This window comes from Cytophaga sp. FL35 (genome assembly GCF_014349235.1).
GTDB lineage: Bacteria > Bacteroidota > Bacteroidia > Flavobacteriales > Flavobacteriaceae > Euzebyella.
The window spans coordinates 1-57,671 of the sequence record NZ_JACSOH010000018.1 but is presented as its reverse complement, the minus strand read 5'-3'; the positions used below and the strand labels follow the sequence as shown (position 1 = coordinate 57,671).

The window sequence follows — 57,671 nt, the reverse complement described above, 5'->3', positions numbered from 1 at the left end:
TGTTTTTAAGGTAGCAGAAAAACTCTTTGACCTAAAGTTTAAGGAAGTCAACAATGTAGACAAATATCATGAGGAGGTACTTACATATGAAGTTTACGACCAAAAAGACAATTTCATATCCTTGTTCTACGCAGATTTTCACCCTAGAAAAGGGAAGCGTGGGGGCGCATGGATGACCTCCTATAAATCGCAATATAAAAAAGACGGCAAGAATATCCGTCCCCATATTAGCAACGTTTGTAATTTTACGCGTTCAACCAGCAGTAAACCGTCCCTACTTACTTTTAATGAGGTAACAACCCTATTTCATGAGTTTGGCCATGGGCTACACGGTATGCTGGCAAATACCACCTATCCCAGTTTATCCGGAACATCAGTGTATTGGGATTTTGTGGAGCTCCCAAGCCAGGTAATGGAAAATTGGTGCTATGAAAAAGAGGCGTTGGAGCTCTTTGCACACCATTATGAAACCGGGGAGTTGATTCCAATGGAACTGGTTCAAAAAATCAAGGAATCCGCTACCTTCCAAGAAGGGATGCAAACCTTGAGACAGTTGAGTTTTGGACTCTTGGATATGGCATGGCACGCCCAGGACCCAACGGCTATTGAAGATGTTAAAGCCTTTGAAACATTAGCTTTTACAGGAACGCAACTTTATCCTGAAACCCCGGAAACCTGCATGAGCACTGCTTTCTCACATATATTTCAAGGAGGTTATTCTTCAGGATATTACAGCTATAAATGGGCAGAGGTCCTAGATGCAGATGCATTTGCCTATTTCAAGGAAAATGGAATTTTCAATAAGACCATTGCCTCCAAATTTAAGGACAACGTACTCTCCATGGGCGGAACAGAAAATCCAATGGAGCTTTACAAAAGATTCAGGGGACAAGAGCCTAAAGTAGAAGCCCTTTTGGAAAGAGCCGGGCTATTGGAACTCAGAAAGTAACGACAAGACAAATCTAAACTACGCATAACCCAACTTTTTCTTTAAAATGTAGTCGTTTACGCACATATTTTCTAAATTTACCTGTACTACAGACCATTGCCAACCATTTGATTGAACCACCATTATTCAAAAATTTAGATGGGAGAGAAGATGCTACAGGAAAGCGACCTTAAAGACTTACGTGCGGATATTAATAAAGTCGCTAAAATAGGTATTTACCACGTTGATCTAATTACGGGGGAATCCTATTGGGACACCGTTCTCAAAGATATTTTTGAGATTCCCCACGATTTTGAACCTTTTTTGGGCGCCAGCGATCAATTTTTCCCGGACCCCAAGCAACTGGAGCTCAAGCACGCCACCTATCAAAAGAGCATAAAAAATGGCACTCCGTTTGAAATGGAGAACCAAATTGTAACGGCTAAGGGAAATCATAAAACTGTACGGGCCTTTGGCCATCCTACTTTTAAGGATGGCGAATGCGTGGCCCTATCAGGGGGGTTAATGGATGTTACGGGCCAAAAACAAACGGAACATGACCTCATGCAAATTAAGGAGCAGTGGGACATGGCCGAAAATATTGCAAAAATTGGATATTGGCAGTGGAATATTGCGGAGGACCATTTTAAATGTTCGGATAATCTAAGGGAGACCTACGGTATTGGCATGGGAACAAGGATCAACCTCGAGTTGATTCTAAGCAAGGTTCATAGGGATGACCGCGAAATGCTCTCATCCAACATAAAAGAGTTTCTAAAAACCAAGCAGTTCAACAAGTTTATGTACCGGGTTTGTCCAAATGAAGGAGAAACAAGGTTCTTGCAGGCCTATGGTAAGGTCATTTCCAATGCATCAGGGCAAGCCATTGAAATGGTGGGAACCACCCAAGACATCACTGAAAATCTCTCACAACAACAAGACTTATCCCAAAAAAATCAATTGTTAGGTTTTGCAGAGGAAATGGCCAACCTAGGGCATTGGATCATAGATTTGGAAAAGGACACTATAGAATGGTCAGACACCTTATATCGCCTATACGATGAGGAATTGGGTTCCAAAATTACATATGAAAGCTTTTTGGAGAAAATTCATCCAGAAGACAGACAAACGGTTATTGACCATACCAGACAGGCCATAAAGACAGGAAAGAAGCAAGAGTTCATCCATAGATCGTACCATCAAGATGGAACTATTCACTATTTAAAGGTCATAGGCAAAGCTGTAACAAATAAAAACGGCTGGAGCATAAAGCTTACGGGCATTACCGTAGATATCACCAAGGAGATTTTAAGGTCTCAAGAGCTTGAAACAGGTAACCAGCAACTAAAATATGCAGAAGAACTTGCCAATTTTGGTTTCTATCGGTTAGACTTAATCACAGGAATTGCAGAGTGGTCAGACAATACCCATCGCATCTACGGTATTCCAATGGATCAAAAAGTCACTTTGGAACAATACTTATCAAAAATTCATCCAGATGACCAGTATAAAGCACATGACATTCTAAGCGGTACACATGACAACGAAAGCACTATAAAATTTCATCACCGGACAGTGCCAATTGACGGGAAGGTAAGACATATAGAAGCCTTAGTAAACGTAGAAAAAGATATAAATGGCAATACGATAGCCTTTAGAGGTACCGTAAACGACATCACTGAACAAGTTGCCAATGAATTTGAACTTCGTTCTAAAACCCAACTATTGGATATTGGTGAAACCTTGGCAAATATGGCCTACTGGGAATGGGACGTTATAAATGACCAAATTAAATGCTCAGATAACCTCTACCGAATCCACGGCTATGAGCAGGGCACACCTTTAAATAAAGCGGCTATTATAAATAGCATTCATCCCGAAGACCGTGAAGCAACAGTGCAACGAATAAAAAAATACATATCCCAAGGTGTCTTTGAAAGGTTCACCCATAGAATAGTTCATGACAATGGAACTACTATTACGGTAGAGGTCACTGGAAGTACCGTCACCAACAAGGCGGGCAAAGTGATTCAGATCAACGGAGTTACACAAGACGTTACCGAAACTATTTTAAGGGAACAAGAGCTTATTCGCAAGAACCAGCTCATGCAACTTGGAGAACAGATTGGTCAATTGGGTTTTTGGCAATGGTTTCCAGAGAAGGATGAATTCATATGGTCAGACAATGCATACCGTCTTTTGGGGCTGGAAATTGGCTCCCCAATGAATTTGGCTGCGGTGGCCAAAATTTCACATCCGGATGATGTACCCTTAATTAAATCAAAGACAGAAGAATTTCTCAAAACAAAGGTTTTCACCACGTTTCAATATCGTATCATCTTACCAAATGGAGACATTAGAACCTTTGAACTAGCTGGAGATATAATTGTTGATGGGCAAGGGAGAGTGAAAGAAATATTGGGTACTGCTCAAGATATTAGCGAAAGATTGGCCCAGCAAGAAGAAATGATTGCCCAAAACCAACTAATGGATGCAGCGGAACAGGTAGGAAATGTTGGCTTTTGGCGTTGGACACCGGATGATGGCGTATATACCATGTCAGATAATGTATATAGAATATTCGGTTGGGAAATAGGTACACCCATGAACCTTGAGGACTCCATTGCCTTTGTGCACCCTGAAGATATTCCTTTAGTACAAGAGCATACCCAAAGAATATTTACAGAAAAAGTTTTTGATCGGTTTTCCTACAGAATTCTAAAACAAGGAACAGAAGTTAGGTGGGTAGAGGTGAACGGAAGTATTGTTGAAAACAATATTGGTGATATAGTAGAGGTTACCGGTACCACTCAGGACATTACTGAAAAAATAATTGCCAGAAAGAATTTAGAAGAAAAAAACGACTATTTACTTGAAGCTGAAAGAATGGCCAATTTGGGTCATTGGCAATGGAATGCCAGCAAGGACATTTTTATTTGGTCTGATAATCTTTACAGAATCTTTGGTTTTGAGTTGGGCATACCTATGACCATGCAGTTATTGACTTCCAAAGTAATCCCGGAAGATATACCCAAAATTGAACGGATTATAATGGAAATTCTTGAAAACAAGGAATTCCCAAAGTTCCGTTATAGAATTTTTGGTCCGGATAACGCAATAAAGACCTTACAAGTAGAGGGCAAAATAACGGAGGTTGAAGGAGAAATACTTCTAACCGGTGTTACACAGGATATCTCAGACACTGTATTACAACAACTGAAACTTGAAGAAAAAAACAACCAACTCCAGCTGGCCGAAAAAATGGCTAAAATGGGAAATTGGCATTGGAACTCCCTTACCAACGAAGTTGTATGGTCAGATCATTTATATGAAATCTTTGACCACCCTAAGGATGAGCCCTTATCCTACGAGGTATATCTCAGCTACGTTCACAAAGAAGATTATGCCTATGTAAAAGGTAAAATTGATGAAGCTGGAGAAACAGGGGTTTATGAAAAACTGATTTATCGCATTAGGCTTAAGAATGGAAAAATTAAAACAATAAGCTCCACAGGTACTGTAGTTTGTGACATACAAGGGAAGTTTACCGAAATGATGGGCACCTGTCAAGATGTTACGGAACAGGTACTAAAAGAGCATGAATTAACGGAAAAAAACCTGCAATTGAATTTTGCAGAGGAAATGGCTGGATTGGGCTATTGGAGTTGGAACGTAAAAACGGATGATGTACAGTGGTCCGATAATGTGTATCGAATTTTTAAGAAGGAGATGCATCAAAAGGTACATTTCAACGATGCTTTTGACACAACCCATCCAGACGATGTCGCGTCCTTTCAAAAATTCATTGATGAGATATTTAAAACCAAAACTTTTAAACCCTACCAGTATAGAATTGTTCTCGAAAAAGGAATAGAGAAACACGTTGAAATCGATGCCCGATTGACATTGGATAAAAATGGGGAAATCACGCATATCTCCGGAACCATTCATGATATTACCCAAAGGATAAAGGATCAAGAGGAAAAAGAAAGAAGGAACCAATTGTTCGTTTTAGGAGAGCGTATAAGCAAGATGGGACATTGGAGATGGTTTCCTTCAACCAATGAACTTGAATGGTCAGACAACATCTATCGGCTTTATAATGTAGAAATTGGAACACCGGTTGATATTGAAGTAATGGCTAACGGTATTCACCCAGAAGACGTTTCCAAATTGTACGATATGATGGCGCATTGTTTGGAACAAAAATCGTTTAAAAGGTGGACCCATAGAATTATTCACGAAAACGGTTTTATTTCAACCATTGAAATCAATGGCGAACTTATTTTCGACTCAAAAGGAAATATTACAGAGGTCATTGGAACCGGACAGGATGTTACAGACCGATTAAGGACCCAAGAAGAGCTTGTTTTGAAGAACAAGCAATTGAACAATGCCGAGAAAATGGCCAAAATTGGCCATTGGCAGTGGATTATTGGGGAAGACAATTCCTATTGGTCCCAAAATCTATATGAGATACATGGAGCAGAGATCGATTCCGAGATTTCAGTTGAAAAATACTTGACCTTTGTTCATGAGAATGACAGAAATAAGGTGCGGGATACTATTGAGGGGGCGGTAGAAAGTAAAATCTTTTCACCCGTAATCTATCGCATAGTACTGCCCAATGGTAACACTAAGACCATGAGGACCATTGGCGACGTGGTTCTTAATGAATCTGGTGAACCTGTAAAGTTAATTGGTACTATCCAAGATATATCTGAACAAATAACCAAGGAGCTAGAATTAGAACACAAAAATAACCAACTGGTGGCCGCAGAAAAAATGGCAAAAATTGGCCATTGGACTTGGAAACTGGACGCAGATATTGCGTATTGGTCAGAGAACCTTTATGCTATACATGGTATTTCAATGGATACGGTCATCACCTTGAAGAAGTTCATAAGCTGTATTGTTGAGGAAGACCGGGAAATTGCCCAAAAAAATATTGAGAACGCCATTGCCAACAAAATTTTTGAAGAAATAATTTATAGAATTAAAACACCCAATGGTGGCATAAAAACCCTTAAAACCGTAGGTAAAGTAGCCTTAAACGAGATTGGAGAAGTAATAGAAATGATCGGCACTTGCCAAGACATTACCGACCAGGTTTTCAAGGAACAAGAATTGCTTGAAAAAAACCGTATGATGGCCTTTGCCGAAGAACTTTCAGGAATCGGTTATTGGAAATGGGACGTTATCAATGACGTCATCGAAAAATCGGAAAACTTATTAAAAATTCTTGATTTTAAACCGGGTACCCTTTTAAACTTCAACAAATATTTGCTTAGGGTTCACCCAAAAGATATGGACATGGTAGTGGCCAAAAGTCAGCAGATTGTAAGGAAAAAAACTTTCGAGAAGTTCACACATAGAATTATTAGATTGGATGGCAGCGAGAGAACCTTAGAACTTACCGGCGAGGTCATTCTAAACACCGCTGGTAATGTCATAGAGCTTATTGGTTCTTCAAATGACATTACGGAAAGAATCAACTATGAACAAGAACTAAAACAACAGAACCAACTATTAAAAATATCGGAAGAACTAAGTGGAATAGGCCATTTCAAATGGAATATGCTACACGAAAAGTTCGAAATTTCAGATAATCTATACCGTATTCTGGACTTGGATCCAGACACTTCTATGGATTATGAGCGGTATATGGAGTGCCTCCATCCAGAGGATCGTGAACTGGTTACGTTGTCCTTTTATGATTTTCTTCAAAAACGGAAATTTGAGCAATTCACCCATCGCATCATCAGAAAAAATGGGACCGTGCGCACATTGGAAGTAGTTGGTGAGTTTATTACGGATAAGAACGGGGTGGTTGAAATGATCGGTACTGCACAGGATATTACAGAACGGCGTATGGCAGAAATCAAATTCCGCGGCCTATTGGAATCTGCCCCGGATGCGATGATTATAACGGATAGGCAAGGTAATATTCATTTTACAAATAAACAGGCCAGATTATTGTTGAGATACGAACCTGATGAGCTTATAGGCAAGCCTATAACTTCTCTATATCCCAATAAGTTTAAGAATCTGCACATTTTATACGCCACGCAGTTTTTAGAGAATCCGTCAGAAATGTACGTAATTCAAAACCAAGAACTTTTTATTTTCAATAAAAGGGGAGAAAGAATTCCCGTTCAAGTGAGCTTTGGTCCGGTGGAAACGGCAGACGGCCTACTTATTTCCATAGCGGTACGGGATATTACCGCACGCCGTAATGCAGAACAAAAAATTATAGAAGCAAACAAAAGACTTAAAGAAACCTCCAAAAAGCTGAACATACAAAATAAACAGTTAAGTGATTTTAACCACATAACCTCACATAATTTAAGGGCTCCGGTCAGTAATTTAAATTCTTTATTGGATTTATACTTGGCGGAGGAAGACCCGCTAAAGCGTGAAGTACTCTTTAGAAAGTTTGAAAAGGTAATCCACCACCTATCGGATACTTTGGAAACCCTCATTGAAACCCTACGAATCAAAAGTGAAACCAAGGACAATAAAACCAAACTTTATTTTAACGATGCATTACAAAAAACCGAAGAGTTATTAACAGCTCAAATATCTGACAGTGAAATAAAAATTACTTCAGATTTTTCTCACGCTTCCAATATTACTTATAATCAAGTATATTTGGACAGTATTTTTCTTAACTTAGTAAGTAATGCTATTAAATACCGGTCTCCAGACAGGCCATCAACTCTTGAGGTCAAGAGCTGGAAAGAAGGAGACAAAACCCTTATTTCATTTAAAGACAACGGATTAGGGATAGATTTAAAAAAGCATGGCGCCAAATTATTTGGTCTTAACAAAGTATTTCATAGACATCCGGAAGCCAAGGGAGTAGGTCTTTTCTTGACCAAAGCCCAAATTGAGGCCATGGGAGGTTCCATAAAAGTGGAAAGTACGGTGGGTAAAGGAACCACTTTTATTATAAATTTAGACTGATTGCTTAATGAATGAAAATGTAAATGTTTGTATTATAGATGATGACGACATCTACCAATACACCATGTCTGCCGCGTTAGAGTCAATTAACTCAGTTAATAGAATTCAAGTTTTTCTAGATGGTGCAGAGGCCATGGATTTTTTCCTCGATAATATTAGTAATACCGAAGAGCTCCCCGATGTAATTTTCCTAGATATCAATATGCCTATCATGGACGGTTTTGAATTTATGGAAGAATATGTAAAAATAAAGCCCAAAGTGGGCAAACAGATTACCATCTATATGGTTTCTTCTTCTATGGACCCAAAGGACATAGAGCGGTCTAGAAAAATCAGCGAAATTTCAGACTACATTGTTAAACCCATTAGGGAAACCCAACTAAGGACTATCATTGAGAGATTGAAGGAAAACGGCAAAATATAGCCCAATTTCTTTTTGAGTCAATTTAAGTTAGGATAACGGACACACTTCAACTGGCCCTGCTATACTTTTACAACTCATAAGTAGGTTAAAAAAGGTTAGTTAACAATAACATTTTTTAAGAAAAAGAGGGTGTGGGGATACCCTCTTTTTTATTTTCACAACTTACTACAGGCTGTAATTGTTAAGATATTGGCAAGAAACATCCTCCCTATTTTCTCTTTCCCCCTATTTTCTGAAATTTGAAAAAAAATTAGAATGACAATTTTTGTTGACATGGACGAGGTTATGGCAGACACCTATGGTGCCCATATAGAAATTTACAATCAGGAATTTGAAGAATGTCTTACCCTTGAACACTGTTTGGGCAAGGAAGTTTGGCATACCGTTCCAGAAGACAGACAATTGAGTGTACGAAACCATGCAAGGAATAGAGGCTTTTTTAGGGACTTGAAACCCATAGAAAACAGCAAGGTGGTCTTAAAGGAATTAAGTTCAATGCATGATGTGTACATTGCCTCTGCCGCTATGCAATTTCCAAATTCATTAGAGGAAAAATCAGACTGGTTAGATGAACATTTCCCCTTTATTCCATGGCAGAACCGTATTTTACTAGGAAACAAGCACATTTTAAAAGGAGATGTGCTCATAGACGACCGAAGCTATAACCTTGAAAATTTTGACGGCAGGAGTCTTCTTTTCACCTCTCCTCACAACGTACATATCAACGGTTTTGAAAGAGTGGACAATTGGGAAGAAGTTGCTACCAAATTGCTTTAATTATTCTTTTGCGATACGTAGGCATCATACCCCCCGGAAAGATTGACTACATTATCAAACCCCATGGATTGCAATTTTTGGGTGGCTTTGGCGCTGCGTCCGCCCATCTTACAATAAATCAATATAGGTTTTGATTTATCCAACGTTTCCGCCTGTTTTTGAAAGCTTTCATCAAACCAATCCATGTTTACGGCACCTTCCAAATGTCCTTCCCCAAATTCCTGAGGGGTTCTTACATCCAACAATATAGACGATTCTATATCTTTCTGTGAAAGTTCTGTGATAGGTTTTGATTTACTTTGAGCACAGCCCCAAAAAAGGGTGGCCAGAAAAAGAAGCGTTAGTACTTTTTTCATTTCTATTGAAGGTTTAATCAAAAATAAAAAATATGGCGGCAATCAAATACGAAAAGCAAAAGGAATCTAAAATGAGGGTAGTTACATCAAATTCCCGTAATTTTACCAGTGACCGAACAAGTATGGCAAAAAACCAATTACAGCCCAACACTTGGGTAGATGCATATGCAGACTACCTTTTCAACTATGCCATTGCCCGTATTAATGATGCGGAAATAGCAAAGGATTTGGTACAGGAAACTTTTTTGGCCGGTTTAAAGTCTGCAAAAAATTATAAAGGCGATGCGGCCGAAAGAACCTGGCTCATTGCTATTTTAAAAAGAAAGGTCATAGATCATTACCGTAAGACCAATTCCAAAAAAGGAAAGGCAGAGGTAAAAATAAATTATAGCGCCCAAACAGACGCGGAAGGAGATTGGCTTGAAGAGCAAATTGCAGATCCTTTCAGCAATTATGAACACAGCAATCTTGAAAATGAGGAACTGGGGCTGGCCATACAATCGTGTATTGGAAAATTACCGCAAAAGCAAGCCCAAGTTTTCTCCATGAAAACCATACAAGGCATTAGCACAGAAGATATTTGTAAAGAATTGGATATTAATCCGTCTAACCTTTGGGTAATGATCCATAGAGCAAGAACCGCTTTAATGGGCTGCCTAAATGAAACATGGTATTAAGTAAACGGAACATCCTTAAAAAGGGCACCGTTCAATAGATAAAATAGAATAGTAGCGCAATGATTTCCTGCAAAAAAGCCGCCCTAATTTGTAATAAGAGCCAGTATAATGAGGCTACTTTCATTGAAAAGTTGCAATTGCGCTTTCATTTGGTTGTCTGTAAGACCTGTTCTAAATTCAGTAAAAAGAACAAAGAGCTCACCTACCTTTGCGATAAAGCTGGTCTAAATAGTCTTTCAGAAGGGGATAAAAGAAAAATGAAAGAAAAACTTCAAGCGGGAGCAGAATAGAATAAAACCTCTACTAAAAGATAAAGAAGCCACAAACCTATTGGTATGGATTCTACCCAGAAGGATGAAAAATACTTGTTTTGATGTCTTTTGGTTATAAACATTAGCGACCCCAGAAATAAAAATAGAATCCCCGAAACAATTACTTCTTTGAGCGTTACCGAATCTTTGAAAAGCACCAAAAAAAATAATGGGATATTTGCCAAGGCTCCCAACACTTTGGTTCTGGCCACTCCAAATCTCTGAGGCAAGGTTCTTAATTCTGGAGCATCATATGCTAAATCCCTGATTTCAAAAGGAATTATCAGGATGAAAACCAACAAAAAACGCCGGATGGCTTCAATATGTACATCCCACCAGTTTACAAGACCATCAACCAATGCAGGTAGGTAGACCGTTGTTCCGGCCCATACCAAGGCCACAACAAAAATCTTCATGCCGCCCCAACTTCGCAGTTGTTTGGAATGGGGCAAAATGGGCAAGGCATATAAAAATGTAAGTAGTAAAAGAATAGCAGTGGCCCACCAAACGCTTTGAGGCAGATAATAAAAGTGATACACAGCAAATGCAAAGGCCAAAAAACTAACAAACTGAATATTCTTATGGTACCTATTGGCTACCAATATATACTTTTTGGCCTCTACACCATACTTCATAAAATTGTAGCAGCATATGGTTCCAAAAAACATAAACCAGGCCAAATGTTCGTTAAGAGGAATTTGCAGTCTCAAAACTGTTATATGTACAAAGGCAAACACCGCAAAGGAGACATGTATGCTGGCGTCTAAGTAAAAGTGAAAAATCCTTTGCAACCACCTCATTAAGCAAATGTAACCAAAGTGTTTATAACCCTTGTTTTCAGTTAAAAACTTTCTTCTAGAGAATCGGCAAACGGCACATTTTTCTGCAATTTATCCCTAATTTTGCACATCTTTTTTATCGAAACTATATGAAGACAGATGTATTTGCGTCACGGCACATAGGAATCAAGGAAAAGGACCTTGAGCACATGCTTAAAACCATTGGGACAGAAAATGTAGACCAGTTGATTTACGAAACCATCCCTGATGACATTCGCCTAAAACAACCTTTAGGATTGGATAAAGCCATGAGCGAACATAAATTCCTGGCCCATATACAAGAACTGTCCGAAAAAAATCAACTTTTTAGAACTTATATAGGATTGGGCTACCATGAGAGCCTAACACCATCGGTCATTAAAAGAAATATACTTGAAAACCCGGGTTGGTATACGGCCTATACGCCTTACCAAGCGGAGATTGCCCAAGGAAGATTGGAAGCCCTTTTAAATTTTCAAACAGTCATTAGCGACCTTACTGGAATGGAGTTGGCCAATGCTTCCCTTCTTGATGAAAGTACCGCTGCGGCCGAAGCCATGACCATGCTTTTTGAGGTAAGAAGCAGGGAACAAAAGAAAAATAATACGGTAAAATTCTTTGTCTCCCACGAGATTTTGCCGCAAACCCTTGACCTGCTTGAAACAAGAGCCACTCCACTGGGTATTGAATTAGTGGTAGGCAACCACGAGGATTTTGATTACAGCCCTGAATTCTATGGAGCTATTTTGCAATACCCGGGCAAATATGGTCAAGTTACAGACCTTACAGGCTTTGTTTCCAAAGCCAAGGAAAACGAAATTAAAGTAGCGGTTGCTGCAGATATCTTAAGTTTGGTTCTTTTAACACCTCCCGGTGAAATGGGCGTGGATGTTGTTGTGGGAACCACACAAAGATTTGGAATTCCATTAGGATATGGTGGGCCACACGCCGCATTCTTTGCTACAAAAGAAGCGTACAAAAGAAACATTCCCGGTAGAATCATTGGCGTAACCAAGGATATTGACGGAAAACCGGCCCTTAGGATGGCCTTACAAACACGTGAGCAACATATAAAAAGGGACAAGGCAACTTCCAACATTTGTACCGCACAAGTGCTACTAGCCGTTATGGCGGGAATGTACGCAGTGTATCATGGACCCGATGGTCTAAAATATATTGCAACCAAGGTGCATAGAACCGCTGTTACCCTCGCCAACGAATTGGAAAAACTTGGCTTGTACCAAATGAATACCGCTTACTTTGACACTATCTGTATTAAAACGGATACCGCCCATTTGCTTCCAATAGCGGAAAAACATGGGGTGAATTTTTGGTATATTGATGAAGGTACCGTGTCCATATCGGTCAACGAAGCCACTTCCATTAATGATATAAATCAGATTTTGGAAGTATTTGGTGAAGCACTGTCCAAAGAAAAAAGCGCTGTTGAACATTTGTTGGAGGAAACCGCCATTCCAACCAACCTACAAAGAACGTCCAGCTTTTTGACCAATACGGTTTTTAATTCCTACCACTCGGAAACGGAATTAATGCGTTACATCAAAAAATTGGAACGCAAGGATCTGTCCCTCAACCATTCCATGATTTCTTTGGGAAGTTGCACTATGAAATTGAATGCCGCTTCTGAAATGCTTCCCCTGAGTATGCCAAGATGGGCCAATATTCACCCGTTTGTCCCCATAGAACAAGCAAAGGGTTACCAAATAGTTTTAAAGGAACTAGAAAAGGACCTAACAAAAATTACAGGGTTTGCGGCTACTTCACTTCAGCCAAATTCAGGTGCACAAGGGGAGTACGCGGGGCTTATGGCCATAAGGGCCTATCACGAAAGTAATGGGGAGGACCATAGAAATATCTGCCTGATCCCTTCTTCTGCACACGGGACCAATCCGGCTTCCGCAGTAATGGCAGGTATGAAAGTGGTAGTGACCAAAACGGATGAAAAGGGCAATATCGATGTGGCGGACCTGGAAGAAAAAGTAGAAAAACATGCGCAAAACTTAGCGGCGTTGATGGTAACCTATCCTTCCACCCATGGAGTTTTTGAGTCGTCAATAAAGCATATAACCCAATTGATCCATGACCATGGAGGCCAAGTGTATATGGATGGAGCCAACATGAATGCACAAGTTGGCCTTACCAATCCCGCAACGATTGGTGCAGATGTGTGTCACCTCAACCTTCATAAAACGTTTGCCATACCCCATGGTGGTGGCGGACCTGGAGTGGGCCCTATTTGCGTAGCGGAACAATTGGTTCCCTTTTTACCGGGCAACCCTATTATAAGTACAGGTGGCGAACAAGGCATCAAGGCAATTTCAGGAGCGCCATGGGGAAGTTCTTTGGTATGTTTGATTTCCTACGGATATATTAAAATGTTAGGGGAATCCGGATTGAAAAAATCCACCGAAATGGCCATACTCAATGCCAATTATATAAAAAACAGACTTAGTGGTAAGTTTGATGTTCTTTATACTGGTGAAAGAGGACGTGCCGCCCATGAGATGATAATAGACTGTAGGCCATTCAAAGAGAATGGTATTGAGGTGACGGATATAGCCAAAAGACTTATGGACTATGGCTTTCACGCCCCTACTCTTTCCTTTCCCGTAGCTGGCACATTAATGATCGAACCTACGGAAAGTGAGAGCCAAGCGGAACTTGATAGGTTTTGTGATGCCATGATTTCCATACGAAAGGAAATTGACGCAGCGAACGCCAATGAACCCAATAACGTTTTAAAGAACGCACCCCATACGTTGGAAATGGCAACGAATGATGATTGGCAATTTCCTTATAGCAGAAATACGGCAGCCTTCCCATTACCGTATGTAATGGAAAATAAGTTTTGGCCTTCGGTAAGACGAGTTGATGATGCTTATGGTGATAGAAATCTTATGTGTACTTGCGCACCTATGGAGGCCTATGCGGAAGAAATGGAATCCTAAAACAAGCCCAGGTTAATTTTCACCAAAGCAAAGATGTACGAAAACACATACCCCAACAAACGATTTAAACACACGCTCACCTTTTTAAAAAAGCATGTGGACACCGCCGAAACCATATTGGATTTAGGAGTGAGCAATCCGTTTTCGGAAATTATGGAACAAGAAGGGTATCAAGTAGAAAATACTTCAGGTGAAGATTTAGACCTTGATTTCAAAGTTGTTAAAAATAGTACTGCCCAAGTGGTAACGGCTTTTGAAATTTTTGAGCATTTATTGGCTCCTTTTAATGTCTTAAGAGAAATAAAAGCCGACAAATTAGTAGCCAGTATACCGCTAAAATTATGGTTCTCACCTGCCTACCGATCCAAAACAGACCCCTGGGACCGTCATTATCATGAATTTGAAGATTGGCAGTTTGATTGGTTATTGGAAAAAGCTGGTTGGGAAATAAAGGACAGAGAAAAATGGACCAATCCCGTCAAGAAACTAGGACTTAGACCACTTTTACGTAGTTTCACACCAAGATATTACATTGTGTATGCCGAAAGAAAAAAATAGTTCTTCGCTCGGCTTATAAAAGCAACCAATTATATCCATGAGATATTATATTGTCATTCCGGCACATAATGAAGAAGACTTCTTAAAGGATACACTCACCTCCATTTTAAGACAATCACTTCAACCTGCCAGAGTGGTTTTGGTAAATGACAATTCAACTGATGGTACGGAAGACATCATGGACCAATTTCTTAAATTGAGCCCCATATTCACAAAGTTGAATACGGCTTCCTCTGCAGAACACATGCCAGGAAGCAAAGTAGTCAACGCCTTTAAAAAAGGTTTGTCACAGTTGGATGACCACTATGATTTTTTGGTGAAATTGGATGCAGACCTGATATTACCTGACAATTATTTTGAAAAAATAGCGTACATTTTTAAAGGACAACCCAATGTTGGTATTGCAGGTGGTTTTGTTTATGAAAAAAATCAACAGGGTAATTGGGCACTGAACCACCCAATGAACAAAAATCATGTTAGAGGAGCGTTTAAAGCCTATTCCAAAGGATGTTTTAAGGCCATTGGAGGATTGCGTTCCGCAATGGGCTGGGATACCGTAGATGAGCTCTTGGCAGCTTATAACGGCTATGAGGTATACACAGATGATTATTTAAAAGTAAAACACCTAAGGCCTACAGGCAAAGCCTATAATGCCAAAGCGAAGCTTTTACAGGGAAAGGCCATGTACACCATGCGTTATGGATGGGCAATTACCCTAATAGCCTCCTTAAAAATGGCGTTAAAACAAAGAAAGCCAATCGCATTGATTGATAACATGAAAGGCTATTTTGAAGCTAAAAAAGAAAAGAAAGAATTTTTAGTATCTAAAGAAGAAGGTGTGTTCATTAGAAAGTTAAGGTGGGCCAATATTAAAAAGAAACTACTTTAAGTATCCATTAAACTAAGACATAAAAAAACCCGCATTAAGCGGGTTTTTTCTATTTCCAAAGGGTAATATTAAATACCCAATTGCTTCTTTACATCTGCCAAAAGATCTTTTCCTTTGGATACGATCAGTCCACCACCTGGCTGGGCATCAATTACATAATCATAACCTTGATCGGCAGCTACTTTTTCAATGGCAGCCTTGGCCTTATCTGAAATAGGGGCAAACAATTCTTGTTGCTTCTTTTGAAGTTCTCTTTGCGCAGCTTGTTGTGCCTCACCTATGTTTTTTTGAACTCCTTGCAACTCAATGGCTCTTTTCTCATTTTCTTCCTGAGATTTGGAAGCAGCCTCGTTTTCATACTGCGTGTACTTATTTCTAAGCTCAGTCATAGAACTTTCTATATCTGCATTATAAGTCTCAGAAAGTTTCTTTAATTCAGCCTCAGCAGCTTTCATCTCCGGCATTGCGCTCAACAATTGTGTCACATCAATGTGGGCTACTTTGCTTTGCGCGTTAACGAACCCGGTAAATGCTACAAACAATACAATGGCTGTGGCTATTTTCTTTACGTTTTTCATGATACTGATTCTTGTTAAAATATTTGAGTGTTAATTTATGGTTATTTTATTTCAATTCTTATTATTAGTGGCCTTTCTTAACATTTTATAACGAAACTGTTTACTATTCTTCGCTATCGCTGTCCGAATTCCCTTCATTGTTTTCACGCTCTTCCAATTTTGCCTTTCTTTTGGCCTCGCGTTCCTCTAGCAATTTCTTTCTACGGGCTTCGTAGGCTTTTTTACGTTCCTCACGTAATTTTAACTGCTCTGCCCTGCGTTCCTCTGCTGTCTTTTCTCGCGCCTGCTGGGCTTGCTCCGCTCTTTCCTGCCTTTCTTTTAAGGCCTCGCTAATTTCCTCTTCTTGCGGCTCATCCTCAAAATCTTCCAATCTGCTACGAACCTCTTTCTGCTTTGGTTTACTAACCCTCCTGGTCCTCGCAATACCGCGCAAAACTAAGTCGCTGATATCGTGCCGATTTTCGGAGTACAACATTACAACATCCGCAGATTTATCAAAAATAAAATCATACTTTTTATTGGCTCCGATCTTCTGCACCTCATTAAAAACCTGATCCTGTATTGGCTGGATCAACTGTCTTTTCTGAAGTACCAAATCTCCCTGGGGGCCAAAACGATCTTGTTGGTACTCTACCATCTCCTTTTCAAGGATCAATATTTCTTCTTCCCGCTCCGCAATAAGCTCATCGGTCAAAAGAACCCTTTCGGCCATCAAATCCTTTTTCATTTGCTCCACTTGGCTCTGCTTTTGCTCAACATCTACCTTCCACTTCTCTACCTTATTGGCCAATTGCTCCGTGGCCTCACGGTACTCTTCTACGTTTTCCAAGATATACTCCATGTCAACGTAAGCAATTCGCACCCCTCTTTGGGCAAAGGTAAAGGCAGTGCAAAAGAGAACGGCCCATACTAAAAGAACGTTTGATTTAGTTTTCATCACTTTAATCGTTTTATCCAATAGAAAATATCGTGCCAAAATTACTAAAAGTTTTAAAATGAATACTTTAGCTATGACACGACCCTGTTTAAAACTGTTGGCCGATGATGAAGTGTGTTTGCCACCCGCTAGGTCCGTTGCCAATGGAAGAAGGTAAAAGGTCTTCGTCAAACCCATAACCGAAATCTATTCCCAACAAACCAAACGCCGGCATAAATATGCGTAGCCCCACTCCGGCCGATCGTTTTATTTGAAACGGATTAAATTCCTGAAAATTGTTGAAAGCGTTACCTCCTTCTAAAAAAGCTAACCCATAAATGGATGCTGAAGGTTTCAACGTCAATGGATAACGCATTTCCAAAGAGAACTTATTGTAGACAAGACCACCACTGTTATTGTTACGTGCCAATGGATCATAGGGAGTAATGGACTGGTTTTCATAACCTCTTAACTGAACAATATCCCTTCCATCCAATGTAAAATTACCTAAACCATCCCCGCCTACAAAAAAGCGCTCAAAAGGGGTGTCTCCCACGTCATTGTTATAATTGCCCAAGAAACCAAATTCAGCATTGGTACGGAGAACTAAATCACCTACCAGGGTTGTATACCAATCTCCTTTAAACTTTACCTTATAGTATTCCAACCATTTAAATCGTTCTTGATCAATATCCTCAAGTTCCTGTAAATCCTGTGTTGTAGCATTACCCTCATTATTCAACTCTTGTAATTCAATACTACGATCTCTTAAGGATTCAAAATCCTTGTTACTAAAGAGAGAATACGGAGGTGTAAACTTGGCAGTTATTTCAAAATTAGAACCTCCTCTTGGAAATATTCGTCCACCAGCGGTAGCGTTTCGGGAGATTCCCAAGGTGTAAGCTACAGAGTTCGCCTTACCATTACCAAAATTAAAAAGACCAATATTGTAATTATTGAATTCATAGAGCTGGTAACTCAAGGCATGGGAAATGGTAAAGTAATCATCTGGCCATTGTACCCTTTTTGCCAATCCTGCGGTGATACCTGTAATTGCAAAACCTCTACTTTTATCAACCTCAATTCTTCTACTGGTAGAGTTACCGTAGTCAACACCAAATTGCTGCGTTCTGGAAAGGTTGAGACTAAAACGTACAGGCTTTTTACCACCCAACCAAGGTTCTTGAAAATTTAGACTATACACCCTAAAAGTTCTACTAGCCTGCACCCTCATGGCAAAAGTTTGCCCATCTCCCATTGGAACCGGCTTATAGGCTTCTCCGTTAAGAATATTTTTGATACTAAAATTGTTGAAAGAAAGTCCTAAGGTTCCTATAAATCCACCACCACCATAACCACCTTGTAGCTCTATTTGGCTAGAACCTGATTCTACAAGGTTCCATTTTACATCTACCGTTCCTTCATTAGGATCCGCATTTAGAATGTCCGGCTTTATTTGCTCCGCATCAAAGTACCCTAATTGTTGTAATTCCTGAATGGTCCTGATGATATCACTTTTAGCGTATTTATTACCAGGCCTAGTGCGAAGCTCCCTGTAAATTACGTGGTCATTGGTACGGTCATTACCCACCACTTCTACATGGTTCAAGAAGGTTTCTTTTCCTTCAATAATTCGTATTTCAAAGTTGATAGTGTCATTTTGTGCGGAAAGCTCTACTGGGTTAATAGAAGAGAAAAGATAGCCATTGTTCTGGTACAAGTTGGTCAAATCTTCCGCATCCGGTTTGGAATCGTCCGCAATACGCTTTCTCAATAAAACACCGTTATAAACATCTCCTTTTTTTACTCCAAGGACAGATGCCAATTGCCGGTCACTATACACCGTATTACCTACAAAATCAATATCTCCAAAGTAATACTTGTTACCTTCCTCAATTTTAAACTTGATGTTGATATTGTTCTCATTCACCTTAATTATGGAATCTGAAATAATACGGGCATCCCTGTATCCATTCTCCGCATATTTATCCACTAAAAGGTCTAGGTCATTCTCGTAATCTTCTTCTATGAATTTAGATTTCTTCCAAAAACGCCAAAACCGCTTTTCCTTGGTTTTCTTAAAGGCGTTTCTAAGTTTTCTATCGGACAATTTATCATTGCCCTCAAAAATCATTTTCTTGATTTTAACCTTATCGCCCTTATCCACATTGATCACCATTTTTTGGGCATTGGTCTGCGCAGTATCATTGATTACAACAATATTGGTCTTTGCGTTTAAATAGCCCTGCTTCTTATACTTGTTTTCCAAGTAATTTTTGGTGTTGGCAATTAAACTTTCGGTGATTTTCTTACCCTTTTTTAAGTCGGTATCTTTAATGATATCATCCACTTTTCTGGACTTGATACCGTTTACCTTAACATCTGACAAGGTTGGTCTTTCCGTTATGTGCAACTCTAGAAAAACCTTATCATCCTGGATATCCACCAAATCAAATTGGATATCCTTAAAGAGTTCCAGCCCCCAAAGTTTTTTAATAACTTCACTTAGCTCATCCCCAGGTACCGTAATAGGTTGGCCTACCCTTAGACCGGTATAGGTCTTTACGGTCTGCTCATTGTAGCTTTGCAGTCCGGTTACTTCCAAACCGCCTAAAATGTATTTTTTACCATCGTCAAAAGAGAGCTCTTGAGCGCTGACTAAGGAGGTTAAAAAAAGTAGGAGGATTGTTATTACTGGTTCAATGGCTATGAACCTTTTCATACCATTATTTGATAAGTTGTTCGCTGGTCTTTCCAAATCTTCGTTCTCTGTTCTGATAACTTTTAATGGCTTCTGCCAAATGCTCGCTGCTAAAATCGGGCCAATATACGTCAACAAAATATAATTCCGCATATGCAATCTGCCAAAGCAAAAAATTGCTGATACGATGCTCCCCACTGGTACGCACCAACAGGTCTACATCTGGCAAATCATGCGTGTAAAGATGAGTATTAATAATGGCTTCATCAATATTTTCAATTGAAATTATATTATTTTTAACTTTGGCGCTTATCTGTTTTACAGCGTTCTGTATCTCTTGACGGGCTCCATAACTAAGGGCCAAAGTAAGGGTCATTTTAGAGTTGCCCTTTGTTTTTTCCATCACCTCCGTCAATTCCCTGTGGGCTTTTTTAGGTAAGGATTGTATGTCTCCAATTGTATTGAGCCTAATGTCATTTTCCATGAAAGTTTTAAGCTCTTTTTTTAGCGAAGAAACTAACAGGCGCATGAGGGTATCCACCTCAATCTTGGGCCTGTTCCAATTTTCTGTAGAGAAGGTATAGAGCGTTAAATATCTTACACCGATCTTGGCACAATTCTCCACTGTCCTACGAACGGTATGCACACCATTTTCATGCCCAAACACCCTTCTTTTACCTTTTTGTTTGGCCCAACGGCCATTACCATCCATAATGATGGCCAAGTGTTCCGGCAAATTCTTTTTTTCTATCTCGTCGAGAACATCCATACTATTTCCGTAAAACAATCATGAGAAAAACAACCTGCAGTGGACACGGGGTCTACTCAAAACAGTCCATACAAGGTTTTCTACCAAAAGTGTAAGTTAACGTTAATCCTGAAAAAACATACCAATCATCACTAAAAATGTTCCCAAAATCAAGGTCGCCCAATTGTTGGCTCACGTTCAGTTTGGAAGGATTGCTGGCGTCTAGATTATCCGTAAATGTATAACGGGCACCAATCTCGGCACCCAAAATAAAGAATTGGCTCAATCTAAGCTTTGCACCAACAGTCATTGGAATTGCAAAGGAACCATCTTTTTGTGAAACACTCAAAAAATCTCCCCCATCAAAATAATCATAATCATATCTAAAATAGGTTAGACCGGTATATAAATAAGGAGTAAACGCAGGGCCCAGTTTATGAAGGTTGTATTCAACAAAATTAAACTCCAACCCTGCAGAGGCCTCCAAAATGGAATTATCCATCACATAACCTCTTTGCTGTCTAGAAGGATTATTGGATTTGGTATCATCTGCGGTGAACTTTCCGTAAATAACGCTGGCCCTCCATGCATAACGCTTGGCCTTGTTCCATTTGAACAAACCACCAATGGCAATATCCGAAGGTGCTATATAGGTTGTTCTACCCACATCACCAATATTATTGGCTCCCCCAGCAAATAAACCCACCTCATAGGTTTGGGCATTTAAAACTCCAAATCCCAAAAGAAGTAAAACAAATAAGAACCGCTTCATATGTTGAAATAGTTTGCGAATATAGCAATTGCCATCAACTATTGCTCAATAGCAACAGTTGAACCGTAATCATGCACCAATAAACGGGTTTTGCATCTATTCATTAATGCTCTCACATGATAAACAGCGTTTGTGCCTATTTATTGTTCCGATTTAATAATTGCGACGATCTTCTCCCCAGAGCAATTTATTGCGAAGTGTCTTAAGAAAACTTTCTGAAGCAAACTCAATCATTTTTATGGTAAAACCCGCTTTCTTTATGGTAATTTCCGTACCGTTCTCTACTGATGCTATCCTTGAATCAAGTGATATGAGGTGGTTTTCTTCCCTACCCGAAACGCGCAATCTAATTTCGGTATCGTCCGAAACCACTAATGGGCGAGCATTGAGATTATGTGGAGCAATAGGCGTTAACACCAATGATTTGGCCGTGGGTTCTATTACAGGACCACCACAACTTAAAGAATATCCGGTGGAGCCGGTTGGGGTTGAAATAATGAGTCCATCTGCCCAATACGCCGTTAAGTATTCGTTATTGAGATAGGTCTCCACAGTGATCATGGAGGTGGTATCCTTTCTACTGATAGTTATTTCGTTAAGGGCAAAATTGAGATTGCCCAGTTCTTCTATTTCAGATTCTGAGGAAACTTCTACCAATCCACGTTCTACAATAGTGTAATTACCTTTCACGAACTCTTGGACTACATTCTGTACCTCTTCTTTGTTGAAGGTAGAAAGAAAGCCCAGCCTTCCCATATTCACACCAACAATAGGAATATTCAAATCCTTTACAAAGGTGGTTGCCCTAAGCATGGTACCGTCTCCTCCCAAACTTATAAAAAAATCAAAACTGGTGTCCAATCCCCGGGATTGGTTGAAGGTTGTGGCATTATCAAGCAATTCATGCTTATTCAAAAAACCGGCAAAATCTGCCTCCACAGCCACTTGAGCGCCATAATTATCAAGTTCCAACAGAAGTTTGGACACATATTCTATCGTGTCTTCTTGAAACATCTGACTATAAATGGCAACTTTCATAGGGAATTTTTATCTTGTTAGAACCTTCTAATCTCTAAAAGACAAAAATAAAGAATGGGAAATTGGAAAAAGGCACAAATGGCGACTTATTCCAAAAAAATCTAGACGTTCAAATATTTATCCAAGTAATCTGAACGCTCCTTTAAATCCTCTAGGAACTGATCATCTGCATTCCCAAATATTACGGTGTAGTTATACCTTCTAAAGGTCTGTAGAATATCATTTAAATCCGTAGAAGAAACCTTTAGTGTCACTTGAATCACATCATTTCTGGCATCGGTAATAAAACCACCGATCAACTTTGTATTGTTACTCTCCACAATTTGGGCAATCTCACTAAAAGAATAGTCCCTAATACCCTTAGCCACTACAATAATACCACCGGGCTCCGTAAAAAATGGGGTGTCAATAAATACGCTAACAATATCTGTCAAATCATAATAACCCTCAATCCTCCCTTTATCATCCACCACGGGCACTAAATTGGCCTCGTTCCTGGCAAAGGCCTCCAGAACATCTAACCAACCCGTTTCTTTGGTAACAAAAAAAGCTTCCAATTCATAGCGGTATTGATCCACTTGATCTTTCCGGTCAAAATTCTCTAGGTCTTCTTCAGAGAGTAACCCCAAAAAAATATCATTTTCGGTTACGGCAATATGGGAGTGCGTGTTCTCCTGAAAAAAATCTATTACGGTAGACAAGGATTCTTCCACTTCAAAAGTGGGAATGTTCGTTAATATGTGGGATTGGATCTGCATAGTGTTATCTCTTAAACGCAAAATACTAATTTATAGTCTCAAAAGGTATGCCTTATTCGTATTTTTGTGCCCAACGGTAAAAACCATCGGTAAATGACGAAACTTAGTGTCAACATCAATAAAATAGCCACCATACGTAATGCCAGGGGCGGCAATATGCCAGATTTATTAAAGGCGGCAACGGATATAGAGCGATTTGGAGGCCAGGGCATCACCATCCACCCAAGACCGGATGAACGCCATATTACATACCAAGACGCGCGCGATTTAAAAAAGATTGTTACCACGGAATTAAACATAGAAGGAAATCCTGTACCAAAATTTATAGATTTGGTTTTGGAGGTAAAACCGGACCAGGTCACCCTGGTTCCCGATGCCCAGGACGCCATTACCTCCAATGCGGGATGGGACACCATTAAATACGGCTCTTTTTTGGTAAAAACCATCGACCTATTTAAAAAGGAAGGAATTCGCACCTCCATTTTTGTGGACCCTAATCCCGAAATGGCAAAGGCCGCGGCAGATACCGGTACGGACCGAATTGAGCTGTATACAGAAAGCTACGCCAAATCTTTTGACCAAAATGAGAAGCAAACGGGAATAGCCCCTTTTATAGAAACTGCCAAGGCCGCAACAACAGCAGGCTTGGGACTCAATGCAGGGCACGACCTGAATTTGGAAAATGTAGCCTATTTTCAAAAAAACATCCCCAAATTATTGGAAGTCTCCATTGGACACGCACTAATTTGCGAAGCCCTTTACCTTGGCCTTGAAAACGTAGTTAACATGTACCTGAACCGATTGACATGAGCACCCTATTACATTCCAAAATAGAAGGGAAAGGAACCCCTTTTTTAATTTTACATGGTTTTCTAGGTATGCTGGACAACTGGAAAACTTTAGGTTCCCAATATGCCGAAGAAGGGTATGAAGTTCACCTTATAGACCAGCGGAACCACGGGAAAAGCTTTTGGAGCACAGATTTTAATTATGACCTATTGACCGAGGACTTAAAATACTATATGGACGAACACCAATTGCATGAAGCCATTATTTTAGGTCATTCCATGGGGGGCAAAACAGCCATGCAATTTGCTTGTACCTATCCGGAAAGGGTGGCCAAATTAATTGTAGCGGATATTGCACCAAAATTCTACCCTCCCCATCACCAACCAATTATAGATTCCTTGTTAAAACTAGACTTACCATCCCTTAATTCCCGCGGCGATGCAGATGATGCCCTTGGCAAGTATATTAGAGATTTTGGTACACGACAGTTTTTACTAAAAAGCCTTTATTGGAGAGAAAAGGGAAAGTTGGGCTTTAGGTTCAACTTGGAAGTCCTGAGTCAGAAAATGGCCGAAGTTGGAGAAAACATTGGATCTAATGAGAGTTTTATTGGACCTACGCTGTTCTTGCGGGGAGATCAATCTGAATATATCCAAGAAGCTGATACCGAAAACATAAAAAGACATTTTCCAAACGCTTCCATTGAAGTAATTGATAAAGCGGGCCACTGGTTGCATGCCCAAAATCCCAAACAATTTTTCAATAAATCCATGGCATTTCTAAATGCATAGAAACATCCAACACTAAACTAAGAAAGAATGAAACTTATTTTACGAATATTATTAAGCGCCCTAGCGGTGGTTATCCTGTCCAAAATCTTACCCAACGTATCTGTAGACAGTTACCTTACCGCGGTGATAGTAGCTGTAGTGCTTAGTCTCTTAAACCTGATCGTAAAGCCTATTTTGGTGATTTTCACCTTACCCGTTACCATTTTAACCCTTGGCTTGTTCCTTTTGATAATAAATGCCATAATCATTCTTTTAGCGGATAATCTTATTGATGGATTTAGCGTGGACGGTATTTGGTGGGCACTGCTTTTTAGTTTATTGCTCTCCTTCCTACAATCTATCCTATTCTCCTTACTAAAAGAAGACTAAGGCTACAGATAAGGTTTGAAATCCAACCAGTTAAAATCTTTGGTGGGGTACATTAATTGTAGTATTTTTGCATCCCGTTTTTAGGGAACTAATAAAGAAGATCTAGATGAACATCACTAAAGAACAGATAGACGAGCTAAATGCCGTTGTTAAAGTCGCCATCACCAAGGAGGATTATCAAGATAGAGTAGATGGTATTTTAAAGGACTACAGAAAGTCCGCAAACATCCCTGGGTTTAGAAAGGGCCATGTTCCTATGGGCCTAATCAAAAAGCAATACGGGAAGGCCGTTTTGGTAGACGAGGTAAACAAATTACTTCAAGACAATTTGAACAAATACCTAACGGAAGAAAAATTAGATGTTCTTGGAAATCCGCTTCCAAAACAACAAGACAATTTTGACTGGGACAAGGATGAGTTTGATTTTGAGTTCGAGATTGGCTTGGCCCCAGATTTTCAAGTAGCACTTGAAACCAAACAACCAATTACGCAGTATAAAATTGTTGCGGACAAAAAAATGGTTGACGAGCAAGTAGAACGCATCCAAAAACAATACGGCAAACTTGTTAGTAAAGAGAAAGTAGCCAAAGATTTCGAGGTAACCGGAACCTTTAAGAACGAGGAAGAGGAAATTGACAAAAAGACCACTTTAGAGCTTGACAAAATAAAAAGCAAGAAAGCTTTGGATGCTTTGGTAGGAAGTAAAGTTGGCGATACGATCAAATTAAAATCAAAAGGTCTTTTTAAGGAGGATTATCTTACTTCAAGTGCTTTTGGAGTATCTCAAGATAAAGCCGAAGGGCTTGACATTGAAGCAGAATTTACCATTGAGGAAATCAATGAGCGCGAATTGGCAGCTTTGGACCAAGAACTTTTTGACAAGTTATTTGGCAAAGACGAAGTGAAGACGGAAAAAGAGTTGAAGGAAAAAATCAAGGAAGACAGTGAAAAGCAATTTGAGCAACAGTCGGACCAGAAGCTTTTAAACGACATTACCGAACATTTCATTGAAAACACCAAATTTGAATTACCAGCAGGTTTCTTGACCAAATGGATTCAAATGACCGGAGAAGAGCAACTTTCGGAGGAGCAGGCCAATGAAGAATACGAAAAGTCTGAAAAGGGGCTTCGTTATCAATTGATCGAAGGTAAAATCATCAAGGAGAACGATTTACAGATTCAGCTTGAAGAGCTAAAGGAGTTCGCTAAAGGTTTCATCAAATCACAGATGGCCCAATTTGGTCAATTGAACCCACAAGAAGAGGAGTTGGAAAATATTGCAAATAGGGTTTTAAGCAACCAGGACGAGGTAAAGCGACTCTCTGAGCAATTGATGAGTCAAAAACTTCTGGATCTTTACAAAGAGAAAGTAAATCTGAAGGAAAAAGAGATAACCTATGAAGACTTTGTGAAAGAAGTCTACGGTTAATTTTCCAAAAAATAATAAGTATCTTTACAGTGCCGAAAATTACTTTTCGGCACTTTTTTTTATCTTTTACCTTTAGGTAAACTAACACCGAATAGAAAGACATGGATTACGCAAAAGAATTCAAGAAATACGCTATAAAGGACCAAGGGATAAGCAGCACTTATTATGACTCTATATTAAGTAGCATGTACCCGGTTTCCTTAACACCCAATATCATAGAAGAAAGACAAATGAACGCCGTAGCCATGGACGTATTTTCACGTCTAATGATGGACCGTATCATCTTTTTGGGTACCGGAATAAATGATCAGGTTGCAAACATTGTCCAGGCGCAATTGCTTTTTTTGGCAAGTACTGATTCTGCAAAGGACATTCAAATCTACATCAATTCTCCAGGAGGAAGTGTTTACGCCGGTCTAGGTATTTATGACACTATGCAATTTATATCACCGGACGTAGCTACCATTTGTACAGGTATGGCCGCTTCTATGGGAGCCGTGCTTCTTTGTGCCGGAGAAAAAGGCAAAAGAAGTGGATTGCCCCACTCAAGGGTAATGATCCACCAACCAATGGGCGGTGCACAAGGACAAGCTAGCGATATTGAGATAACCGCACGAGAAATATTGAAACTTAAGGGAGAACTTTACGAGATTATTTCCAAACATTCTGGCCAGACATTGGAAAAGGTGAATGAAGACAGTGACAGAGATTACTGGATGAAAGCACCGGAAGCCAAGGAATATGGCATGATTGATGAAATCTTGGTAAGGGAAAAAGAATAATTTCGACATAACAACGAGTAACGATAGTTTTTTATCCATTTTGGCAAACCAAAATGGAAATCTTTTCGTTTCTTCCAACGCAGAAAGCACACTCGTATGGCAAAAGAAAACCTAGAATGTTCGTTTTGTGGACGCAAAAAACCGGAAACCAATCTATTGATTGCCGGTTTGGACGCACATATTTGCGATCGCTGTATTGAACAAGCGCATGGCATTGTGGCAGAAGAGTCCAAACAAACAAAAACAAACGATTTATCTTCTGAACTTACGTTAAAGAAACCATTGGATATCAAAGGTTTCTTGGACACTTTTATTATTGGCCAAGAACGAACTAAAAAAGTAATGTCGGTAGCGGTGTACAACCACTACAAGAGACTTTTACAGCCAAAATCCAAGGAAGATGATATTGAAATACAGAAAAGCAATATCATCATGGTTGGTCAAACTGGTACAGGAAAAACACTTATGGCAAAGACTATTGCCAAAATGTTGAATGTACCGCTGGCCATTGTTGATGCTACCGTGCTAACAGAGGCAGGTTACGTAGGTGAAGATGTAGAAAGTATATTGACACGCTTACTACAAGCGGCTGATTACAATTTGGAAAAAGCGGAACGCGGTATTGTTTTTATAGATGAGATAGACAAAATTGCCCGTAAAAGCGATAATCCATCGATCACCAGAGACGTATCTGGAGAAGGGGTCCAACAAGGTTTGCTAAAACTGTTGGAAGGCACTACGGTAAATGTACCTCCAAAAGGAGGAAGAAAACATCCGGACCAGAAGTTTATAGAGGTCAATACGGAAAATATTCTATTTATTGCAGGCGGGGCCTTTGATGGTATCGAGCGTACCATTTCAAAAAGACTTAATATGCAGGCTATAGGATATAGTGCCGCTAAGACCGATGACCATATGGATCAGGATAATATTTTACAATATATTATTCCTAAAGATTTGAAGGAATTTGGTCTTATACCTGAAATTATTGGTAGGCTTCCGGTGCTCACGCACATGAATCCATTAGATCAAAAAACACTTAGGGCTATTTTAACGGAACCCAAAAATGCCATTATCAAGCAATATGAAAAGTTGTTTGCCATGGATGATATTGAGTTTACCATAACGCCCCAGGCTTTGGATTATATTGTAGAAAAGGCCATTGAATACAAACTAGGAGCTAGAGGACTTCGTTCTTTATGTGAAGCTATATTTACGGACGCCATGTTTGAAATGCCCAGCAATGAAGAATCAGAATTCAAGGTAACAAAGGCCTATGCTGAAGATAAATTGTCCTATGAAACCATTAAGAAGCTTAAAGCGGTTTCTTAGGAGGATTTAAAACATTAGGATTAGAATACAAAAAGCGGTTTTAAACCGCTTTTTCCTTTTTATTGCTCCTTCCTGTTGTGGCTTTATGGGTAACCAAGTTGAGGAGGTCCAAACTGACCTTTTGAATAATTTTATCATCAGTATACATGTTATGACCAAACCCGGACACTAATTCCGCCTCAATGCCAACTTGATCATACCAAGAAGATTTAGGTCTGTACATATCATTATCCCCAAATATAAGATTGATTTCACACTGAGGTTTTGCCTTTTCCGACCGAATTCTAGTCGTAGAAACGCCATAAAAGGATTTCATTGGCAATCCTAACAAACCTGCTTTCCAAGCTATGGCCCCGCCCATGCTAAAGCAAAGATAATGAGCAGGCTCTTTCTCTTTTTTCAGCAAGTGTGCCACCGCCGTATCAATACCTCCATCAACAAAGGCATTATGTATATTTTCTTCTGAATTTACAGCAACCTTAAGATTGGCAAGTTGCTGACTATCGTAAAATGTAATATTAAAATATTGTTGCAAATAACCCAGATAAGATGTAATCCAGAGTCCCTTTTTAGAACCCCACATATCGGAAATGATTACGAGTCTTTCAGCCATAATTAAAAGTTAAAATTCGTAGGTCGGTTAAGTTTCAGTCTCAATATGAATATTAAACGACGAATTTCCTTTTTTATTTGTTCATATGCAGCAATTCCTCGATATAGTCCCGGCTATTACTAAGCCTAGGTATTTTATGTTGCCCGCCCAACTTATCGTTCGCTTTTAACCAATCATAAAAAAGATTCTCTCTGGCCATATGAACTTTTGGACTTCTCAAGGTTATGTTATTATACCTTTTTGCCTCGTAATCAGAATTTAATGACTTTAAGGCATTGTCCAAAAACTCGGTAAAATAATTGAGATCCTCCGGTGGAGTTCTAAATTCTATGATCCATTCATGGGCGCCCTTTTCCTTCCCTTCCATAAAAATGGGCCCAGCCGTATAATCTTTGATTTCAGATCCTGTTTTTATACAAATAGTCTTTAAGGCTTCCTCAGCATTTTCAATTATAAGTTCTTCCCCAAAAACATTGATATGGTGTTTTGTTCGCCCTGTAATTTTAATGCGATACGGATTGATTGACGTAAAACGAACCGTATCACCAATTTTATATCGCCAAAGACCGGCATTTGTGGTAATTATGATGGCATAGTTTGTATTGGTTTTTACCTCCCATAGAGGTATAGCCTCTTGTTGCTCTGTACCATACACATCCATGGGAATAAACTCGTAGAAAATACCATAGTCCAACATTAACAAAAGATCATCCGCTCCGTTTCTATCTTGGATGGCAAAAAAACCTTCAGATGCATTATATATTTCATAATACTTAAAGCTCTTTCTGGGCAATAGTTTTTTGTACTGATCTTTATAAGGGTTAAAGCTGACCCCCCCATGAAAATAAACCTCTAAATTTTCCCAGACCTGAAATAAATGGTCCTTTCCTGTGTCTTCAATTATTTTGTTGAGCAAAACCAACATCCAAGAAGGTACTCCTGCCAAACTGGTCACGTTTTCTTGTGTAGTCTCTTCAATTATTGCCTTCAACTTACTTTCCCATTCACTCATAAGGGAAACCCTATTACTAGGCGTACTACTAAACTCTGCCCATAGGGGCATATTATCAATAAGAATGGCACTGAGATCACCAAAATAGGAACCGTTGTCTTGATAAATTTCCTTGCTCCCGCCCAGTCTCAAGCTCTTTCCCGTGAACAATTGAGAGTTTTCATTGTTGTTCAAATACAGACACAAAAGGTCCTTCCCGGATTTGTAATGGCAATCATCCAAAGCTTCCGTACTTACTGGAATGAATTTACTTTTGGCATTGGTTGTTCCACTACTTTTTGCAAACCACTTGATGGAGGTTGGCCAAAAAAGATTTTGTTCCCCCCTACGGGTTCGTTCTATAAGAGGTTCTATCTCTTCATATGTAACGATAGGAACACGATTACGGAATGCTTCATATTTTTCAATTGATGCGTAACCGTATTTTTTACCGATTTCAGTATCCTCGGCAACCTCCAATAATTGAAAAAGCACCTCTTCCTGCACTTCGGCCGGGTATTTTAAGAAAAGCTCTATTTGGTGATAGCGTTTCTTGAGCAACCAAGAAGCAATGGAATTGAAAAGCGGGATAGGCATTTTTAGGTATCTTTGTACCGCTAAAAATAGCTTTATTACTTATCATTTTCAAATAGAAATTCTTTTATGCAGTACGAGGGAGTGTTACAAAAAATGCAAACCGAAATTGGGAGCCCTATTCAATATTATATGCTTTTTGAGAATGATTTCCTAAACGTGAACCAAGTACTTGATAAACAATTACAAATAGATTTTTTGAAGTATCAATGCCTCAATTGCGGTTTGGACAAACCTATTTTTAGACAAGGTTTTTGCAAATCCTGTTTTTTTGAAGTACCCGCCGCTGGGGATTGGATCATGAGACCCGAATTGAGCACAGCGCACCTTGACAAGGAAGACCGCGACCTAGCGTACGAAAAGAAAGTGCAATTACAGCCGCACATTGTATACTTGGCCAATTCGAGCAACATAAAAGTGGGTGTCACCAGAAAAAGTCAGGTCCCTACCAGATGGATCGATCAAGGCGCACACGAAGCCATTGAAATTGTAGAAGTTCCCAATCGATATTTAGCGGGCATTACAGAAGTTGCCCTAAAAGACCATATTGGAGACAAGACCAACTGGCGAAAGATGCTTACGAACAATGTGGATGATGAGGATTTGGTCACGTGGCGTAACAATCTAAAAAAGTACATTCCTGAAGAGGCTACGGAGTATTTTATTGAATCGAATTCTGAAACCAACCTCGAATTTCCCGTCCTTGCCTATCCTAGCAAAGTAAAAAGCCTCAATCTTGACAAAACCCCTTCTTTTACTTCTAAACTTAAAGGCATCAAGGGGCAGTATCTCATTTTTGAAGACAACACCGTATTTAATGTTCGTAGCAACGAAGGGTATTACGTTGCCTTGACTATTAAATAATTAAACAGTATAGCGGCATTCGCGCAAAAAACAACTGCTTTTAGGTCAAACTACCTATCCGCTAGACTCTATTTTTGTATATCCAATTTAAAAAATCGGAGAAATGAACAATGTTATAAAACTCGCCAACAGACCTGAGGGCGAACCTCAGCTAAGTGATTTCGAATTTGCTACAGAGGATAAACCCAGTCCCAACGATGGTGAAATTCTATTGGAATCAAAATACATCTCAGTGGATCCTTATTTAAGGGGACGTATGCGAGATGTAGAATCTTACATTGACCCTTTTCAACTGAACGAACCTATGGAGTCTACAATTGTTGCCGAGGTTGTGGAAAGCAAAAATTCCAATTTTGAAAAAGGTGATTTTGTTTTTGGAATGTTGAAATGGAAGGAATTTCAGGTTTCCTCCGGCACGGGACTGAACAAAGTAGACCCCAATAAAGCACCACATTCTGCTTACCTAGGCATTTTAGGCCTTACTGGATTAACCGCCTACATTAGTCTAGAAAAAATTGCCGATTTAAAAGAAGGGGAAACACTATTAGTTTCCGGGGCAAGCGGTGCAGTAGGTAGTACCGTTGGACAAATAGGTAAAATAAGGGGTTGTCATGTAGTAGGTATTGCCGGAAGCGATGATAAATTGGCCTTGATGAAAGAAAAGTTCGGTTTCGATGAAGGCATTAATTACAAAACCACGGATAACATGACGGAAGCCATTGCAAAAGCTTGCCCTAACGGCGTAGATGTATATTATGATAATGTGGGCGGCGATATTTTGGATTCTGCCTTGAACAATATTAATAAGAATGGCAGGGTCATCAATTGCGGAGCCATTTCCCTTTATAACGAAAAGGAGGTTCCACAGGGTCCTAGACATGAAGGAATCTTAGTCAAAAAGACGGTTCTGATGCAGGGCTTTTTGGTTCGCGACCACGCCAAAGATTTTGGAAATGCCATTCAGCAACTGGCCCAATGGCTGCAAGAAGGAAAAATCACCCATGAAGAGACCATTGTAGAAGGTTTTAAGAACACCCCTCAGGCGTTTCTTGATATTTTTAAAGGAAAAAATAAGGGTAAAATGGTGGTTAAAGCCTAACTAATGGGTTCGGAAAAGAAAAAATCTACCGAAAAAAGTAAATGGCCAATGATAATCTCATTGGCCATTCTACTATTGTTGGTTATCTCTTACTTTGTTTTTCCATCAGTAAAGGATTTTTTCTCGGAAGCTTGGCAGGTGTTGAGCAGTGGTGATAGGGAAAAAACCAAAAATTGGGTAGAGCAATTTGGGGCCTGGGGGCCGTTAGTTCTCATAGTGGCAATGATAGCCCAAATGTTTCTTATTGTTATTCCATCTGTTATGTTGATGGTGGTTTCCATTTTAGCATACGGTCCATTGTGGGGCAGTCTCATTGTATTCGCTTCCGTTTATTTGGCTTCTAGTGTGGGTTATGGTCTCGGTCATGTGCTAGGGCAAGGAAAAATAGAAAAAATCATCGGACAGAAATCTGAAGAAAAAGTGGAAGCCTTTTTAGACAATTATGGCTTTTGGGCCGTTATTGTCACCCGGCTAAACCCTTTTCTATCAAATGACGCCATTAGCTTTGTCGGTGGCATATTAAGAATGGGCTATTGGAAGTTCATTGGAGCCACCCTTCTCGGTATCGCCCCACTTACCCTTTTTATTGCTTTTTTAGGAAAGAATACCCATAACCTAAAAACAGGTTTATTCTGGGGTTCTCTCGTAAGTCTTATCATTTTTATAGCTTATGTTTGGTGGGACAAGAAAAGAAAGGAGTGATCGTATTCCTAATTCTCTCATTTTATAAATTGCTTATTTAAAAATGTGCATTTTTGGTAATTGTTAGGGGAAGCATTCCCTATTTGAGAAATTACCAATTCTACAATTCAATAATGTAAGTGGCCGGTTTATCTTGTATCTTAAATGGCAAAACCAACCGGCATGCAGAAAAGAACCTTCCTAAAAAGACTGGGTCAAGTAGTTATAGCCAGTCCCCTACTCCCTCAAATAGGACAAGGCCAACCCTATTTCCCCAAGAAAAAGACTGCTTTTGAAGAAATCAACGAAGATTTCTGGTTGAAAATCAGGGGAGATTATGATTTGAAACCCGATTACATCAATTTGGAAAGTGGCTATTACAACATTATTCCACGACCCACGAGAGAGAAACTCACGAAACATATGGAAATGGTGAATCGGGAAGGTTCTTACTACATGCGAACGGTACAACGGGACAACAAAAAAGCCGTAGCCGGTCGTCTGGCACAAATGGTGGGTTGCTCAAAAGAAGAGCTCATTATTACCAGAAATGCCACGGAATCATTGGATATGGTGATTACCGGGTATCCTTGGCAGAAAGGAGATGAAGCTATAATGGCAGAGCAAGATTATGGTTCTATGCTAGACCAATTCAAACTGGCCTCCAAACGCTATGGGATGGTGAATAAAATGCTATCCGTTCCCAATCATCCCAAAAACGATGAAGAAATTGTACAACTATACCGCGAGCAGATCACTCCCGACACCAAATTGATTTTCGTAAGTCACATGATCAACATTACAGGACACATACTTCCTATTAGAAAAATCTGTGATATGGCCCATGAAAAGGGTATTGAAGTTTTGGTGGACGGCGCCCATTGCATTGGTCATTTTGATGTTGATATCGAAGAACTTAACTGCGATTATTACGGCACCAGTTTGCATAAATGGTTAGCGACTCCCTTGGGAGCAGGATTTTTATACGTCTCGAAAAAGAACATTCCGAAAATTTGGCCGCTACTGGCCGAACATAACCGAAAACCAGAGGATATTGGAAGATTGAACCATACGGGCACGCATCCAGTGCATACTGATTTGACCATTAACGATGCCATAGATTATCATGAAGCCATTGGTATGGAACGGAAAGAAGAACGTCTTCGTTTTCTTCAGCATTATTGGAGCGATGCGGTGAGAGAAACGAAAAACATCATTCTAAACACCCCGGAAGACCCCAAACGCAGCTGCGGTATTGCGAATGTGGGTATGGCCCACCTTACTCCCAAACAACTGGCCGATACGCTGATGGAGGAATTCAAAATTTTTACGGTAGCCGTTGACGGGGCCAATGTGCATGGTTGTCGAATTAGCCCCAATGTTTTTACTACTACCAATGAATTGGACCAATTTATCAAAGCTTTAAAAACTATAGCGGCTCGGACTTAATTACCAGAACCCTCCTCCGATTTCTTCTTATTTAAAAGACTTCCCAAGATACTTTTAGCTTTTTCCTTTACGACATCTTCACCGGATTTCTTTACCGTATCCTTTTCGGTAGTTTTTGCCGTGTCTTTTTTGCTTCCTCCCAAAATACCTCCGATAACTTGTTTCACATCCTCTTTGGTATCATTGTTAGTTTTAGTGGAATCGGTTGTAGACTTGTTTTTATTTAGCACATCCCCAATCAAATCTTTGGCTTTGTCCTTCCCTTTATTGACCAATTTTTGCTTTTGAATTTCAATCAACTGATTGGTCAATGATTTTACTCCGGCCGTTAAGTCTGTAGAAACATTGGGACTACTGTAATTTCCACCAATATTGGCCACAACCGGTATGGTCAAATTTTCTAAATTGTTGTCATCAATTTGTGCAATGAGCTTATTGATTTCAGTACCTAAATATTTGGCAGGTACTTCCATGGTAGCCTTGTAATTCAACTTTTCATCAAATGAATGGCTACCATCTACGTTTATGGCAATGTCTTTATACTTTAACGTGAAAGGTTTTACCGTCACCAAACCATTTTCAAAAGACAGCTTGGTCTTTAAATCATCAAGATTCAATTTTTGCAAATCGATAAAATCCAATTTCCCATCCAGAGCAGTTAAAAGAGGGGCTTCCTCTGAATTGATTTCACGCGTCATGATGTTGGCCAACACATTTCCGCTTAGCGTTAACAAATCAGGCAGTAAATCGTCAGTTAAATTTCCTGAAAGCTGAATATCAGAATCCAGTTTTCCCTTTAAAATATTGGCAATGGGTGCCAAGGATTTGAATAGTTCCAAAGATTGAAAGGTTTCTCCTATTTCCAGCTTGTCCATTCCAAGTTTCATCGCAAAGGTTGAAGTTTCCCCTTTTGTAGAAACTTCTCCATTAAATGCCATTTTCCCATCAAAAATGGAGGAAGTCATATTAGAAAGGGAAGCCTTTTCATCCTTAATTCTTAAAGTTCCTTTTACGTCTTTTAGGGTAAGATTGTCATATAGTACAGTGCCGGCATTCGCATTGATAGTAGCATCTAAAAAGGCAGGAATTTTTATTCGTTCTTCCGTTACGCTGCCTCCCGTTTTTTCAGAACTGCTGCTCTCACCTTCCTTTTTGGGACTTACCTCTTCCGCTACCATAAAATCGTCCAGTGAAAACACGTTGGAATTCAAATCGAAATTACCTTCTACATTTTCGTCATTGAACAGGAAGCCCAAGAAATTATTGATGGTACCGGTGGCGTTAAAATCGGTTTTACCAGTACTACCGTTTAATTTGTTCAAGGTAACTGTCTGCGGATTGAAGGTTACATTAGTGGTCTTTAATTTTACCGGATTGGGTATATCTTCTGACTTGTATTCAAAATCGTTAAGGTTTAACGTTCCATTGGTTTTCGTATTGGCATATTGCTCTTTTTCAATGGAGTTCATGTCAAAGGCAGTAGTAATATCTGCCGTTAGCAACCCCTTTAGATTAAGTCCCGGGGGAACGGGATACGCCTTTTCTATGTTTGCCAGATTCATTTTACCGTCTATATGGGCTTTCACCTTCATATTGCCCATGAGCTCCGTGATATTGGCGTTCATATTAAAAACATCTTCATCAATCATAAAGGACAGTTTTTCAATATCTACATAAGTGTCTTCTACTAGTCCGGTGGTGTTGTTTATTTCGGTATCGATAAAAACATTTCTTACCGATTTTGGTAAATCAGGATATTTGAAAGAAGCGTTCTCAGAATTGATTCTAATATTGAATTTAGGAATATGCTCCTCATCCACTATGCCGGCAAACTTCCCTTGCAATTCAAAATTACCGGTCGTTTTTACGTTCTCGATATTCTTGGAATAGGTTTCAGGAATCACCGCCAAGAAATTTCTAAAATCAGAAGAAGGCGTTTTGAAGCTAATATCTATCTCTTGGTTGGTTTCGTTCACCTTTACAAAACCATCAAAAACAAGTGGCAACTGGTTCACATAGGCTTCATTCTTCAGAAATGAATACTTGTTCTCGTTCAAGTCAATACCGATCAAGGCATCTAATTGTACCTTATTTCTATTAAGGTAATTGGAGCTGTCCATTTCAAAAGAAACCAATGCATTGGTCTGGGTCTGTAATTCTGAAGTACTCAAAGAAAGGTCTCCAGTTCCTTTGTGTTGCATTTCTTCAATGACCAATTTAATACCCGTAGATCGGTCATCATAAATGATTCTCGCATTGGTAATTTCGTATGATTGCATATCAAAACTGAAACCGTCCGTTGCAGAATCCTTCGAAGGAGTGGCCGCTGGAGTCTCAGATTCCTTGGCGATATCAAAACTGGCATTCTCTTCCTTGTCAATAGTCATTTGAAGGAGGGCGCCGTTCACGATCAAACTTTTGATACCAATAGGTTCGCCCGCACCTTTAAAAAGTTCTCCAATCCCCATTTTCAAGGATAGCTCTTTGGAAGCAAACAACGTATCTCCCTCAAATGGTGCCTTGTTTACCAAAGACACGTCCTTTAAGCTTACTTCGGCATTTGGAAAACTGCCAATGAGACTTAAATCTGCCTCGGAAAAATCGAGGGTAGCATTCACATTGTTGTTGACATTATTTTTGATGAGGTCTCCTATTTTCGCTTCCAAAAAGAAAGGTATCGCAATTAAAATTCCAAGGATCAAAACGATTACAACACCTATAATTTTTAAGATTTTTTTTCGCATATTTCTGTAATTGTAACTTCAATCGGGCCTTTGTCCCGAAGAACTGCCAACCTATTGAAATTTCATTTTCTACTTTGGCTCAATTATACCCATTATTGGTCGTATCGATAGAACTCGTAAAACAAGGGTATATTATACCTCGAGCTCAATTTCTTCACCAACCTTGAGTTTGAACCGTTTTCTTAGAATATATACGAAAAGATAAAGGAAAGGAGTGTCGATAAATGCTATAAATATCTTAAAAATAAAACCGCTTACCACCAAACCAAAAAATAGGTCCCACGGAAGAATTTTAAAAACACACAAAAGGCCCACTACGGTAAAGGTGTCTATAAACTGGGAAAGAAAAGTGGAAAAGTTATTTCTGAGCCAAAGATATTTTCCCTTGGTCAGTTTTTTCCAGAAGTGATAAATCGCAATATCCACGTACTGAGCTAGAAGATAGGCTATCATTGAAGCGAAAACAGCAATGGGCGACAGTGCAAAAACTTGGGTAAAGGTCTCGTCATTAATGGGAGACGATTCAATGGCCGGGGCCACCTCGGCTACCAAAACAATGGCCATGGAGAAAAAAGAGGCAAAAATACCGGCCGTAACTATCTGATTCGCCTTTTGCCTACCAAAAATTTCGGAAATCAAATCGGTAATTAAAAAAGTGATAGGGTACGGCAAAATTCCTACGGAGATCTCGAATAAGGAAACTCCAAAAATCTCTACTTCCCCAAAGGGGTTCCAATAAAAAAACTTTTGAAAAATAAGGTTGGAAACCACCAAAGACGTGATAAAAAGCGCCCCCAAATACAGATATATTTTATAGGCAAGGCGCTTGTCTTTAATGGTCATAGGCTCTTTTCTTTAGGATAATCGCTAAAATGTACAATTTACCCGTTCAACGGTCGTTATTGCAACACAACAAAAATAACCTAAAAATTACCAAGCATGAAAAAAACCATTATAACCGGACTCCTTTTGGTAGGGGCAGCTACCGTAAAGGCGCAGTCTTACATAGGTTATCTGTCCGATAATTACAGTGGTGTTCACGGTATTATAAGCAACCCGGCCAATATTGTAGATTCAAGGTTCAAAACCGATGTAAACCTGGTGGGTGCCAGCGTTTTCTTCGGAAACGATTACTATGGCGTTAAATTGGGCGATGTGCTGGATGCCGATTTTGATTTTGACGAAAACGGCAATAAGTCGCCAAAAACCAGCAACAATCTCATTGGAAATGCCGATGTACTTGGACCATCGTTCATGTTCAACATCAACAAAAATAACTCCATTGCTATCTTCTCCCGCGGAAGAGTAGGATACAACATCAACGAAATTGATGGTCAAACCTATGAAAGTTTGGCAGATGAGTTTGATGAGAACGAAGATTTTATGGTAAACGAAGGTAACTTCTACCTAACGGCCAACGCTTGGGCGGAAGTTGGTATTTCGTATGCCACTATTCTTATGAACAAAGACCAACACTTTTTGAAAGGAGGTCTTTCCCTTAAATATTTACAAGGACTAGGAAACGCCTATGCCAGTGGAAGCAACGTGGAAATTGACTATGACGCGGATGGTACGGATTTAGGCGGAGGCAACACTACCGGAAGCATCACCTCTCAGGGGGAAGTATATTACGGTCACAGTCAAAACATCAATGAAGATCTAGACGATTTTGATTTGGAAATCGTGGAAGGCGCTACCGGTTTTGGGGCCGATCTTGGTTTCATTTATGAGTATAGACCAGATTACGCTTCCTACAGTTCCAACGATAATGACGCAATGACCTATAAACACCTCAACAAATACAAATTAAAAGTTGGACTTTCACTTACAGATATTGGTAGCATCAATTATAAAAATGGCTCCGAAAGTTTGTATGATATTACAGGTGTGGTGAACGAAGATACTTTTGAAGAGCAAGAGACTATAGAAGAAATTCTAGAGAATCTATATACAGAAACGGATACGGGCGGTTCTTCCAAATGGGTCTTACCAACCGCTTTGCATTTAAATGTGGATTGGGCCATGGCGAGTAAGTTCTATTTAAACTTGAACACGGACCTTTCACTTACCTCCAACACTAAAAGAAATGTTAGCCGTACGGCCAATAACGTTTATTTGACACCAAGGTTTGAAAGCAAGTGGTTTAGTTTTTATATGCCAGTAGGCTTGGTACATGGTGCAGGAGCACAATGGGGCGCAGGCTTTAGGGCTGGGCCACTCTACATAGGTTCCGGTTCCGTACTATCGTTATTGGTAAGTGATAACTCTAAAGCCGCCGATGTCTATGCCGGACTCAAAATACCGGTGTACCAAGGAAAACCAAAAGATAGGGACGGTGATGGCATTGTAAACAAAAAAGATAACTGCCCTGATGAGTACGGACCGGTAGAAAACAATGGATGCCCTTGGCCAGATACAGACGGAGATGGGGTAAACGACAATGAAGACCAATGCCCCGATGAAGCTGGAGAGGCTGCAAACAATGGATGTCCTTGGGAGGATACTGATGGTGACACTGTATTGGATAAGGATGATGCTTGCCCGCAAGAAGCCGGACCTGCTGAAAATAAGGGTTGCCCTTGGCCAGATGCTGATGGAGATGGAATTCTCGATAAAGATGATCAATGCCCTGAAGTAGCCGGAACCGTTGCCAATCAAGGATGCCCTGAGGTAACCGAGGAAGTACAAAAGACCTTGAACGAATATGCCAAGACTATTTTGTTCAATCCTGGAAAAGCGACTATTAAGCCAGAATCTACCACTGCCTTAGTTGATATTATTCAGATTTTGAACGAATTTCCCGATGCCAACTTTACCGTAGAAGGCCATACGGACAGTATTGGGTCTGTGCAGACCAATCAAAGGTTATCCGAGTCTAGAGCTAAGGCGGTAAAACAATTTTTGATCGATAAAGGAATCGATGCCTCTAGATTAGAAGCTATTGGATACGGAGAAAGTAAACCCATTGCTACCAATATGTACAAGGATGGTAGAGCTAAAAACCGAAGGGTAGAAATTAATTTGGTCAAATAGACCAACCATACACTTAAACCAAAAATCGCCCCGACATGGGGCGATTTTATTTTGTATAAGTCTTAAATTATTTGATGTCGAGAACGAAAGGCATTCTTGCCTGAATCCCCTTTTGGTTCATGGCATGATTCACTTCTTTTAGAATGGAATAGGCCTCCGTACCAATTTCATCTTCAATGATTTTAGCTTTTATTTTGGCCGAGGCGCCGCCAAGGTCTTCCATAAAACGCTCCAAGCCCGATTTGTATTTTGGGAATTTTTTTATTCCATATTCTTCTAGTTCTGCCATTTCAGCAGCTTCGGCAATAGCTGCTTCCAGGTTGCCCAGCTCATCTACCAAGCCCAACCTTTGGGCGTCCACTCCGCTCCAAACCCGTCCTTGGGCTAAACTATCGGCCTCGGCCATTGATATTCCCCTGCCTTGGGATACGCGCTGTAGAAAAGTTTGGTACGTACTTTCGATACCTTCTTGCACCACAGCTTTAAAACCATCGTCCAAAGGCTCAAATAATGAATATTCTACCGAGTTCTTGTTCGTACCCACTTGTTCTGCGTTAATACCAATATCCTCGGCTAGTCCGGCCATATTGGGAATGGTCCCAAAAACACCAATAGAACCCGTAATAGTAGTAGGTTCTGCGAATATTTTATCGGCACCTGCCGCAATATAATAACCACCCGAGGCCGCTACATTTCCCATAGAAACCACCACTGGTTTCACTTGTTTGGTCAATTCAACCTCTCTCCAAATAATATCGGATGTCAAGGCACTGCCTCCTGGCGAATTCACTCGCAACACAATGGCCTTTACATCCTCATCTTCCCTGGCTTTTATGATAGCTTCATTGATAATTCCTTGGCCAATCACATCCGGGCCTCCTTCCCCATAGAGGATTTCACCTTGAGCAAATACGACGGCGACTTTATCCTTTCCTTTTTTGAGTGTCTTTTTGTTGGAGCGGATGACATAATCACTTAAATGAACCACATTCAACTCCTTATCAGCAGTAACACCAAGGGCCTTTTTCAATTTCTGTTCGTACTGATCATAAAAGGCAATAGCATCAATTAATCCTGATTTAAGAGCGATTTCTGGAGATCTTCCCCCCAAAGTATCCGCAATGATATTTAGGTTTTCTTGCGAAATATTTCTACCCTCGGAAATTTCATCGATCATTGAACTCCAAAGCGAACCGATCAACTCTTTAATTTGGGTCCTATTGGCTTCACTCATCTCATTGGCAATAAAAGGCTCTACGGCACTTTTGTATTTTCCATGGCGAATGACCTCCATTTTTACACCGGTTTTTTCCTGCAAATCCTTAAAAAAGAGTACTTCGGAAGACAATCCACGAAAATCCAATACTCCCACCGGATTTAGAAAAATACTATCCGCCACACTCGCCAAATAATAGTCTTTCTGCATGTAGAAATCTCCATAGGTATATACAAACTTTCCGCTCTCCTTAAATTCCTTTAATGCCCGACGGATGGCCTGGGTCTGGGCCAGACCGGCCATTATAAAATTGTTGTTGATACTGATTCCTTTAATATCCTCATCATCCTTGGCAACAGCTATGGCCTGTAAAATTTCATCCAACCCCTGGTTTTGCTCAAAAAGTGCACCAGCGAAAGGGTCCAAAGCATTATCGCCCACATAATCACTTATAGGCTGCTGTAATTGCAGCTCAAGAACGCTATTTTCTTTAACGGAGACCGTTTCTTCGGAACTACTCAGCAAACTTGCGAATACCATAAACACGATAAACACAATTCCAAAAGCTATGATACAGCCCAAAATGGCTGCCAATAAATTTCTCAAAAACTTCATATAATAAACTAAGATTATGAATATATGTCTTCAAAAACGGACTTTGTTACTCCTCTACCAGGAAATTACCTTTAGTAGCATTACCTGGATTGGATTCTATATTCTCCGTAAAGATGGAGCAAATATACTATTCTAGGTTATTTGATTGGTTATTAACATACGGATAGCAACACCTCTTTTATTGAAGAAGCACACCAACCCCATTTAGTTATCACCAAACTCCAACGTTAAAGTTTAAATTGGTGAATAACTATTGATAAACCCTAGCTCAACATACCTACTTCTTTTTGTTATTTTGTCTTACAATTATGGGCGAACTTAAAACTGCATATTTATCGCTTGGGAGTAATTTGGGAGACACCCTAAATAACCTACAAGCCGCCGTTTTTTCCATTCAGGAATTGGTTGGAGATGTGCAACGCATTTCCCCTGTTTACCAGAGCAGTGCTTGGGGATTTGAATCGGAAGATTTTTTAAATATTTGCCTGAGCCTGCAAACAAGCTTACCCCCACAAAAGCTTCTTGAGACCCTATTAAAAATTGAAACGGACCTTGGCAGGATAAGGTATAAGGAAGAGGGATACCAAGCTCGCTCCATTGACATCGATATTCTTTATTACGAAAGGGAGACCTTTATTTCGGATACCTTGGTTATTCCACATCCGGAAATGTGCTATCGAAAATTTGTACTTAAACCCTTAGCGGACATCGCCCCACAATTCTACCATCCGGTAGTGAACAAAGACACCCGCAACCTTATTCAAGAATGCAGGGATAAGGGAAAGTTGGAGCGAACACTTTTCCGATTGCATAAAAACAGGGAAGAACTGTTTGCCAACCTTAACTTTTTGGCCATTGAGGGAAATATTGGAGCCGGAAAAACTACACTAGCCAATAAAATATCGGAAGATTTCAATGGAAAACTGGTTTTGGAACGCTTTGCGGACAACCCTTTTCTTCCTAAGTTCTATGAGGAAAAGGCACGGTATGCCTTTCCCTTGGAAATGTCCTTTTTGGCCGATCGCTACCAACAGTTTACAGATGACACCTCACAGTACGACCTGTTCAAAAGTTTTATGGTGAGTGACTACGACATCTACAAGTCATTGATTTTTGCCCGTATTACGCTTCAACAGGATGAGTACGAGTTGTATAGAAAACTATTCTATTTGATGTACAAAGAGGTAAAAAAACCAAAGGTTTACGTTTACCTTTATCAATCTACAGATCGACTTTTGGAAAACATCAAAAAGAGAGGTCGCGAGTACGAAAAGAGTATTGACGTCGGTTATTTGGAATCCATCAACAAAGGGTACTTTGAATTCATCAAAAGTTACCCCGAGCAGAACAATTTGATTATTGATTTAAAGGACATGGACTTTGTTGAAAACAAGGCTGATTACGATTCCATCATCAATAAAATCACCCAATTTGCAGTTAAATTACCGGCTGTCAGAGGATAATCAGGAGGGGTTTTTTCTCGAATCGAATCGTGTCTAGACATTGAATTTGGACCAAAAGTCCCAGACAACCACCCCTGCACTTACCGAAATATTCAAGGAATGTTTGGTACCGTACTGCGGAATCTCAATTACACCGTTACATTGATTCACGGCTTTTTGGGAAACGCCCTTTACTTCATTACCAAAGACCAAGGCGTACTTTTTCTTGTTTTCCACTTGAAAAGTATTCAGCAATTGAGCATTTTCAGCCTGTTCAATGGCCAATACCTCATATCCTTCTGCCTGCAAATGTTGAATCAATGCCACGGTATCTTCCTCATAGGCCCAATCCACACTCTCCGTAGCACCAAGAGCGGTCTTTCTTATATCTTTATGAGGTGGGGTTGCCGTGATACCGCAGAGGTATATTTTTTCGACCAAAAAGGCATCGGCAGTGCGAAAAACGGAACCGATATTATTCAAGCTTCGGATATTGTCCAAAACTATTACCAGAGGAGCTTTTTCGGCCTCCTTAAAGGCTTCTACATCCAATCTATCCAGTTCATCGTTCCTTAATTTTCTCATAACTTGATTTGCTTGCCCCTTCACCACCAAAACATACTAGAAAGTTATTCCTAAATATCAACAAATGTGGCGATTCCTTGACAAAATTGATACATTCGTTTTTTGCAAAAGAGAAGGCAAAAATAGGTCAAATAAATCGTTTAGGGCAAGATGGGAAAAGCAAAAAAGGTTACCCCTTTAATGAAACAGTACAATAGCATCAAGACCAAATATCCTGATGCACTTCTGCTTTTTAGGGTGGGAGATTTTTATGAAACCTTTGGGGAAGACGCCGTTAAGGCCTCCAAAATTCTTGGCATTATCCTAACCCACAGAAACAACGGGGGAGACCGCACCGAATTGGCCGGTTTTCCGCACCATTCCCTCAACACCTATTTGCCCAAATTGGTAAAAGCAGGTCAAAGGGTGGCCATCTGCGACCAGCTGGAAGACCCCAAAATGACTAAAACCATCGTAAAACGGGGCGTTACCGAGCTGGTCACTCCTGGGGTAGCCATGAACGACGACATTCTCAATGCCAAGGCTAACAACTTTTTGTGTGCCGTTCATTTTGGAAGAAAGTTATTGGGAATTTCTTTTGTTGATATTTCCACCGGAGAATTTTTAACCTCCGAGGGCACCGAGGAACAAATAGACAAATTGCTCCAGAATTTTTCGCCCAACGAAGTTCTTGTTCCCAAAACACATAAAAAAGAATTTGCGGAACTTTTTGGAAATCAGTTCCATACCTTTTACATGGAAGATTGGGTGTTTCAAGAGGACTATGCCCTAGAGACCCTTACCAATCATTTTAAAACTAAGACCCTAAAAGGTTTTGGCGTAGACCATTTGAGTCTGGGCGTGATTGCTTCCGGCGTGGTGTTACACTATCTATCGGAAACGCAGCATAGGCAATTACAACACATAAGCTCGTTAAAGAGAATTGCCGAGGAGGAATATATTTGGATGGACCGTTTTACCATTCGCAATTTGGAACTCTACCAATCCCCCCATCAGAATGCGGTGACCTTGCTTGACATTTTAGACAAGACCATATCGCCCATGGGCGGGCGCATGTTAAAACGTTGGTTGGCTCTTCCCTTAAAAAATATCGAAAAGATAAAACGCCGCCATCAGGTAGTTTCCCATTTTTTACAGGAGGAAGGTGTGCTTCAAAAGTTACAGCAGAACATCAAGCAAATGGGCGACTTGGAACGCTTGATTTCCAAAGTTGCCACCGGAAAAATCAACCCCAAAGAGGTGGTGCAGCTTAAAAATTCCTTGGAAGCGATTGTTCCCATCAAACAACTGACCGGTAATAGCTCAAACGAGGCATTGCAACTTATCTCCGATCAACTGCATACCTGCGACTTGCTACGGGAGCGGATTAAGGAAATGCTCAATGAGGAGGCCCCCGTAAATATGCTCAAGGGAAAAACCATAGCGGATGGGTATTCCGAAGAATTGGATGAATTGCGAATGTTGGCCTTTTCGAGTAAGGATTACTTGGATAAGATGTTGGAAAGGGAATGCGAACGTACAGGCATTACTTCCTTAAAAATTGCCTCGAACAATGTTTTTGGATATTATATAGAAGTACGAAACACCCATAAAGATAAAGTTCCGGCAGAATGGACGCGCAAACAGACCTTGGTGAATGCCGAGCGTTACATTACGGAAGAATTGAAGGAGTACGAAGCCAAGATTTTGGGCGCTGAGGAACGCATTCAAAGCTTGGAACAGCAGTTATTCTCCCAATTGGTGGTGTGGATGCAGGAGTATATCAATCCCGTGCAGAACAATGCCGTACAGATTGCCCAGTTGGACTGCCTTTGCGGTTTTACCCAGTTGGCCAAAGAAAATAAGTACGTTCAACCGGAAGTAGACGAGTCCACCGATATTGAAATTACTAATGGCAGGCATCCTGTTATTGAAAAACAATTGCCATTGGGCGAAGAGTATATTGCCAATGATGTTCTTTTAAACCGTGATGACCAGCAGATCATTATGATTACCGGTCCTAATATGAGTGGTAAATCGGCCATTTTAAGACAGACCGCACTTATAGTACTTTTGGCGCAAATGGGGTCTTTTGTACCAGCGGAAGCGGCAAAAATAGGTTATGTAGATAAAATTTTTACACGTGTTGGGGCCAGTGACAATATCTCCATGGGTGAATCTACCTTTATGGTAGAAATGAACGAGACCGCTTCGATTTTGAACAATCTTAGCGAGCGCAGTTTGGTTCTGTTGGATGAAATTGGTCGTGGTACTAGTACCTATGACGGTATTTCCATTGCTTGGGCCATTAGCGAGTATCTGCACGAGCACCCGGCAAGAGCCAAAACCCTTTTTGCCACCCACTATCATGAAATAAATGAGATGGCCCATATTTTTGAGCGTATCAAAAATTACAATGTGTCCGTAAAAGAACTTAAGGACAACGTTCTTTTCCTGAGAAAATTGACCCCCGGGGGCAGTGAGCATAGCTTTGGTATTCATGTAGCGAAAATGGCAGGAATGCCGCAACAAGTTATACATAAGGCCAATAAGATACTTAAGAAGTTAGAAAAATCACATTCCAGTGAAGAACTGACAGACAAATTACAAGCTGCACAGGACGAAATGCAATTGAGTTTCTTTAATTTAGATGACCCGTTACTGGAGCAGATAAAAGAGGAAATTGTGCATTTGGATATCAATACCCTTACACCGGTAGAAGCCCTTATGAAACTGAACGAAATTAAGCGAATGCTCTCTAAAAAACAGAAAGCCACTTCTTAATTCCATCATTCTCAAGGGATAGAAAAACCTATGTAAGTTTTAAGTAAATTTTTCTTTGCATTTTATAGAAATGTATTAAATTTGCCTCCGCTAACAAACCGAGTTAGTTAGTTCTTTTAAATGCGAAAATAGCTCAGTTGGTAGAGCATCACCTTGCCAAGGTGGAGGTCGCGGGTTCGAATCCCGTTTTTCGCTCTAAACGAACGCCGCCTGCCGGCGTTTTTTTATTTACGTGCGTGGCAGCTCTGTAGCAGCCAACAGGCTCGAGTGGTGGTCCCGAATCCCGATAGTTATCGGGAGGGAGGTAGACACGATGAGCAAGCCAAAAGGCTCGAGTGGTGGAATTGGTAGACACGTTGGACTTAAAATCCAATGGCCATTATGGCCGTATGGGTTCAAGTCCCATCTCGAGTACAACGAACCCCGTAATCATTGAGTTTACGGGGTTTTTCATTTCAAATTGTACGAAAATTGTACGAATGGTTCGTTTTTAGTCCATTTCAACCTCAGCTTCTAATTTTGACTTTTCAATCAATAAACGGCTCTTTTGAATGAAATCTTCAAGTTTAATTATCGAAGTCTCCAAATCATAAACAAGTGTGCTGTAAGACCAATTAAGGCTAGAAGGTACGTCATCATGCTCCACATCAAAGAACTTTCCAAGTAAATAATAATCTATTTCCGGATTTGGGTTCAAACCATTTGGCCTGACCAAATCTTGATATCCGTCATAAAAACGGGTTATTTCAATTCTTCTGGAGAAGTATTCGCGAATCTCATGTTCCTTTAAGGGCCTATGAAGCATTAAAGAATCAATCGCTTTATATAAAATTTGAGTACAGATGTTCTTTTTAATCCCGTGCATTTCATGGATTTTATTGGCTTGGTTGGCCCTTCGGATCAACTCTAATAGTTCGATAGACCAAGACTGTAATGTTCTGCTGACTTCCAAAGTATAATCGCTAACATCTACCACAATGTATTTCCAAGGTTTAAAGCCCTCCTTAAACATCTCTCTTTTTTGTTCGTAATTGAGTCCCATAATTGTAATTATTATTAATTAATTAATCATAAATTGTATTTCAACACAATTTTAGATATAAAATTTAATATTTCAAAATTATTATTGCATTTTAATACAACATAAATCATTAATATTAACGTTTGTGTTATATTTGTGTATAATATAGTAAGTATGATAGCAGATAAAGTAAAGGCGATTTTAACCGCAAAGGGAATGAAACAAACGGATTTGGCCGCTAAGATGGGTAAAGACACCCCTTTTGTTAGCAGGGCACTTAAAGTTGGAGGTAACCCTACGCTTAATACCTTGCAAGAAATTGCCAAGGCTTTGGATGTTGAATTGGTTGAACTTTTTTCAAGCGAAAACCCACGGGGGTTTATCGAGTTCAAAGGTGAAATACGCTCCATTCATTCGGTAAATGACCTACACGCGTTGATACATGAAATAGAAGATGGGGAATAAAAAACCCCGGTACAGCTAACAGCTACGTACCGAGGTTCAACTCAAACAATGATAATCAAAAGAAGTTAAAACTTTCTATCTGGCAAGTGCCCTTTTAAATTGATACTCGGCATTTTTTATATAAATCTCAGGTATCTTTTTTATTGCGTAGGTTGCAGACGGCTTCATAAATGGACTAGGATCAACTTTATGGGTTTTTGTACCTCTGTAGCTATATACAGGTTTAAACCTCAGCTTAAGTGTTTTTCTTTTCAAGGAACTACTTAAAGGGGACTCTAGTTTAAAAACAGTACCTCGATTTCCCTTTTTTAACAAGAAATAATCAGTGCCTCTTTTACTTGCCGAAAAAGCTGCAGCAGCGAACTTTGATTTTCTCCCTCTATTGGACCCATATTTGTATGCCGATGTAGCATCGTGGATTCTAATCTTTTTAAAAAGATGTTTCTTCTGGAGAGACTTACCATAGGATCCTGATATACGCCCCATGTCGTGCGGTACCAATTTACGCCCTGCAATAACACCGCCCGTTTCCTGGGCTTCCAATCCTGCGGCAACACGACTACCCTTTTTCGTGTCAATACCTACAATAGCCTCCATCTTGTTCACATCCCATCCTTGGGCCTTTTGAACGGTAGAAAAGGCGTTGAAAAAGTTCTTTTGCCGGGTAGTAAATTTTTTGGACGCTTCTTTGGGCAACATCTTTTTCGTTAAAAAAGCGGTATCGTTCAGGGTTTGCCGTACCGCCACTGGCAATGCCGAACGGTTCAACTTTTCAAGTTTAGCAGTGGCATTTATTAACTCATCTACATTAATGTCAAAAGAACGTTGCATAATCTAAAAAGGTAATACTACCTCATCAGTTTTTTATCGATTTCACTATAAAAGTCATTAGCCTCCATTTCTTGATATTGGTCCGGGGCACCTTGCCGTTCAACCTCATATTGTGCCAATGTACTTTGTGGCTTTTTGCCTTGCAACCTATTATCAATGGCCCCGTAAAAATTTTCTATTTCCGATTGTGAACTATCGTCCACCGTTTTATCAGATTTAAGAGCATCACGTAATTCCCATTTGTTTTCAATGCCAGTCTTGAGCCAGTTTTGAACTCTTTGACGCTCTTGGTTAACTCCTTGGTTAAAAACGGATTGATATAATGATGGATTTTCGGCTTTAAGCCTTTCCGGCGTGAGTGTCATGTTATTAGTATTTGTTGGTGAATGATTAATAGAGCGGTGTGGAACCTTATGATCTGTCATTGTTTGAGTTTCTTCTTTTGGTTGAAAATACCTAGAGTACGACTTCTTTAGATTTTCTATATATATTTCGTTCATACTATTCATTTTTAAAATGCACCTTGGGTTGAGCTAACATGAACCGGTATAGGTACATTTCCGTTTGATGATGTAGATTCTACCAATCGCCCGGGGTCACTTATATTAATTCCTATCTGGCCTTTTACCATTGCAGCACGGGTCAAAGATTCCGACCGGGCTTGGCTCATTGCTGGGCTATCCAACGGTCCATCTTGAGGGTTAGGTTTTACACCAACCTCACCGGTGATATCGCCTATCTTGTCCAATCCCATCTTTGCCAAATCGCCCACCTTACCAGGTAGTTTGGATAAAAGGCTCAGGACTCCTTTTAAAGGCAAGAGCATGAATTTCAATATGCTTTGGCCTATACCCATGAAGAAGCCTTTAAAATCGAATTTGTGAAACCATTTCACTACACCATCCCATAAGTTACTTATCCAATTGGTGAACTTTTCCCATTGCTTCCCTAACCATGACATTACATTATCCAAATTCTTAAAGAGAAATATTAATCCTGTAACGGCTGCAACCACTGCCAAAATAGGCCATAGGCCTGCATTTAATGCCACACCAAAGGCGGTACTTGCAGCGGTGGCCATCCATGTTACCGCGGTAGATGCCAATTGAACCGTTTTGTAAGCTCCTAAGGCAATGGCATTCTTACCAATGGCAATGGAAGCCGTAGATGACAATGCGGCTTTTGCTCCTAGGGCGATATTGTACGCCACACTAGCTATTTGAGAACCCCATATAAGCCCTTTTAAAGTGCCGTACATCCCGATCATGCCGGCCCCGATACCCACTATGGTTTCCATGTTATTACCGACCCAGTCCATCGTGGACCCAAGTATGGCCAGTGCTTTGTTATCCGAGTTGGTGGCCGTGGTTACATTGAAAAAATTGTTTTTCAACTTTTCAAGTCTCTTTGCAAAGGAGGACATATTTTTGTCAGCCTGCATTTGGGCAACTCCGGTTTTGTTTACGTTCTTCAACATCGCTTCAAAGCCACTGGCATTATTGAACAATGCTTGCGCCAAGGCGGAATTTTCTTTTCCAAAAAGCTTCATAACCACGTTGTTATCTTTACCCACCTTGGCAAACTCCAGTAGTCTATCATTAAGGGGAATGGCTTTGTTAGTAACTTTATCAATATCAACGCCCATTTTGGATAGCAAATTCAATTGCTCTTTGGGCAATATTTTAGCCCCGGCAATGGTGCCAAGTATGTTTCTTAGTTTGGTTCCCGCTTCACTTCCTTTTTCAAATTTGGAAACCAATTGTACCAAGGCAATCGATTCATTTAACTTGGTGCCGGTTGCAGCAGCCACTGTACCAAACTTAGAAAGTGCATCCGCTGTTTGGGGTATCTTGGAACTACCGTAGACAGACCCTGCAGATAGGGCATCTATGGCTTTTAATGCGTGTTCACTCCCAAGGCCAAATTGGTTTAAAGAGGTCGCTAAAGAATCAGCAGCCACACCGAGATCCATGCGAGCAGCCTGTGATAGCGTAATTGCATGCTTTGTTATTTGAGCTAATGCCTTTGAATTGTTTAATAATACCGGCTGTGCAGAGGCTAACTCCTCCATAGCTGTAAGCACGTTTTTTCCCATCATACCGGTTGCTCTTCCCGTATCTAGTGCGTGTTTTTCTAGAATGGCAAGATCTTTGCCAACGGCTCCCGTTATGGATGATAAGCTCATAAGCGAGGAATTATATTCGATATTATTTTGAATTGCTGTAGAGAATACGGCCCCTGCACTCAGCCCAACGGCCAGTTGACCTAATCTACCTAACTTTTTAAATGATCGGGTCATCTTATTATCGAATCTTTGTAATGCACCAATAGAGTTACTTGCAAACTTATCGGTCATTCGAGTGATTGATTTTATCACAGAAGAGAATCTATCAACGGCGGATAATACGAATGGTACTTTTATTTCAGCGGGCATGTTTGAGTTTATTTCAAAATTAGTTATTAATTCACTTTATTACAGCATGTTGCAATCAGCATCAAGCTATATTTATCACAAACTTTTCATTATTTAATTAACATCGTCGTTAAATTTTTCTTGATAAGTCAAATTTTTTTCCATTCTCCTATTCCTTCTTTTCAACAATCGGTTTCACTGCAACAAAAGAGGGTGTTTTACATCTAAAAGTGCAACAGCTAGACTTCATGTTGTTGCATTTTGTGTTGCATTTCTCAAAAATGTGTCAAGTGCAAAAAAAACGCGAGTCGCACCGTATTGCGGATCTCGTATTTTCTTCTTACAGTACCTTAATGTTTATTTTTCTTGGGTTTCCTTCCAATTATAGTCAACAGTTCGCCGTTGTATCGATACACTTCTTTCTTATTTGAGATTCGAGTCTTGTTGATCTCTTCCATAAACTTCCAGATGTCGATTTCAACGCCCTTTTCTATAGTACTGTGAACGATGCTCAGGAACTGCTTATAAAAGTTGACAGTGTCCTTGTATTCATTGCTTACCAAACGTTTCACGGCTTTTTGAATTCCGTCCTTTCTATCTGGCGGGATACCTATCTCCCTTAAATAAATCATCGCATAATTGTGGGATTTATTAAGTTTGCCCAGACTAAAGGCTTTCCGTTCATTCATAGTGAATGAAGATTCTCCATCAGTAATCTTCAGGGCTTTTTCCTTACGACTTTTCCACCCCCGTTTTAATGATTCTTTAGCAGCCTGTGGATCATTGGTCCATTTATCGGTGGCGGCTTTTCTAGCTGCCTCGCTCCTGGTCATTTTTTTCTTTGTCATTCGTCTTACGTCTTGAGTTATAAAATCTGTTTTTAATGTTCTTGGCGGTATGCTGTAATAACGTTTTTACTCCTTTCGGTGGCGAGTAATCTCCGTATTTAACTTTTGGTACGTATGTGGTGGCCAGAGATAAATACAGACCCTTATCATTTTCCCTTAGATACTCTAAACTTTTTGTTCTTATGTATCTAGGTATTTTCCCACCTTTTTTAATTGGTCCCTCATGCTGTAATGATAGACCGGTAACTTCACAATAGTGATCTGACAAACTGACAGTAGTGCCTACTTCCTCTTTATTAATGTGTAAATGCGCACTAGCTTCAACCTTTTTGGCTTCAATGTTAAATGAAGCTATTTCTTTCTTTTTAGGTAGTGCATTTTGACCACCTAGAAAATCAAGTTTTTTTTTAACCTCAGCTTGAAACAAATGATGAATATTTGAACCGGTTCTATCAAGTAAGTTGTTATATGATTGTCTCATACGGTTAAATCTGTTCCTATCTCTTTTCGTACGCTCGTATCTCATAAGTTCGTAACGCCATGTAAGAGGATTTCTAAAACTTCGCAGCCTATCTTTATCCTGGTCCTTTAAAACGTCCATATCATCCTTTAATTCGATTATCAGGATTTCCGTGGCCGTTAGGTACAATTCATCAGCAAGTAAGCTATAAGGGCTCAATTTGACCAGGTCACCAATGTTATCAATTCCCAACCGCTTTATGTATGATGATTTTTTAGATTTCACTTCAAACCTCAACGTGCCAGGTTCGCAGTGTTTCTTTTCCATCTGAAGATATTTAGAATATAGCTTCACTTTTTTATATCGGTTTGCCCTGGCATATTCATCTGATTTATAAGCTTCCTTAGACTTGACATTTTCAATATTCAAAAATTCATTTCTCTTCCAGAATGCTACATTGATCGGGAAATCATCTCCATATCCAGGAAGATTAAAGTTAATTCCGGCTTCCAAGTTTGATATTTGATATTGCGCATAGTTGGTTATTTGGAATTTAGAAATGAAATCTTGCACCGTCCAGATTGCCTCGGTAACACCAAAGTCGTTTGCATTATGCTCATTTCCATTAAAATAGTAATGAGGTTTGAAAAGAATTTCAAGTTTTGAATTGTATAAAGCGAACACAATACCTTTGTATTTCTTAGTCCTTTTGGTTAAGATAGTCTCATAATCCAAATGAGAAAGGCGCTCCCTAAAATCATGAAAGATTAAATTAGGATGCTTCCAGAGACGTTCAATTTCGTCAACGTCCGTTACACTTATCTTTAGAAAATCTAGCAACCAAAAAAATTGTTATATTTGGTGCAACAAAGAAGACTTCGCACCAATAATGAAGTCAAACATGAAAGTTTTAAATCCGGGGCCGGCAATCCCCGGTTTTTTTTATATCTGGTGGATTCTCTTTTCGTTGATTTTTAAACCATACTTGCCATTCTCCAATTTCCTTGGTTCAAGGAACCTATCCAGGGCACTCCGGACATCTTCGATTTTATGTTCTGGAACCAGACCTTCAACCAAAAGTTTATTTAGGGATTCACATATCTTTGTCATATGATCGTACACCTTTTGTCCAGCTTCCGATTGAATATAATACGAATGCTTGTTCTTTAACTTTTTTACGGTTTCAGGCTTTATTTTGATTTTGGTTCCGCTAAAATCAAAACCGTCCAACACAATCGGAGTAAGGTCAAACCGATATTCCGATCTTTTACGGTTGGCATCAGTTATATGCTTACCGTGGGCCTCCAATACAAATTCTTCATTCGCATGAAGTAGGTTCTTTTCTTTTCGGAGGATTTCTATAACGAATGAATGGCCTTTCTTGAGAATGCCCTCGAGTTCTTCATTTGTAATAGACCTACCTAGAAAGTATTCGTATTCTTTTTTGATTTTAGGAATCACGTTGTCGATTAGGGCCTCTTGATCTTGAATCTCTCTTTTGAATAAGTTTTCGTCGAACCGTAGCAAGGTTCTTTTCTGTTGTGATTTTGTTCCAAACATTTTGAAGGGTTTAGGTGTTATTTATTAAGTTGAATTAACGCAGATTCAACTTCACTACGTTTGTAATAAACCCTTCCAGACAGTCCGTAGGACGTTAGCAATCCTTTCTTTGTGTAATTGTGAACAGAACTAACGTCTACCTTAAGAAGATTGGCCACCTCATGCCTTGTGAGGTATTCAGTAGGTTCTTTTGGTTGGAAGTTTTCCGCTAGTTTCTTTAATCTACCTTCTAATCTTTGGTCGACCGCACTTAATAGTTCATCGGGTGTAGTATTGATGAATTGAATTGTACCAGACATATCGAAATATTTTTTTTATTAATACTTCGACAAATGTCAATTAAAACAAATTCCGACTGTCGGCTGATTTTTCCGATATATCGGAGAAACCTTTAATTGGTTGGAAAATATTTTTCAAGTGATTTGATAAAACTATCAAGCCTAGTCTCACTTTTACATTTTGAAAGTGAATACAAGGGGTTTTTATCATCTTCATTATAAAAATTGTCAACATCACTTTCAGTAATGTAGTTATCGCTTACAAGCCAATTTAGATAGTTTTTTTTCGATGGTTTAAACCTTAATAATTCTTTTTCAAATAGCATATGATACAAGTAGCTGTGGTCCTTTTTTACATTAGGACCAATATAATTAGCGGTATAGTACCTGAACACATTAAAAGCATCTAAGGACTTAAACATTTCTGGGAATTCCCTATTGTTACTTAACTTATCCTTATTTTCTACTAGATTCTTAATTTCCTTACCAACCATAATTTTAATATGCCCGAAGAAAAGATGGTAAGAAGCAAACAAATGGTATCTTTCTTTTTCGGATAGAATTCCATCTGTTATCATATATCCAGTTTTAAAAGAATCCGCATTCCTTGATTTGACAGCATAATATTCAAGAGCGTCATTAGCTTCTATTTCGGAAAACCTGTCAATTTTTTGAAGAATAGAAAACACCCTACTTTCTAAATCCTTATGATTATGTCCATCGTATCGTTTGAACTTTTGTATCAATTCAAAACTATCATCCAAGGATTTTGAACCTTGTCTATTTTTAAACTTGCTTGGAAAAAAAATATTGAAATGAATTGGAGATACATTTCTAGGATCACTTATAATCTCAAAAAAGTCATCTATTGAATCATAAATATCCATCTAAATACTTTTTCTGATTTTGTTTTGAAAATCCCTCTTTGCCCAGGCGACTGTAATGGTTTTTGGTTTTCTCTTTTTAACGGTACCACCTTGCAGCATTATTGCCAATTCTTTTTTTTGGGCCGTGCTCAACTGCAGTTGTTCAATAATCTTGAATGCTGTATGAACTTCCATTTCCTTATTGATTTGATACGTTCTTCACGATTGTTAAATTCGATTGTTTCTTGGCCTTTAGATTCATTTTGGCATAATAATCCATGAACATGTCAATATGATCTTCATTATCTCTATTCAAATATGTTAGGAATGAACTCTCTTTCTTGTGACCAGTTACGGCCATAATAATAGGTGTGGGAAGCTCCCCATAATGGTTGCTTGCGAACGATCTTCTTCCAGAGTGAGTTCCAATGTACTGCCATTTGGGTCGTAGTTTTTTAATTCCCTTCCCCGTTTTTCTATCCCTCAACCTACCCATTACCATCTCATTAATTTCAGCCTTCTGGCATATGGTTTTGAAGTGCTTATTCAATTTTTGAATGCTCACCCTATATGGTAGACCATTCTTATAAATCTCAAGTACTTTGGGCAAAACAGGTATAGTTACTGCCTTATTGACCTTTTTTTGAATAAATCTGATTACGAAATGGTCTCCCCTTTTTTTGAAGTTTTCCGCTACTATACGATCAATCAAATCTTTTCCTCTTTGTCCGGTGTAACACGATAAGATTAGATATTTCCTAGCGTTTTCAAGTGCAGCACTGTTAAGTTCAACATTCTCAATTTTAGACAAATCTTCAAAAGTCAAATAAATCACATCCATGTCATGGTCATAAGCGGTTCCTCTTGGTGATTTGACAAGGTCAATATCTGGTGCAATTTCAACTTTCGTCTTGGCTTCTTTACAAATTGTTTTAAGATCAGAAATCTTTTTATTGACATAGGTTAGAGAGTACCCTTCACTTTCAAACAACCATTTACGAAAACCCTCAAACCATTCTTTACTTAGTTCTTTGATTAGGATTTGAGATGACCCCTGATATTTAATAAAAATTTTTTGCAGGTTTTTATATGAATTTATTCGACTCCTACTTAAACCAATGCCTCCTTTTGCATTTGGTCTGGTAGATGCAGTTTTAATCATATAATCTATCCAATAAACTGCCCGTTCATCAATGATTTCTTTCTCAACTGGTTTATAATACTGATTTAAAATATGACTCAACCACCTTTTATCAACTTCCGCAATATTTGCGGAATAGAACCTTTCCAAAACAAAGTTTTTAAGCGGTTGTAATTTATTGTTTAAATCTACTTGTCGGTTTTGATTTATAGGGTCCCTACTTAGTTTCTCAAAGTGCTTATTCTCCCAATACTCCCTTTCAACAATCTCTTTAATTTTAGCATCTATAGCGAAAGAATTCCCATTATTAGAATACCGCAAACGGAGGGTTAGTTGACTACGTTTCTTTTTAGAACGATATATTAATCTTACCGTGGCCATGATAAATTATTGCATGAACACAAATCTAAAAAAGTTGTACTA

At 39.5% G+C, this 57,671-nt stretch carries 49 protein-coding genes and 2 tRNA genes (1 of these 51 running past the window's edge); 25 read left to right on the top strand and 26 right to left on the bottom strand.

Annotated features, from left to right (window positions below; genetic code table 11):
* The 4 genes from BIZ36_RS14600 to BIZ36_RS14585 form a co-directional block, all read left to right on the top strand.
* On the top strand, positions 1-949 hold the final stretch of the coding sequence (locus tag BIZ36_RS14600) for a M3 family metallopeptidase (protein ID WP_187458628.1). 1,079 nt of this gene lie to the left of the window's left edge; only the last 949 of its 2,028 coding nucleotides appear in the window; its start codon lies beyond the left edge, outside the window; its stop codon occupies positions 947-949.
* Between the two features lie 138 nt (positions 950-1,087).
* Positions 1,088-7,894, top strand: coding sequence for a PAS domain-containing sensor histidine kinase (locus BIZ36_RS14595; protein ID WP_187458627.1), 6,807 nt, complete (start codon positions 1,088-1,090; stop codon positions 7,892-7,894).
* Positions 7,895-7,901: 7 nt separating this feature from the next.
* Positions 7,902-8,318: a response regulator gene (locus BIZ36_RS14590; protein ID WP_187458626.1), complete on the top strand. Its 417-nt coding sequence runs from the start codon at positions 7,902-7,904 to the stop codon at positions 8,316-8,318.
* 255 nt (positions 8,319-8,573) lie between these two features.
* On the top strand, positions 8,574-9,095 hold the full coding sequence (locus BIZ36_RS14585) for a 5' nucleotidase, NT5C type (protein WP_187458625.1): 522 nt from the start codon (positions 8,574-8,576) through the stop codon (positions 9,093-9,095).
* On the opposite strand, the gene BIZ36_RS14580 is transcribed toward BIZ36_RS14585, so the two are convergent.
* Entirely contained in the window at positions 9,092-9,451 is a 360-nt protein-coding gene (locus tag BIZ36_RS14580; protein ID WP_187458624.1) for a rhodanese-like domain-containing protein, read from the bottom strand. The two genes, BIZ36_RS14585 and BIZ36_RS14580, sit on opposite strands and share 4 nt — an antisense overlap.
* A 32-nt stretch (positions 9,452-9,483) precedes the next feature.
* Here BIZ36_RS14580 and BIZ36_RS14575 point away from each other — a divergent pair, with 32 nt between their 5' ends.
* A complete protein-coding gene (locus BIZ36_RS14575; RefSeq protein WP_222937407.1) occupies positions 9,484-10,128 on the top strand; it encodes a sigma-70 family RNA polymerase sigma factor in 645 nt (214 codons plus the stop codon).
* 59 nt (positions 10,129-10,187) lie between these two features.
* A complete protein-coding gene (locus BIZ36_RS14570) occupies positions 10,188-10,418 on the top strand; it encodes a hypothetical protein (protein WP_187458623.1) in 231 nt (76 codons plus the stop codon).
* Here BIZ36_RS14570 and BIZ36_RS14565 read toward each other — a convergent pair.
* A complete protein-coding gene (locus BIZ36_RS14565) occupies positions 10,400-11,230 on the bottom strand; it encodes a UbiA prenyltransferase family protein (protein WP_222937406.1) in 831 nt (276 codons plus the stop codon). The two genes, BIZ36_RS14570 and BIZ36_RS14565, sit on opposite strands and share 19 nt — an antisense overlap.
* 137 nt (positions 11,231-11,367) lie before the next feature.
* Here BIZ36_RS14565 and gcvP point away from each other — a divergent pair, with 137 nt between their 5' ends.
* The 3 genes from gcvP to BIZ36_RS14550 are packed head-to-tail and all read left to right on the top strand — an operon-like array spanning position 11,368 to position 15,673.
* Complete coding sequence (gene gcvP / locus BIZ36_RS14560; RefSeq protein WP_187458621.1) at positions 11,368-14,226, top strand: aminomethyl-transferring glycine dehydrogenase; 2,859 nt, start codon at positions 11,368-11,370, stop codon at positions 14,224-14,226.
* A 33-nt stretch (positions 14,227-14,259) separates the two neighbouring features.
* Positions 14,260-14,784 carry a class I SAM-dependent methyltransferase gene (locus BIZ36_RS14555; protein WP_187458620.1) on the top strand — a complete coding sequence of 175 codons (525 nt, stop codon included), beginning with the start codon at positions 14,260-14,262 and terminating at the stop codon, positions 14,782-14,784.
* Between the two features lie 37 nt (positions 14,785-14,821).
* On the top strand, positions 14,822-15,673 hold the full coding sequence (locus BIZ36_RS14550) for a glycosyltransferase family 2 protein (RefSeq protein WP_187458619.1): 852 nt from the start codon (positions 14,822-14,824) through the stop codon (positions 15,671-15,673).
* A gap of 68 nt (positions 15,674-15,741) precedes the next feature.
* Here BIZ36_RS14550 and BIZ36_RS14545 read toward each other — a convergent pair whose 3' ends face one another.
* The 7 genes from BIZ36_RS14545 to BIZ36_RS14515 form a co-directional block, all read right to left on the bottom strand.
* On the bottom strand, positions 15,742-16,251 hold the full coding sequence (locus tag BIZ36_RS14545) for an OmpH/Skp family outer membrane protein (protein ID WP_187458618.1): 510 nt from the start codon (positions 16,249-16,251) through the stop codon (positions 15,742-15,744).
* A 103-nt stretch (positions 16,252-16,354) separates the two neighbouring features.
* Positions 16,355-17,188 (bottom strand): OmpH/Skp family outer membrane protein, encoded by an 834-nt coding sequence (locus BIZ36_RS14540; RefSeq protein WP_187458617.1) that lies wholly within the window; start codon positions 17,186-17,188, stop codon positions 16,355-16,357.
* Positions 17,189-17,276: 88 nt separating this feature from the next.
* Complete coding sequence (gene bamA / locus BIZ36_RS14535; protein WP_187458616.1) at positions 17,277-19,889, bottom strand: outer membrane protein assembly factor BamA; 2,613 nt, start codon at positions 19,887-19,889, stop codon at positions 17,277-17,279.
* A gap of 4 nt (positions 19,890-19,893) precedes the next feature.
* Positions 19,894-20,637 (bottom strand): undecaprenyl pyrophosphate synthase, encoded by a 744-nt coding sequence (uppS, locus tag BIZ36_RS14530; RefSeq protein ID WP_187458615.1) that lies wholly within the window; start codon positions 20,635-20,637, stop codon positions 19,894-19,896.
* 52 nt (positions 20,638-20,689) lie between these two features.
* Positions 20,690-21,388 carry a type IX secretion system protein PorG gene (porG, locus tag BIZ36_RS14525; protein WP_187458614.1) on the bottom strand — a complete coding sequence of 233 codons (699 nt, stop codon included), beginning with the start codon at positions 21,386-21,388 and terminating at the stop codon, positions 20,690-20,692.
* 153 nt (positions 21,389-21,541) lie between these two features.
* Positions 21,542-22,426, bottom strand: a complete 885-nt coding sequence (locus tag BIZ36_RS14520; RefSeq protein ID WP_187458613.1) for an NAD kinase — start codon at positions 22,424-22,426, stop codon at positions 21,542-21,544.
* Positions 22,427-22,527: 101 nt separating this feature from the next.
* Complete coding sequence (locus BIZ36_RS14515; protein WP_187458612.1) at positions 22,528-23,184, bottom strand: CBS domain-containing protein; 657 nt, start codon at positions 23,182-23,184, stop codon at positions 22,528-22,530.
* A 93-nt stretch (positions 23,185-23,277) separates the two neighbouring features.
* Here BIZ36_RS14515 and BIZ36_RS14510 point away from each other — a divergent pair, with 93 nt between their 5' ends.
* The 6 genes from BIZ36_RS14510 to clpX all read left to right on the top strand — a co-directional run bounded on the left by BIZ36_RS14510 (position 23,278) and on the right by clpX (position 28,676).
* A complete protein-coding gene (locus tag BIZ36_RS14510; protein WP_187458611.1) occupies positions 23,278-23,994 on the top strand; it encodes a pyridoxine 5'-phosphate synthase in 717 nt (238 codons plus the stop codon).
* Positions 23,991-24,764, top strand: coding sequence for an alpha/beta fold hydrolase (locus BIZ36_RS14505; RefSeq protein WP_187458610.1), 774 nt, complete (start codon positions 23,991-23,993; stop codon positions 24,762-24,764). The genes BIZ36_RS14510 and BIZ36_RS14505 overlap by 4 nt, the downstream gene beginning before the upstream one ends.
* A gap of 27 nt (positions 24,765-24,791) precedes the next feature.
* On the top strand, positions 24,792-25,133 hold the full coding sequence (locus BIZ36_RS14500) for a phage holin family protein (RefSeq protein ID WP_187458609.1): 342 nt from the start codon (positions 24,792-24,794) through the stop codon (positions 25,131-25,133).
* Between the two features lie 106 nt (positions 25,134-25,239).
* Positions 25,240-26,562 carry a trigger factor gene (gene tig / locus BIZ36_RS14495; protein WP_187458608.1) on the top strand — a complete coding sequence of 441 codons (1,323 nt, stop codon included), beginning with the start codon at positions 25,240-25,242 and terminating at the stop codon, positions 26,560-26,562.
* A 101-nt stretch (positions 26,563-26,663) separates the two neighbouring features.
* Positions 26,664-27,344 carry an ATP-dependent Clp endopeptidase proteolytic subunit ClpP gene (gene clpP, locus BIZ36_RS14490; protein ID WP_187458607.1) on the top strand — a complete coding sequence of 227 codons (681 nt, stop codon included), beginning with the start codon at positions 26,664-26,666 and terminating at the stop codon, positions 27,342-27,344.
* A 96-nt stretch (positions 27,345-27,440) separates the two neighbouring features.
* Positions 27,441-28,676 (top strand): ATP-dependent Clp protease ATP-binding subunit ClpX, encoded by a 1,236-nt coding sequence (clpX, locus tag BIZ36_RS14485; protein ID WP_187458606.1) that lies wholly within the window; start codon positions 27,441-27,443, stop codon positions 28,674-28,676.
* A 40-nt stretch (positions 28,677-28,716) separates the two neighbouring features.
* On the opposite strand, the gene BIZ36_RS14480 is transcribed toward clpX, so the two are convergent.
* Together BIZ36_RS14480 and BIZ36_RS14475 are read right to left on the bottom strand one after the other, a co-directional pair.
* Positions 28,717-29,289: a dienelactone hydrolase family protein gene (locus BIZ36_RS14480; protein ID WP_187458605.1), complete on the bottom strand. Its 573-nt coding sequence runs from the start codon at positions 29,287-29,289 to the stop codon at positions 28,717-28,719.
* A gap of 73 nt (positions 29,290-29,362) precedes the next feature.
* A complete protein-coding gene (locus tag BIZ36_RS14475) occupies positions 29,363-30,871 on the bottom strand; it encodes a GH3 auxin-responsive promoter family protein (protein WP_502709168.1) in 1,509 nt (502 codons plus the stop codon).
* 99 nt (positions 30,872-30,970) lie between these two features.
* Between BIZ36_RS14475 and BIZ36_RS14470 the strand changes: the two genes are divergently transcribed.
* From BIZ36_RS14470 to BIZ36_RS14455, 4 genes are all read left to right on the top strand, one after another.
* The gene (locus BIZ36_RS14470) at positions 30,971-31,738 is read left to right on the top strand and encodes a DUF2797 domain-containing protein (RefSeq protein ID WP_222937405.1); all 768 of its coding nucleotides are present in this window, start codon (positions 30,971-30,973) and stop codon (positions 31,736-31,738) included.
* Positions 31,739-31,841: 103 nt separating this feature from the next.
* Positions 31,842-32,837: an NADP-dependent oxidoreductase gene (locus BIZ36_RS14465; protein ID WP_187458602.1), complete on the top strand. Its 996-nt coding sequence runs from the start codon at positions 31,842-31,844 to the stop codon at positions 32,835-32,837.
* A gap of 3 nt (positions 32,838-32,840) precedes the next feature.
* On the top strand, positions 32,841-33,539 hold the full coding sequence (locus tag BIZ36_RS14460; RefSeq protein ID WP_187458601.1) for a TVP38/TMEM64 family protein: 699 nt from the start codon (positions 32,841-32,843) through the stop codon (positions 33,537-33,539).
* Positions 33,540-33,701: 162 nt separating this feature from the next.
* Positions 33,702-34,967, top strand: a complete 1,266-nt coding sequence (locus BIZ36_RS14455; protein ID WP_187458600.1) for an aminotransferase class V-fold PLP-dependent enzyme — start codon at positions 33,702-33,704, stop codon at positions 34,965-34,967.
* Here BIZ36_RS14455 and BIZ36_RS14450 read toward each other — a convergent pair.
* Both BIZ36_RS14450 and BIZ36_RS14445 read right to left on the bottom strand, forming a co-directional pair.
* Positions 34,964-37,711: an AsmA family protein gene (locus tag BIZ36_RS14450; RefSeq protein ID WP_187458599.1), complete on the bottom strand. Its 2,748-nt coding sequence runs from the start codon at positions 37,709-37,711 to the stop codon at positions 34,964-34,966. The two genes, BIZ36_RS14455 and BIZ36_RS14450, sit on opposite strands and share 4 nt — an antisense overlap.
* A gap of 132 nt (positions 37,712-37,843) precedes the next feature.
* Positions 37,844-38,554: a queuosine precursor transporter gene (locus BIZ36_RS14445; RefSeq protein ID WP_187458598.1), complete on the bottom strand. Its 711-nt coding sequence runs from the start codon at positions 38,552-38,554 to the stop codon at positions 37,844-37,846.
* Positions 38,555-38,650: 96 nt separating this feature from the next.
* Between BIZ36_RS14445 and BIZ36_RS14440 the strand changes: the two genes are divergently transcribed.
* Positions 38,651-40,744, top strand: a complete 2,094-nt coding sequence (locus tag BIZ36_RS14440) for an OmpA family protein (RefSeq protein ID WP_187458597.1) — start codon at positions 38,651-38,653, stop codon at positions 40,742-40,744.
* Between the two features lie 67 nt (positions 40,745-40,811).
* Here the strand turns inward: BIZ36_RS14440 and sppA are convergent, their stop codons facing one another.
* Positions 40,812-42,575, bottom strand: coding sequence for a signal peptide peptidase SppA (sppA, locus tag BIZ36_RS14435; protein WP_187458596.1), 1,764 nt, complete (start codon positions 42,573-42,575; stop codon positions 40,812-40,814).
* Between the two features lie 308 nt (positions 42,576-42,883).
* Between sppA and folK the strand changes: the two genes are divergently transcribed.
* Entirely contained in the window at positions 42,884-44,038 is a 1,155-nt protein-coding gene (folK, locus tag BIZ36_RS14430) for a 2-amino-4-hydroxy-6-hydroxymethyldihydropteridine diphosphokinase (RefSeq protein ID WP_187458595.1), read from the top strand.
* Between the two features lie 33 nt (positions 44,039-44,071).
* On the opposite strand, the gene BIZ36_RS14425 is transcribed toward folK, so the two are convergent.
* Complete coding sequence (locus tag BIZ36_RS14425) at positions 44,072-44,602, bottom strand: RNA methyltransferase (protein WP_187458594.1); 531 nt, start codon at positions 44,600-44,602, stop codon at positions 44,072-44,074.
* Between the two features lie 150 nt (positions 44,603-44,752).
* Here BIZ36_RS14425 and mutS point away from each other — a divergent pair, with 150 nt between their 5' ends.
* The 3 genes from mutS (at position 44,753) to BIZ36_RS14410 (ending at position 47,779) form a co-directional block, all read left to right on the top strand.
* Positions 44,753-47,365 (top strand): DNA mismatch repair protein MutS, encoded by a 2,613-nt coding sequence (gene mutS, locus BIZ36_RS14420; RefSeq protein ID WP_222937404.1) that lies wholly within the window; start codon positions 44,753-44,755, stop codon positions 47,363-47,365.
* Positions 47,366-47,487: 122 nt separating this feature from the next.
* A tRNA-Gly gene (locus BIZ36_RS14415) sits at positions 47,488-47,560 on the top strand.
* 134 nt (positions 47,561-47,694) lie between these two features.
* Positions 47,695-47,779: transfer RNA gene (locus BIZ36_RS14410), tRNA-Leu, on the top strand.
* Between the two features lie 76 nt (positions 47,780-47,855).
* Here BIZ36_RS14410 and BIZ36_RS14405 read toward each other — a convergent pair.
* A complete protein-coding gene (locus BIZ36_RS14405) occupies positions 47,856-48,407 on the bottom strand; it encodes a hypothetical protein (protein WP_187458593.1) in 552 nt (183 codons plus the stop codon).
* A gap of 153 nt (positions 48,408-48,560) precedes the next feature.
* Here BIZ36_RS14405 and BIZ36_RS14400 point away from each other — a divergent pair, with 153 nt between their 5' ends.
* Positions 48,561-48,851 carry a helix-turn-helix domain-containing protein gene (locus BIZ36_RS14400; protein ID WP_187458592.1) on the top strand — a complete coding sequence of 97 codons (291 nt, stop codon included), beginning with the start codon at positions 48,561-48,563 and terminating at the stop codon, positions 48,849-48,851.
* 75 nt (positions 48,852-48,926) lie between these two features.
* On the opposite strand, the gene BIZ36_RS14395 is transcribed toward BIZ36_RS14400, so the two are convergent.
* The 10 genes from BIZ36_RS14395 to BIZ36_RS14350 all read right to left on the bottom strand — a co-directional run bounded on the left by BIZ36_RS14395 (position 48,927) and on the right by BIZ36_RS14350 (position 57,398).
* Positions 48,927-49,682 carry a hypothetical protein gene (locus tag BIZ36_RS14395; RefSeq protein ID WP_187458591.1) on the bottom strand — a complete coding sequence of 252 codons (756 nt, stop codon included), beginning with the start codon at positions 49,680-49,682 and terminating at the stop codon, positions 48,927-48,929.
* 17 nt (positions 49,683-49,699) lie between these two features.
* Complete coding sequence (locus BIZ36_RS14390) at positions 49,700-50,182, bottom strand: hypothetical protein (protein ID WP_187458590.1); 483 nt, start codon at positions 50,180-50,182, stop codon at positions 49,700-49,702.
* Positions 50,183-50,193: 11 nt separating this feature from the next.
* The gene (locus tag BIZ36_RS14385; RefSeq protein ID WP_187458589.1) at positions 50,194-52,038 is read right to left on the bottom strand and encodes a phage tail tape measure protein; all 1,845 of its coding nucleotides are present in this window, start codon (positions 52,036-52,038) and stop codon (positions 50,194-50,196) included.
* Positions 52,039-52,445: 407 nt separating this feature from the next.
* On the bottom strand, positions 52,446-52,943 hold the full coding sequence (locus BIZ36_RS14380) for a hypothetical protein (protein ID WP_187458588.1): 498 nt from the start codon (positions 52,941-52,943) through the stop codon (positions 52,446-52,448).
* Positions 52,906-54,243 (bottom strand): hypothetical protein, encoded by a 1,338-nt coding sequence (locus BIZ36_RS14375; protein ID WP_187458587.1) that lies wholly within the window; start codon positions 54,241-54,243, stop codon positions 52,906-52,908. The genes BIZ36_RS14380 and BIZ36_RS14375 overlap by 38 nt, the downstream gene beginning before the upstream one ends.
* Positions 54,244-54,345: 102 nt before the next feature.
* Positions 54,346-54,963: a hypothetical protein gene (locus BIZ36_RS14370; protein ID WP_187458586.1), complete on the bottom strand. Its 618-nt coding sequence runs from the start codon at positions 54,961-54,963 to the stop codon at positions 54,346-54,348.
* Between the two features lie 17 nt (positions 54,964-54,980).
* Positions 54,981-55,262 (bottom strand): helix-turn-helix domain-containing protein, encoded by a 282-nt coding sequence (locus BIZ36_RS14365; RefSeq protein WP_187458585.1) that lies wholly within the window; start codon positions 55,260-55,262, stop codon positions 54,981-54,983.
* A gap of 92 nt (positions 55,263-55,354) precedes the next feature.
* On the bottom strand, positions 55,355-56,128 hold the full coding sequence (locus BIZ36_RS14360; RefSeq protein ID WP_187458584.1) for a hypothetical protein: 774 nt from the start codon (positions 56,126-56,128) through the stop codon (positions 55,355-55,357).
* Positions 56,129-56,302 (bottom strand): hypothetical protein, encoded by a 174-nt coding sequence (locus BIZ36_RS14355; RefSeq protein WP_187458583.1) that lies wholly within the window; start codon positions 56,300-56,302, stop codon positions 56,129-56,131.
* Between the two features lie 4 nt (positions 56,303-56,306).
* Positions 56,307-57,398 carry a tyrosine-type recombinase/integrase gene (locus tag BIZ36_RS14350; protein WP_187458582.1) on the bottom strand — a complete coding sequence of 364 codons (1,092 nt, stop codon included), beginning with the start codon at positions 57,396-57,398 and terminating at the stop codon, positions 56,307-56,309.
* Positions 57,399-57,671 lie beyond the last annotated feature (273 nt).

Bases quoted from the DNA above. Each gene is read 5' to 3' on its own strand.
- uppS (WP_187458615.1), bottom strand. From the start codon at position 20,637: ATGGATGTTCTCGACGAGATAGAAAAAAAGAATTTGCCGGAACACTTG.
- BIZ36_RS14510 (WP_187458611.1), top strand. From the start codon at position 23,278: ATGACGAAACTTAGTGTCAACATCAATAAAATAGCCACCATACGTAAT.
- BIZ36_RS14390 (WP_187458590.1), bottom strand. From the start codon at position 50,182: ATGAACGAAATATATATAGAAAATCTAAAGAAGTCGTACTCTAGGTAT.
- BIZ36_RS14540 (WP_187458617.1), bottom strand. From the start codon at position 17,188: ATGAAAACTAAATCAAACGTTCTTTTAGTATGGGCCGTTCTCTTTTGC.
- BIZ36_RS14425 (WP_187458594.1), bottom strand. From the start codon at position 44,602: ATGAGAAAATTAAGGAACGATGAACTGGATAGATTGGATGTAGAAGCC.
- BIZ36_RS14555 (WP_187458620.1), top strand. From the start codon at position 14,260: ATGTACGAAAACACATACCCCAACAAACGATTTAAACACACGCTCACC.
- tig (WP_187458608.1), top strand. From the start codon at position 25,240: ATGAACATCACTAAAGAACAGATAGACGAGCTAAATGCCGTTGTTAAA.
- porG (WP_187458614.1), bottom strand. From the start codon at position 21,388: ATGAAGCGGTTCTTATTTGTTTTACTTCTTTTGGGATTTGGAGTTTTA.
- bamA (WP_187458616.1), bottom strand. From the start codon at position 19,889: ATGAAAAGGTTCATAGCCATTGAACCAGTAATAACAATCCTCCTACTT.
- BIZ36_RS14380 (WP_187458588.1), bottom strand. From the start codon at position 52,943: ATGACAAAGAAAAAAATGACCAGGAGCGAGGCAGCTAGAAAAGCCGCC.
- gcvP (WP_187458621.1), top strand. From the start codon at position 11,368: ATGAAGACAGATGTATTTGCGTCACGGCACATAGGAATCAAGGAAAAG.
- BIZ36_RS14355 (WP_187458583.1), bottom strand. From the start codon at position 56,302: ATGGAAGTTCATACAGCATTCAAGATTATTGAACAACTGCAGTTGAGC.
- BIZ36_RS14465 (WP_187458602.1), top strand. From the start codon at position 31,842: ATGAACAATGTTATAAAACTCGCCAACAGACCTGAGGGCGAACCTCAG.
- BIZ36_RS14500 (WP_187458609.1), top strand. From the start codon at position 24,792: ATGAAACTTATTTTACGAATATTATTAAGCGCCCTAGCGGTGGTTATC.
- BIZ36_RS14455 (WP_187458600.1), top strand. From the start codon at position 33,702: ATGCAGAAAAGAACCTTCCTAAAAAGACTGGGTCAAGTAGTTATAGCC.
- BIZ36_RS14580 (WP_187458624.1), bottom strand. From the start codon at position 9,451: ATGAAAAAAGTACTAACGCTTCTTTTTCTGGCCACCCTTTTTTGGGGC.
- BIZ36_RS14440 (WP_187458597.1), top strand. From the start codon at position 38,651: ATGAAAAAAACCATTATAACCGGACTCCTTTTGGTAGGGGCAGCTACC.
- BIZ36_RS14505 (WP_187458610.1), top strand. From the start codon at position 23,991: ATGAGCACCCTATTACATTCCAAAATAGAAGGGAAAGGAACCCCTTTT.
- BIZ36_RS14365 (WP_187458585.1), bottom strand. From the start codon at position 55,262: ATGTCTGGTACAATTCAATTCATCAATACTACACCCGATGAACTATTA.
- clpX (WP_187458606.1), top strand. From the start codon at position 27,441: ATGGCAAAAGAAAACCTAGAATGTTCGTTTTGTGGACGCAAAAAACCG.
- BIZ36_RS14515 (WP_187458612.1), bottom strand. From the start codon at position 23,184: ATGCAGATCCAATCCCACATATTAACGAACATTCCCACTTTTGAAGTG.
- BIZ36_RS14445 (WP_187458598.1), bottom strand. From the start codon at position 38,554: ATGACCATTAAAGACAAGCGCCTTGCCTATAAAATATATCTGTATTTG.
- BIZ36_RS14590 (WP_187458626.1), top strand. From the start codon at position 7,902: ATGAATGAAAATGTAAATGTTTGTATTATAGATGATGACGACATCTAC.
- sppA (WP_187458596.1), bottom strand. From the start codon at position 42,575: ATGAAGTTTTTGAGAAATTTATTGGCAGCCATTTTGGGCTGTATCATA.
- BIZ36_RS14360 (WP_187458584.1), bottom strand. From the start codon at position 56,128: ATGGATATTTATGATTCAATAGATGACTTTTTTGAGATTATAAGTGAT.
- BIZ36_RS14575 (WP_222937407.1), top strand. From the start codon at position 9,484: ATGGCGGCAATCAAATACGAAAAGCAAAAGGAATCTAAAATGAGGGTA.
- mutS (WP_222937404.1), top strand. From the start codon at position 44,753: ATGGGAAAAGCAAAAAAGGTTACCCCTTTAATGAAACAGTACAATAGC.
- BIZ36_RS14405 (WP_187458593.1), bottom strand. From the start codon at position 48,407: ATGGGACTCAATTACGAACAAAAAAGAGAGATGTTTAAGGAGGGCTTT.
- BIZ36_RS14450 (WP_187458599.1), bottom strand. From the start codon at position 37,711: ATGCGAAAAAAAATCTTAAAAATTATAGGTGTTGTAATCGTTTTGATC.
- BIZ36_RS14545 (WP_187458618.1), bottom strand. From the start codon at position 16,251: ATGAAAAACGTAAAGAAAATAGCCACAGCCATTGTATTGTTTGTAGCA.
- BIZ36_RS14585 (WP_187458625.1), top strand. From the start codon at position 8,574: ATGACAATTTTTGTTGACATGGACGAGGTTATGGCAGACACCTATGGT.
- BIZ36_RS14400 (WP_187458592.1), top strand. From the start codon at position 48,561: ATGATAGCAGATAAAGTAAAGGCGATTTTAACCGCAAAGGGAATGAAA.
- BIZ36_RS14460 (WP_187458601.1), top strand. From the start codon at position 32,841: ATGGGTTCGGAAAAGAAAAAATCTACCGAAAAAAGTAAATGGCCAATG.
- BIZ36_RS14550 (WP_187458619.1), top strand. From the start codon at position 14,822: ATGAGATATTATATTGTCATTCCGGCACATAATGAAGAAGACTTCTTA.
- BIZ36_RS14520 (WP_187458613.1), bottom strand. From the start codon at position 22,426: ATGAAAGTTGCCATTTATAGTCAGATGTTTCAAGAAGACACGATAGAA.
- BIZ36_RS14370 (WP_187458586.1), bottom strand. From the start codon at position 54,963: ATGTTTGGAACAAAATCACAACAGAAAAGAACCTTGCTACGGTTCGAC.
- folK (WP_187458595.1), top strand. From the start codon at position 42,884: ATGGGCGAACTTAAAACTGCATATTTATCGCTTGGGAGTAATTTGGGA.
- BIZ36_RS14570 (WP_187458623.1), top strand. From the start codon at position 10,188: ATGATTTCCTGCAAAAAAGCCGCCCTAATTTGTAATAAGAGCCAGTAT.
- clpP (WP_187458607.1), top strand. From the start codon at position 26,664: ATGGATTACGCAAAAGAATTCAAGAAATACGCTATAAAGGACCAAGGG.
- BIZ36_RS14470 (WP_222937405.1), top strand. From the start codon at position 30,971: ATGCAAACCGAAATTGGGAGCCCTATTCAATATTATATGCTTTTTGAG.
- BIZ36_RS14395 (WP_187458591.1), bottom strand. From the start codon at position 49,682: ATGCAACGTTCTTTTGACATTAATGTAGATGAGTTAATAAATGCCACT.
- BIZ36_RS14385 (WP_187458589.1), bottom strand. From the start codon at position 52,038: ATGACCGATAAGTTTGCAAGTAACTCTATTGGTGCATTACAAAGATTC.
- BIZ36_RS14595 (WP_187458627.1), top strand. From the start codon at position 1,088: ATGGGAGAGAAGATGCTACAGGAAAGCGACCTTAAAGACTTACGTGCG.
- BIZ36_RS14480 (WP_187458605.1), bottom strand. From the start codon at position 29,289: ATGGCTGAAAGACTCGTAATCATTTCCGATATGTGGGGTTCTAAAAAG.